At 37.0% G+C, this 57,671-nt stretch carries 56 protein-coding genes and 3 pseudogenes (1 of these 59 running past the window's edge); 49 read left to right on the top strand and 10 right to left on the bottom strand.

Translation table 11 applies throughout. The features are described from left to right. From ACFCYJ_RS10035 to mtnN, 6 genes are all read left to right on the top strand, one after another. Positions 1 to 232, top strand: the end of a protein-coding gene (locus ACFCYJ_RS10035; protein ID WP_376073764.1) for a peptidase U32 family protein. 701 nt of this gene lie to the left of the window's left edge; 232 of the gene's 933 nt are visible here — the last part of the coding sequence; its start codon lies beyond the left edge, outside the window; its stop codon occupies positions 230 to 232. Positions 233 to 246: 14 nt separating this feature from the next. Then, a complete protein-coding gene (locus ACFCYJ_RS10030) occupies positions 247 to 1,527 on the top strand; it encodes a peptidase U32 family protein (RefSeq protein ID WP_376073762.1) in 1,281 nt (426 codons plus the stop codon). Beyond that, positions 1,527 to 2,165, top strand: coding sequence for a uridine kinase (gene udk / locus ACFCYJ_RS10025; protein ID WP_376073760.1), 639 nt, complete (start codon positions 1,527 to 1,529; stop codon positions 2,163 to 2,165). Before ACFCYJ_RS10030 ends, udk begins: the two co-directional genes overlap by 1 nt. A 187-nt stretch (positions 2,166 to 2,352) precedes the next feature. Beyond that, positions 2,353 to 2,841 carry a transcription elongation factor GreA gene (greA, locus tag ACFCYJ_RS10020; RefSeq protein WP_376073758.1) on the top strand — a complete coding sequence of 163 codons (489 nt, stop codon included), beginning with the start codon at positions 2,353 to 2,355 and terminating at the stop codon, positions 2,839 to 2,841. 218 nt (positions 2,842 to 3,059) lie between these two features. Then, the gene (locus ACFCYJ_RS10015; RefSeq protein WP_376073756.1) at positions 3,060 to 3,707 is read left to right on the top strand and encodes a YrrS family protein; all 648 of its coding nucleotides are present in this window, start codon (positions 3,060 to 3,062) and stop codon (positions 3,705 to 3,707) included. Between the two features lie 161 nt (positions 3,708 to 3,868). Then, the gene (gene mtnN, locus ACFCYJ_RS10010; RefSeq protein WP_376073755.1) at positions 3,869 to 4,561 is read left to right on the top strand and encodes a 5'-methylthioadenosine/S-adenosylhomocysteine nucleosidase; all 693 of its coding nucleotides are present in this window, start codon (positions 3,869 to 3,871) and stop codon (positions 4,559 to 4,561) included. 849 nt (positions 4,562 to 5,410) lie between these two features. Here mtnN and sigK read toward each other — a convergent pair. Both sigK and pssA read right to left on the bottom strand, forming a co-directional pair. Then, complete coding sequence (sigK, locus tag ACFCYJ_RS10005) at positions 5,411 to 6,118, bottom strand: RNA polymerase sporulation sigma factor SigK (protein WP_370042001.1); 708 nt, start codon at positions 6,116 to 6,118, stop codon at positions 5,411 to 5,413. Positions 6,119 to 6,205: 87 nt separating this feature from the next. Next, entirely contained in the window at positions 6,206 to 6,706 is a 501-nt protein-coding gene (gene pssA / locus ACFCYJ_RS10000) for a CDP-diacylglycerol--serine O-phosphatidyltransferase (RefSeq protein ID WP_376073753.1), read from the bottom strand. A 136-nt stretch (positions 6,707 to 6,842) separates the two neighbouring features. On the opposite strand from pssA, the gene ACFCYJ_RS09995 reads away from it, so the two are divergent. Genes ACFCYJ_RS09995 through ACFCYJ_RS09955 form a run of 9 tightly spaced genes read left to right on the top strand, consistent with a single transcriptional unit; the run spans position 6,843 to position 12,677 of the window. After that, a complete protein-coding gene (locus ACFCYJ_RS09995) occupies positions 6,843 to 7,625 on the top strand; it encodes a phosphatidylserine decarboxylase (protein ID WP_376073751.1) in 783 nt (260 codons plus the stop codon). 36 nt (positions 7,626 to 7,661) lie between these two features. Next, complete coding sequence (locus tag ACFCYJ_RS09990) at positions 7,662 to 8,183, top strand: YqeG family HAD IIIA-type phosphatase (protein WP_053484739.1); 522 nt, start codon at positions 7,662 to 7,664, stop codon at positions 8,181 to 8,183. Next, complete coding sequence (yqeH, locus tag ACFCYJ_RS09985) at positions 8,180 to 9,283, top strand: ribosome biogenesis GTPase YqeH (RefSeq protein WP_376073749.1); 1,104 nt, start codon at positions 8,180 to 8,182, stop codon at positions 9,281 to 9,283. Before ACFCYJ_RS09990 ends, yqeH begins: the two co-directional genes overlap by 4 nt. A gap of 30 nt (positions 9,284 to 9,313) precedes the next feature. Beyond that, positions 9,314 to 10,144, top strand: a complete 831-nt coding sequence (gene aroE, locus ACFCYJ_RS09980; protein WP_376073748.1) for a shikimate dehydrogenase — start codon at positions 9,314 to 9,316, stop codon at positions 10,142 to 10,144. 5 nt (positions 10,145 to 10,149) lie between these two features. After that, positions 10,150 to 10,452 (top strand): ribosome assembly RNA-binding protein YhbY, encoded by a 303-nt coding sequence (gene yhbY / locus ACFCYJ_RS09975; protein ID WP_376073747.1) that lies wholly within the window; start codon positions 10,150 to 10,152, stop codon positions 10,450 to 10,452. Between the two features lie 9 nt (positions 10,453 to 10,461). After that, positions 10,462 to 11,052, top strand: a complete 591-nt coding sequence (locus ACFCYJ_RS09970) for a nicotinate-nucleotide adenylyltransferase (RefSeq protein ID WP_376073746.1) — start codon at positions 10,462 to 10,464, stop codon at positions 11,050 to 11,052. Then, positions 11,021 to 11,593, top strand: coding sequence for a bis(5'-nucleosyl)-tetraphosphatase (symmetrical) YqeK (yqeK, locus tag ACFCYJ_RS09965; RefSeq protein WP_376073744.1), 573 nt, complete (start codon positions 11,021 to 11,023; stop codon positions 11,591 to 11,593). The genes ACFCYJ_RS09970 and yqeK overlap by 32 nt, the downstream gene beginning before the upstream one ends. Next, entirely contained in the window at positions 11,590 to 11,934 is a 345-nt protein-coding gene (rsfS, locus tag ACFCYJ_RS09960; protein WP_376073743.1) for a ribosome silencing factor, read from the top strand. The genes yqeK and rsfS overlap by 4 nt, the downstream gene beginning before the upstream one ends. Positions 11,935 to 11,936: 2 nt before the next feature. Then, complete coding sequence (locus tag ACFCYJ_RS09955) at positions 11,937 to 12,677, top strand: class I SAM-dependent DNA methyltransferase (RefSeq protein ID WP_376073741.1); 741 nt, start codon at positions 11,937 to 11,939, stop codon at positions 12,675 to 12,677. 152 nt (positions 12,678 to 12,829) lie between these two features. On the opposite strand, the gene ACFCYJ_RS09950 is transcribed toward ACFCYJ_RS09955, so the two are convergent. Beyond that, the gene (locus ACFCYJ_RS09950) at positions 12,830 to 13,030 is read right to left on the bottom strand and encodes a hypothetical protein (RefSeq protein WP_376073740.1); all 201 of its coding nucleotides are present in this window, start codon (positions 13,028 to 13,030) and stop codon (positions 12,830 to 12,832) included. Between the two features lie 119 nt (positions 13,031 to 13,149). Here ACFCYJ_RS09950 and ACFCYJ_RS09945 point away from each other — a divergent pair, with 119 nt between their 5' ends. From ACFCYJ_RS09945 to ACFCYJ_RS09930, 4 genes are all read left to right on the top strand, one after another. Further along, a complete protein-coding gene (locus ACFCYJ_RS09945) occupies positions 13,150 to 14,325 on the top strand; it encodes a DUF4085 family protein (RefSeq protein ID WP_376073739.1) in 1,176 nt (391 codons plus the stop codon). A gap of 413 nt (positions 14,326 to 14,738) precedes the next feature. Continuing rightward, a complete protein-coding gene (locus tag ACFCYJ_RS09940) occupies positions 14,739 to 15,386 on the top strand; it encodes a helix-hairpin-helix domain-containing protein (protein ID WP_376073737.1) in 648 nt (215 codons plus the stop codon). Positions 15,387 to 15,516: 130 nt separating this feature from the next. Then, positions 15,517 to 16,086 carry a ComE operon protein 2 gene (locus tag ACFCYJ_RS09935; protein ID WP_249072644.1) on the top strand — a complete coding sequence of 190 codons (570 nt, stop codon included), beginning with the start codon at positions 15,517 to 15,519 and terminating at the stop codon, positions 16,084 to 16,086. A 107-nt stretch (positions 16,087 to 16,193) separates the two neighbouring features. Beyond that, a complete protein-coding gene (locus tag ACFCYJ_RS09930; protein ID WP_376073736.1) occupies positions 16,194 to 18,374 on the top strand; it encodes a DNA internalization-related competence protein ComEC/Rec2 in 2,181 nt (726 codons plus the stop codon). Positions 18,375 to 18,403: 29 nt separating this feature from the next. On the opposite strand, the gene ACFCYJ_RS09925 is transcribed toward ACFCYJ_RS09930, so the two are convergent. After that, a complete protein-coding gene (locus tag ACFCYJ_RS09925) occupies positions 18,404 to 18,541 on the bottom strand; it encodes a YqzM family protein (RefSeq protein ID WP_376073734.1) in 138 nt (45 codons plus the stop codon). Positions 18,542 to 18,705: 164 nt separating this feature from the next. On the opposite strand from ACFCYJ_RS09925, the gene holA reads away from it, so the two are divergent. Then, on the top strand, positions 18,706 to 19,716 hold the full coding sequence (holA, locus tag ACFCYJ_RS09920; protein WP_376073851.1) for a DNA polymerase III subunit delta: 1,011 nt from the start codon (positions 18,706 to 18,708) through the stop codon (positions 19,714 to 19,716). A gap of 237 nt (positions 19,717 to 19,953) precedes the next feature. On the opposite strand, the gene rpsT is transcribed toward holA, so the two are convergent. Next, a complete protein-coding gene (gene rpsT, locus ACFCYJ_RS09915) occupies positions 19,954 to 20,202 on the bottom strand; it encodes a 30S ribosomal protein S20 (RefSeq protein WP_376073733.1) in 249 nt (82 codons plus the stop codon). Between the two features lie 162 nt (positions 20,203 to 20,364). Between rpsT and gpr the strand changes: the two genes are divergently transcribed. From gpr to lepA, 8 genes are all read left to right on the top strand, one after another. Beyond that, on the top strand, positions 20,365 to 21,381 hold the full coding sequence (gpr, locus tag ACFCYJ_RS09910; RefSeq protein WP_376073731.1) for a GPR endopeptidase: 1,017 nt from the start codon (positions 20,365 to 20,367) through the stop codon (positions 21,379 to 21,381). Between the two features lie 52 nt (positions 21,382 to 21,433). Further along, positions 21,434 to 22,282, top strand: a complete 849-nt coding sequence (spoIIP, locus tag ACFCYJ_RS09905) for a stage II sporulation protein P (protein WP_376073730.1) — start codon at positions 21,434 to 21,436, stop codon at positions 22,280 to 22,282. Positions 22,283 to 22,753: 471 nt separating this feature from the next. Continuing rightward, on the top strand, positions 22,754 to 24,652 hold the full coding sequence (locus ACFCYJ_RS09900; RefSeq protein ID WP_376073728.1) for an acyltransferase family protein: 1,899 nt from the start codon (positions 22,754 to 22,756) through the stop codon (positions 24,650 to 24,652). Between the two features lie 279 nt (positions 24,653 to 24,931). Beyond that, positions 24,932 to 25,267: an APC family permease gene (locus ACFCYJ_RS09895; protein ID WP_376073850.1), complete on the top strand. Its 336-nt coding sequence runs from the start codon at positions 24,932 to 24,934 to the stop codon at positions 25,265 to 25,267. Between the two features lie 294 nt (positions 25,268 to 25,561). Beyond that, a complete protein-coding gene (gene fmdA / locus ACFCYJ_RS09890; RefSeq protein WP_376073726.1) occupies positions 25,562 to 26,740 on the top strand; it encodes a formamidase in 1,179 nt (392 codons plus the stop codon). A 20-nt stretch (positions 26,741 to 26,760) separates the two neighbouring features. Then, positions 26,761 to 27,030 (top strand): FmdB family zinc ribbon protein, encoded by a 270-nt coding sequence (locus ACFCYJ_RS09885; RefSeq protein ID WP_376073725.1) that lies wholly within the window; start codon positions 26,761 to 26,763, stop codon positions 27,028 to 27,030. 452 nt (positions 27,031 to 27,482) lie between these two features. Next, a complete protein-coding gene (locus ACFCYJ_RS09880) occupies positions 27,483 to 27,821 on the top strand; it encodes a hypothetical protein (RefSeq protein ID WP_376073724.1) in 339 nt (112 codons plus the stop codon). Positions 27,822 to 28,145: 324 nt separating this feature from the next. Further along, complete coding sequence (gene lepA, locus ACFCYJ_RS09875; RefSeq protein ID WP_376073722.1) at positions 28,146 to 29,972, top strand: translation elongation factor 4; 1,827 nt, start codon at positions 28,146 to 28,148, stop codon at positions 29,970 to 29,972. Between the two features lie 233 nt (positions 29,973 to 30,205). On the opposite strand, the gene ACFCYJ_RS09865 is transcribed toward lepA, so the two are convergent. Beyond that, positions 30,206 to 30,382: an IS3 family transposase gene (locus ACFCYJ_RS09865; protein ID WP_376073720.1), complete on the bottom strand. Its 177-nt coding sequence runs from the start codon at positions 30,380 to 30,382 to the stop codon at positions 30,206 to 30,208. 227 nt (positions 30,383 to 30,609) lie between these two features. Continuing rightward, positions 30,610 to 31,515, bottom strand: a complete 906-nt coding sequence (locus ACFCYJ_RS09860) for a LysR family transcriptional regulator (protein ID WP_376073718.1) — start codon at positions 31,513 to 31,515, stop codon at positions 30,610 to 30,612. Positions 31,516 to 31,647: 132 nt separating this feature from the next. Between ACFCYJ_RS09860 and hpaI the strand changes: the two genes are divergently transcribed. The 18 genes from hpaI (at position 31,648) to ACFCYJ_RS09770 (ending at position 52,287) form a co-directional block, all read left to right on the top strand. After that, positions 31,648 to 32,574: a 2,4-dihydroxyhept-2-ene-1,7-dioic acid aldolase gene (hpaI, locus tag ACFCYJ_RS09855; RefSeq protein WP_376073717.1), complete on the top strand. Its 927-nt coding sequence runs from the start codon at positions 31,648 to 31,650 to the stop codon at positions 32,572 to 32,574. Between the two features lie 71 nt (positions 32,575 to 32,645). Continuing rightward, positions 32,646 to 34,163, top strand: a complete 1,518-nt coding sequence (gene hpaE, locus ACFCYJ_RS09850; protein WP_376073716.1) for a 5-carboxymethyl-2-hydroxymuconate semialdehyde dehydrogenase — start codon at positions 32,646 to 32,648, stop codon at positions 34,161 to 34,163. Positions 34,164 to 34,190: 27 nt separating this feature from the next. Further along, the gene (gene hpaB, locus ACFCYJ_RS09845; protein WP_376073715.1) at positions 34,191 to 35,663 is read left to right on the top strand and encodes a 4-hydroxyphenylacetate 3-monooxygenase, oxygenase component; all 1,473 of its coding nucleotides are present in this window, start codon (positions 34,191 to 34,193) and stop codon (positions 35,661 to 35,663) included. Positions 35,664 to 35,688: 25 nt separating this feature from the next. Further along, complete coding sequence (hpaD, locus tag ACFCYJ_RS09840) at positions 35,689 to 36,672, top strand: 3,4-dihydroxyphenylacetate 2,3-dioxygenase (RefSeq protein WP_376073713.1); 984 nt, start codon at positions 35,689 to 35,691, stop codon at positions 36,670 to 36,672. Positions 36,673 to 36,695: 23 nt separating this feature from the next. Then, complete coding sequence (locus ACFCYJ_RS09835; protein WP_376073712.1) at positions 36,696 to 37,169, top strand: flavin reductase family protein; 474 nt, start codon at positions 36,696 to 36,698, stop codon at positions 37,167 to 37,169. A 22-nt stretch (positions 37,170 to 37,191) separates the two neighbouring features. Next, positions 37,192 to 38,088: a cytidyltransferase gene (locus ACFCYJ_RS09830; protein WP_376073710.1), complete on the top strand. Its 897-nt coding sequence runs from the start codon at positions 37,192 to 37,194 to the stop codon at positions 38,086 to 38,088. Positions 38,089 to 38,121: 33 nt separating this feature from the next. Beyond that, positions 38,122 to 39,564, top strand: a complete 1,443-nt coding sequence (locus tag ACFCYJ_RS09825; protein ID WP_376073709.1) for an aldehyde dehydrogenase family protein — start codon at positions 38,122 to 38,124, stop codon at positions 39,562 to 39,564. A gap of 63 nt (positions 39,565 to 39,627) precedes the next feature. After that, positions 39,628 to 39,981 (top strand): DUF485 domain-containing protein, encoded by a 354-nt coding sequence (locus tag ACFCYJ_RS09820; protein WP_376073708.1) that lies wholly within the window; start codon positions 39,628 to 39,630, stop codon positions 39,979 to 39,981. A gap of 4 nt (positions 39,982 to 39,985) precedes the next feature. Then, entirely contained in the window at positions 39,986 to 41,542 is a 1,557-nt protein-coding gene (locus ACFCYJ_RS09815) for a solute symporter family protein (protein WP_376073707.1), read from the top strand. 75 nt (positions 41,543 to 41,617) lie between these two features. Continuing rightward, the gene (locus ACFCYJ_RS09810; protein WP_376073705.1) at positions 41,618 to 42,376 is read left to right on the top strand and encodes a fumarylacetoacetate hydrolase family protein; all 759 of its coding nucleotides are present in this window, start codon (positions 41,618 to 41,620) and stop codon (positions 42,374 to 42,376) included. A 34-nt stretch (positions 42,377 to 42,410) separates the two neighbouring features. Then, a complete protein-coding gene (locus tag ACFCYJ_RS09805) occupies positions 42,411 to 43,199 on the top strand; it encodes a fumarylacetoacetate hydrolase family protein (protein ID WP_376073704.1) in 789 nt (262 codons plus the stop codon). Positions 43,200 to 43,212: 13 nt separating this feature from the next. Further along, the gene (locus tag ACFCYJ_RS09800) at positions 43,213 to 43,599 is read left to right on the top strand and encodes a 5-carboxymethyl-2-hydroxymuconate Delta-isomerase (protein WP_376073703.1); all 387 of its coding nucleotides are present in this window, start codon (positions 43,213 to 43,215) and stop codon (positions 43,597 to 43,599) included. Between the two features lie 295 nt (positions 43,600 to 43,894). Then, complete coding sequence (locus ACFCYJ_RS09795) at positions 43,895 to 45,388, top strand: aldehyde dehydrogenase family protein (RefSeq protein ID WP_376073702.1); 1,494 nt, start codon at positions 43,895 to 43,897, stop codon at positions 45,386 to 45,388. Between the two features lie 870 nt (positions 45,389 to 46,258). Continuing rightward, positions 46,259 to 47,077 (top strand): helix-turn-helix domain-containing protein, encoded by an 819-nt coding sequence (locus tag ACFCYJ_RS09790; RefSeq protein ID WP_376073701.1) that lies wholly within the window; start codon positions 46,259 to 46,261, stop codon positions 47,075 to 47,077. A gap of 488 nt (positions 47,078 to 47,565) precedes the next feature. Then, positions 47,566 to 49,008 carry an APC family permease gene (locus tag ACFCYJ_RS09785; protein ID WP_376073699.1) on the top strand — a complete coding sequence of 481 codons (1,443 nt, stop codon included), beginning with the start codon at positions 47,566 to 47,568 and terminating at the stop codon, positions 49,006 to 49,008. A 293-nt stretch (positions 49,009 to 49,301) separates the two neighbouring features. Beyond that, positions 49,302 to 50,681 (top strand): aminotransferase family protein, encoded by a 1,380-nt coding sequence (locus ACFCYJ_RS09780; protein WP_376073697.1) that lies wholly within the window; start codon positions 49,302 to 49,304, stop codon positions 50,679 to 50,681. Positions 50,682 to 51,078: 397 nt separating this feature from the next. After that, entirely contained in the window at positions 51,079 to 51,231 is a 153-nt protein-coding gene (locus ACFCYJ_RS09775; RefSeq protein WP_376073696.1) for a hypothetical protein, read from the top strand. Positions 51,232 to 51,510: 279 nt separating this feature from the next. After that, entirely contained in the window at positions 51,511 to 52,287 is a 777-nt protein-coding gene (locus ACFCYJ_RS09770) for a CsxC family protein (protein WP_376073694.1), read from the top strand. A 702-nt stretch (positions 52,288 to 52,989) separates the two neighbouring features. On the opposite strand, the gene ACFCYJ_RS09765 is transcribed toward ACFCYJ_RS09770, so the two are convergent. Further along, complete coding sequence (locus tag ACFCYJ_RS09765) at positions 52,990 to 53,514, bottom strand: SpoIIIAH-like family protein (protein ID WP_376073693.1); 525 nt, start codon at positions 53,512 to 53,514, stop codon at positions 52,990 to 52,992. 308 nt (positions 53,515 to 53,822) lie between these two features. Between ACFCYJ_RS09765 and ACFCYJ_RS09760 the strand changes: the two are divergent. After that, positions 53,823 to 54,360, top strand: a pseudogene (locus ACFCYJ_RS09760) (GNAT family N-acetyltransferase). Between the two features lie 123 nt (positions 54,361 to 54,483). Here the strand turns inward: ACFCYJ_RS09760 and ACFCYJ_RS09755 are convergent. After that, entirely contained in the window at positions 54,484 to 54,930 is a 447-nt protein-coding gene (locus tag ACFCYJ_RS09755) for a GNAT family N-acetyltransferase (protein WP_376073847.1), read from the bottom strand. A gap of 167 nt (positions 54,931 to 55,097) precedes the next feature. Continuing rightward, entirely contained in the window at positions 55,098 to 55,967 is an 870-nt protein-coding gene (locus ACFCYJ_RS09750; protein WP_376073691.1) for a cation diffusion facilitator family transporter, read from the bottom strand. Between the two features lie 392 nt (positions 55,968 to 56,359). On the opposite strand from ACFCYJ_RS09750, the pseudogene ACFCYJ_RS09745 reads away from it, so the two are divergent. Beyond that, a pseudogene (locus ACFCYJ_RS09745) lies at positions 56,360 to 56,506 on the top strand (GNAT family N-acetyltransferase); the annotation flags it as partial. A 131-nt stretch (positions 56,507 to 56,637) separates the two neighbouring features. After that, positions 56,638 to 57,244, top strand: a pseudogene (locus ACFCYJ_RS09740) (YoaP domain-containing protein); the annotation flags it as partial. Positions 57,245 to 57,671: the final 427 nt, after the last annotated feature.

Below are 57,671 nucleotides of genomic sequence, written 5' to 3'. Positions count from 1 at the left end.
CGAATTATTCGAAGGTGGCATGGATGCATTGAAAATTGAAGGTGTTCTTCAAACACCTGAATATGTAGTCACAGTAACAGAAGCTTATCGTCAAGCAATTGACGCATATTTTGACGAATCAGAAGATGCGTATGAAGATATTAAAGATGATTTATTAGCTAAAATTGAAGAAATTCAGCCTGCCATCAGACCTCTTGATACTGGCTTTATCTTCAAGGAAACAGTTTACTAGGAGGTGGCAAGAACATGGCATTAGTATTAGAACAAAATGACAAAATTCGTGAGATTGTAGACGGTAAACGTGTCATTACAAAAAAACCAGAGCTACTTGCCCCTGCAGGTAGTTTAGAAAAATTAAAAGTAGCAGTACATTATGGAGCGGACGCTGTATTTATCGGTGGACGAGAGTTCGGTCTACGTTCAAACGCAGATAACTTCTCAATTGAAGAAATGCGCGAAGGTGTTGAATTCGCCAATAAGTATGGTGCGAAAATCTATGTTACGACAAATATTTTCGCCCACAATGAAAATATGGACGGCTTAGAGCAGTATTTAAAAGATATTGAATCTGCAGGTGTTACAGGCATTATTGTAGCGGATCCACTTATTATTGAAACATGCCGTACAGCTGCACCAAAGCTTGAAATTCACCTTTCTACACAGCAATCTTTATCAAACTGGAAGGCAGTCCAGTATTGGAAAGAAGAAGGCTTACATCGTGTAGTATTAGCACGTGAAGTAGGCGGCGAAGAAATGAAGCTGATGAAGGAAAAAGTCGATATTGAAATTGAGGCATTCGTTCATGGAGCGATGTGTATCGCCTATTCTGGTCGCTGTGTACTTTCAAATCATATGACTGCTCGTGACTCTAACCGTGGTGGCTGTTGTCAATCTTGTCGCTGGGACTATGATTTATATGAGCTAGAGGATGGCGAAGAAAAGGCACTTTTCGATGATCATCACGCGTCTTTCGCGATGAGTCCGAAAGACTTAAAGCTGATTGAAGCAATTCCACATATGATTGAGCTTGGTATTGATTCATTAAAAGTAGAAGGTCGCATGAAATCAATTCACTATGTTGCTACAGTTGTTTCAGTGTACCGCAAAGTGATTGACGCTTATTGTGCGGACCCTGACAATTTTGAAATTAAACGTGAATGGCTTGAGGAACTAGACAAATGTGCTAACCGTGATACTGCTGAAGCATTCTTCCACGATGCCCCTGGTCACGAGGAGCAAATGTTTGGTGTACATGGTCGTAAAACGACTTATGAGTTTGCTGGTTTAATTTTAGAACATGACCCAGAAACGAAAATGGTAACCATGCAACAACGTAACTATTTTAAACCTGGCGATGAGGTAGAGTTCTTTGGACCAGAAATCGAAAATTTCCGTTTTACTATGGGTGAAATTTGGGATGAAGATGGCAATAGCTTAGATGCTGCTCGTCATCCACTACAAATTGTTAAATTTAAATGCGACACACCATTAAAATCACATAATATGATGCGAAAGGAGAATAATTAATGGCAACGAAGCGTCCAGTCGTCATCGGAATCGCTGGTGGCTCATGCTCGGGAAAAACGAGTGTGACTCATGCTATTTATGATGTTTTCCGCGATCATTCAGTAGTTGTAATTGAACAAGATTTTTATTATAAAGATCAAAGTCATTTAACGTTTGAGGAGCGTTTAGGTACAAACTATGACCATCCGTTAGCGTTTGATAATGATTTGTTAATTGAGCACCTAAAAAAATTATTGGTCCGTCAACCAATCGAAAAGCCTGTGTATGATTATGTGCAGCATACAAGAGCAAAAGAAGTTATTCATGTAGAGCCTGTAGATGTTATTATACTAGAAGGTATTTTAGTGTTAGAAGATGCAGATTTACGTGATTTAATGGACATTAAATTATTTGTAGATACGGACTCAGATTTACGTATTATTCGTCGTATAATGCGTGATATAAAAGAGCGTGGACGTACAACAGATTCTGTAATCGAGCAATATTTATCGGCAGTGCGTCCAATGCACAATTTATTTATTGAGCCGACGAAACGTTATGCTGATATTATTATTCCTGAAGGCGGGGATAATGAGGTTGCGATTGATTTAATGGTAACTAAGATTAAAACTATCCTTGAAACCGACAACGTATTGTAATAAGATAGAGTGGTATTGACAATATTTACATGCATATCTGTGCATATTTCAGAAAGGCATGCATACTATTAGGTCAAAGAGTAATTTGAAACCGTTTAAAAATAATAAAATTCGATTAAGTGAATCCTACTAGGCACTTAATCGAGTTTTATGTTTTTATATTGACGAAAACAAGGAGTGAAGAACTTTGGCAAACGAAAAACAGTACCCAATGACAACTGAAGGTAAAAGAAAATTAGAAGAAGAATTAGTGAAATTAGAAACGGAAACACGTAAGGAAATCGTAGAACGTATTAAAATCGCTCGTGATTTCGGGGATCTTTCTGAAAATGCTGAGTATGATTCTGCAAAAGAAGAGCAAGCCTTTCTGGAAGGGCGAATTTCTACATTAAAATCAATGATTCGTAACGCAGTTATTATTTCTGAGGACGAATCAGACAACAGTGTAGTATCATTAGGGAAAACGGTTTCATTTGTAGAAATTATTAATGGAAAACCAACAACAGATGAGGAATCGTACACAATTGTTGGTTCGGCTGAGGCAGATCCAATGGAATTCCGTATTTCAAATGAATCACCAATTGCTAAAGGCTTGCTAGGTCGCGCTGAAGGCGAAGAGGTTGTCGTACAAACACCTGGTGGTGAAATGAAAGTTAAAATTATTTCAATAAAATAATTTTTTGTACAAGCAGTTAGCTTATCTTTGTAAAAGAGAGCTAGCTGCTTTTATCGATTCCGGACGCAATTATGCCATGGCATAATTGATTCAAGAGCTAAAAAATCCAATAAATTCCTTGAAAGGCCTTTGGTTTTGTCTATGATATAATAGGAGCACAATTATTTTGCAAGTGCTGTTGAACTTGATAAAATATTGGCTAGAGAGGGGGAGACTTCATGAGTGAACGACAAACTCGAAGCAGTCGTCATTTGCAGCCATCTCAGAATAAAAAGCTAGATAAACTATTGAATGTTTTAATTGGTATTGTCGTGATATTAATTATTATAGTAGCCACATTTGTGTTTAAATGGCAGGATGATGCAGGGAAAGCTGAGAAAGACGAGCCAATACAGGAGCAGAAGAATCATAAAGAAGACGTGAAGGAAGAGCCTTCTAAAGAGAAAAATAATGATGGAACAGCTCAAGAGGAAACAAAGGAAGAGCCTACAGATGAAAATCAAACATCTGAACAGGATGCTGCTATTGAAACTACGTCAGACGACCCAATTGTTGATAAGGTCGTAACAAATAAAAGTTGGAAGCCTACACCTACAACACAGACAGGTCAGCATGTATCTTCTTACGATGGTAAATCTGTAGACTGGGCTGAAAAGGTGGCCACAGTTACAGCCGTTACAGGCATTGAAAAAGACAACATGATTATCTGGCGTATAAAAAATAACGGAGGCGCAAATTCGTCTATTGCAACAGTTTCAACGAATGATAAGACAAAAAATTATCGCGTCAGCATGGAATGGGTCGACAATGAAGGCTGGTTACCACTGAAACTTGAGCAACTAAATACAGTAAATGGAGCCTATTGACGAAAATAGCGATTGGTTATTTTTAACATGTTTCGGTGGGTGTTAAAACATCCGCTGAAATAGAGGAACTCAGGCCAAGAAATTCACAACCTGTGAAAACGCCTGGGCGACAAGGCACAATTGATTAGAACAGTTGAATAAAGAAGGGAAGTAACAGAAATATGAAAATAGCAGTAATCGGCGCAATGGAAGAGGAAGTAGAGCTTTTACGAGCATCTTTAGAGCATGCAAAAAGCACAACAATTGCAGGTAGTGAGTATACAACAGGAACTTATAAAGGGAACGAGGTAGTTTTATTAAAAAGTGGTATTGGTAAAGTGAATGCTGCAATGTCAACTACTATTCTATTACATGAATTCAAGCCTGATGTAGTCATTAATACGGGCTCTGCCGGAGGCTATGATGAAACGCTTGAAGTAGGCGCAATCGTTATTTCAGATGAAGTCCGTCATCATGATGTAGATGTAACAATTTTCGGCTATGAAATGGGCCAAATGGCGGGTATGCCAGCAGCCTATAAATCAGATGAAAGACTTATGAAAGTGGCTGAAGAGGCAGTAGAGGCTGTTGGAGAACACCAATATGGTATTGGTTTAATTTGCTCAGGTGATGCTTTTATGAATGATCCTGTTCGTGTAGAAGCTGTCCGTCGTCACTTCCCGCAAATGAAGGCTGTAGAGATGGAAGCAGCAGCTGTTGCACAAGTATGCTATCAATTTGGTACGCCGTTTGTTGTTATTCGTGCTTTATCAGATATTGCTGGAAAAGAATCGAATATTAGCTTCGATGAGTTTTTACCAGTAGCTGCAAAGCATTCAACACAAATAGTACTAAAAGCTATCGAATCGCTATAAAGGAAATCAGTAGGGTTTTCTTTATTCCACTGATTATTAGTTTTTATCAATCCCGCGGGATAAACTACACAAAAAAGTCAAAATGAGTGCCTTTTAGTGTGAGAAAAATCACAGTTTAAAAGTCGCACTAATGCTAAACTGTTGTTAATTAAATCTCTTATATTCAGATGGGAGGCATGCATAATGCTATTTTTAACAACAGGTGTAGTCATTATAACAATGTTACTCGGTACACTTATTTCAGTAGAACTTTCAGAATCTGTTGAAATTCATTAAGGGAGAAGCCCTCTTGCGACATTTTATGACGCAAGGGGGCTTTCTTTATAGTTTAACTTCTTTCAGCAAGTGTTTTAGTAGCAAAAGTGAAACGTCAGCTACAAGTGTTTTCGTAGCGAAAGTGAAACGGCAGCTACAAGTGTTTTCGTAGCGAAAGTGAAACGGCAACTACAAGTGTTTTCGTAGCGAAAGTGAAACGGCAGTTACAAATGTTTTTTGTAGCGAAAGCAAAGCGGTAGCTACAGAAGTCATTACCTCTATAGATGGTGAGATGAATTGGATTTAAACTACTTTTCAGCGGGTGTTCAAACACCCGCTGAAATAGAGAGGAACTCAGACTAAGAACTTACATCCTGTGAAAACATCTGAGTGACCAACATCGTGTCGCTGCCTCTGCACTTTCGCACAGAAAACCAATTGTTGCCCCGACGCCCCTATGAATGGGCCCAGTGGAAATCAACCCACGATATGGTGATGAGCTTAAGTATTACTTTTGTAACAAAAAATACAAGATTAATTGCGGAATAATGTAATAGATTTATTGAAATTTTATAATTATCAATTTACAATATATTACTCAATAATCTTTTGATCTCGTTTATATAACTGATAGAGTTTAATAAGTGCTCGCTTTTCAATGCGAGATACATAACTACGAGAAATACTTAAACGTGCAGCGATTTCCTTTTGTGTGAGTGCATCCTGCTGGTTAAGACCATAGCGAAGTGTAACGATTTCGAGCTCACGTTCGTCGAGCATATGCAAATAATGATATAGTTGTGCAACATGCTCTTTATGTTCAAGTTTTTCTGTTGCACTCTCTTCATCGCATTGTAAGAGATCTCGGATTTGTAGGGCATTACCATCTTTATCTGTACCGATTGGCTCAAATAAGGAAACATCTTTTTGCACTTTTTTCTGTGTACGCAGATGCATTAAAATTTCATTTTCGATACAGCGGGCGGCGTAAGTGGCAAGACGGGTTTTTTTGTCAGGCGTATAACTTTCTACGGCTTTCATCAGACCAATAGTACCGATGGAAATATAATCATCAAGTTGCTCATGCTTTGGGTGGAATTTTTTCACAACGTGTGCGACAAGTCTCATATTGCGTTCAATTAGGTCAAGACGCGCTTGCTCATCACCGCCTAAAAATCGTTCAATACAAGCAGCTTCCTCTTCCTTTGAAAAGGGTTTATGGAAAGTTTGCCCCTTTAAATAGCCAAGTAATGCTGGGATCTCAAGCCATAACTGCAACATAGATGTAAAAATTCCGCTCATTGAATGATTTCATCCTTTCCCCATTTTTCGACAGTATATGTTATAAAGCTGTGTTAAATGAAAAAAAGTGCAACAGCAAATGCGCTGTTACACTTTTTTTAACGTGATTGTACTAATCATTAGTAATGCTAGTATTGGGAATAGGAAAAGATAAAATGCCGGGTGGAACGTATTAGAGGCAAAATACGTTAAAGTTAAGATCGTACCTGCCGCTGTAATTGGTAACCCTGTAAAATAGCCGTTTGCTTCTGAAATATTGAAGCGAGCTAATCTCATCGCACCGCAGATGATATACAAAACTGTCATCGTCATGCCGACAAAACCAAAGTCGGCTAAGACAACTTTATACATTAATAATGCAGGCGCCACACCAAATGATATAATATCACTCATAGAATCTAATTGTTTACCTAAATCAGACACTTGTCCAAGTGCTCTAGCTACCTTCCCGTCATAGCGATCAAGAAGGGCTGCGATAAAGATAAACAAGACACTGTAGCTATAGTATTCGTGTAGTGTAGCCATTATGGCCGCGCCGCCGAAGGACATATTACTGATTGTGATAAAGTTTGCTGCTTGCGATTTCATTTTCTTAACCGTGGTATCCACCAACTTGTGATAAAAAAACAAGGGGGATCACTCCTTTGCACTTAAGATATTGTACCATTATACTTCGAATGCGAAAAAATTGACAGTCTAAATTAATCGATAGGGGTTTTGTTTTATGAAAGAAAAACTATATCAACGCTTTATTGAATTAACAAATGGTAAGCAATCCTCCCATCTTTTGCAATCTATTGCAAAAGCAAAGTGGAGTAAACGTTTTATTCCTAGTTACATGAAGGTATACGACATTAAGCTTGAAGAGGTTGCCAAACAACAACAACAATTTTCAAGTTTACATGACTTTTTTACAAGAGAGCTTTTAGAAGAGGCACGTCCAATTGAACAAAATCCGAATACCTATGTAAGTCCAGTGGATGCCAAAGTAGAATCGTTTGGGCGTATCGAATGGGATATGACATTTCTTGTAAAGGGTAAACCTTATTCATTACAAGATTTACTTGGCAATACAGAACGTGCTTCACAATATGCAGATGGACATTTTATCGTGTTTTACTTGAGTCCGGCAGATTATCACCGTATTCATAGCCCGATTGATGGAGAAGTGCTAAGACAATATACACTTGGTCAAAAATCCTATCCTGTTAATCAGCTCGGCCTTACATACGGTAAAAAACCAATTTCACACAATTATCGTTCAGTAACGGAGCTGAAAGTGGCTAATAAACAGCAGATGGCGTTTATTAAAGTTGGTGCTACCTTTGTAAACTCTATTGTGCTCACTAATACAACAACGCAGTGGTGTAAGGGTGAAGAAGTTGGATATTTTTCATTTGGCTCAACAGTAGTTATGCTGTTTGAAAAGGATGCAATAGAATTTACGGAAAATGTTGTACAAGGAAGCCCAATTCGAATGGGTGAAGCCTTCGCAAATATGCTATAATGGTCGAATAATACGTTTAGATTAGGGGTCGCTATTTTGTATAATTTTTTATTACCAGATGAATTTGTCACGAGTATTTATGAAATTACACCGGAAAAGCTTCAAGACTTAGGCATTAAAGGTATTATTACGGATTTAGATAATACGCTTGTGGAATGGGACCGTGCAGATGCAACGGAAGAGCTTATTATTTGGCTTCGCATTATGAAAGAATCAGGCATTCGGGTTATTATTGCGTCGAATAACAAAGAAGCACGTGTAAAGCAATTTGCTGAGCCATTAGGTATTCCTTATATTCATAAGGCGAGAAAGCCACTTCGTAATGCCTTTTATAGTGCGATTATTCAATTAGGGTTACGACCACAGGAAGTAGTAATGGTAGGAGACCAACTACTAACAGATGTAATGGGCGCAAATCGCTTAGGCTTGCATACGGTACTAGTAAAACCAGTTGCACAATCAGATGGGCTCGTAACAAAATTCAATCGATTTATTGAACGTCGTGTGTTCAATAATTTGAAACGAAAAGGAATCACTACTTGGGAGGAAAAAGAATGAACGAAATGCCAAATTGTATTGGCTGTGGTACAACAATTCAAACAGAAGATAAAACAGCAGTTGGGTATGCACCCCCATCATCATTAGAAAAAGACGTGGTCATTTGCCAACGTTGCTTCCGTTTGAAAAATTATAATGAAATTCAACCAGTGTCATTAACAGATGACGACTTTTTACGCATATTAAACGGTCTTGGAACACAGCAAGGCTTAATCGTAAAAATTGTTGATATATTTGACTTCAATGGGAGCTGGCTACCAGGACTTCACCGCTTCGTTGGGAAAAATCCTGTGTTATTAATCGCGAATAAAGCCGATCTATTACCGAAATCTGTGAAACCGAAAAAAGTGATTAATTGGCTAAAACGAGAAGCAAAAGCTCTAGGTCTACAACCTGTCGATGTACTTTTAGTGAGTGCTCATAAAGGGAAAGGGATGGCTGAAGCGATGGAAGCCATTGATGAGTACCGTAATGGACAAAATGTGTACGTTGTAGGTTGTACAAATGTTGGGAAATCCACGTTCATTAATCGCATTATCAAGCAGGCAACTGGTGAAGGTGAGGTTATTACAACTTCTCATTTCCCAGGTACAACTTTAGATATGATTGAAATTCCACTAGATGATGGTAGTGCATTATATGATACACCAGGAATTATTAATCATCATCAGATGGCACACCATATTGACGCTAGCGAATTAAAATATATTATGCCTAAAAAAGAAATAAAGCCAAAAGTGTATCAACAAAATGCGGGACAAACATTATTTATTGGCGCCCTTGCTCGTTTTGACTTTATTCAAGGAGATCGTTCTGCATTTACGGTTCACGTGGCAAACGACTTACCAATACACCGTACAAAGCTTGATAAGGCAGATACATTGTATGCAGAGCATAAGGGTGAATTGCTGGCTCCACCAACTGCCGAATTTATAGAACAACTACCGCCATTAGTGCGTCATGAGTTCTCTATCAAAGAAGCGAAAACTGATGTTGTATTCTCTGGTCTTGGATGGATTACTGTGCAGCATGCTGATGTAGTTGTAGCGGCTTATGCGCCAAAAGGTGTACAAGTTTCAATTCGCTCATCACTTATTTAGGATGTACAAGTAGAGAAGAGGGACTAGGAAATGAAGAAATGGTTTGCGGTTATTGGTGATCCGATTGAGCATTCAAAATCCCCAGCAATGCACAATGCTTGGTTCGAGGAACGGTCGATAGATGCGGCATATATTCCGGTGCATGTACCTTCTGAAAATTTGGAGTCGGCGGTTTCTGGCTTGAAAACATTAGGTGCAAGTGGCTGGAATATTACAATCCCACATAAAACAGCAATCATTCCTTATTTAGATGAGCTAGATGAGTTGGCCGAAAAAATGGGAGCTGTCAATACGGTTGTCCGAACAAAAGAAGGAAAGTTAAAGGGATACAATACTGACGGTGTTGGTTTTGTGCGCTCGCTAGAGGAAGCGGTTGGTAAGTCACATAAAGACAAGCCAGTTCTTCTGATTGGTGCAGGCGGTGCAGCTCGTGGTATCGCTTTTGCTATGCAACAGCAAGGTTATACGAATTTAACCATTGCAAACCGCACAGTGGCAAATGCCCAAGCAATTGTCGATGAAATGGGTATAGGTCATGCAATTTCTTTAGCAGACGCTGAGGAATCTTTAGCTGATTTTGGCATTTTAGTGCAAATGACATCGGCTGGACTTGCTACGGGCAATTTTTCAATGCCATTTTCACTAGAACGACTTGCAGAAGGCGCAATTGTGGCCGATATTGTGTATAATCCATTAATGACGCCTTTTTTAAAAGCGGCTGAGGAAAAGGGAGCAACCGTCGTTACGGGTCTTGGAATGTTCGTTCACCAAGGGGCTATTGCTTTTGAGCATTGGCTTGGTGAATACCCAAATACAAATTCAATGATTGTGCAATTAAAGGCGCAATTAGGAGGAAATTAATTTTTATGTTAACAAGTAAACAAAAACGTTTTTTACGTGCAGAAGCACATCATTTAACACCGATTTTCCAAGTAGGAAAAGGCGGCGTTAATGACGAAATGACAAAGCAAATTCGTGAAGCATTAGAAGTAAGAGAGTTGATTAAGGTACGTATTTTAGATAACTGTGAAGAGGACAAGCATGAAGTGGCAGAAGCACTTGCTAAAGGTACACATGCAGAGCTTGTACAATTAATTGGGCTGACAGTTGTTTTATATAAAGAATCACGCAATCATAAAAAGATTGCACTACCAAAAGCAACGAAATAAGGTGAGACGATGAAAAAGGTCGGTTTACTGGGAGGTACATTTAATCCACCACATAATGGACATTTAATGATGGCTAATGAAGTACTTCATGCTTTAGATCTAGATGAAGTTCGCTTTATGCCCAATGCGTTACCACCACATAAGTTTGCACGTCATGATGCTAGTGATGTGGAGCGCCTTGAAATGGTAAGGCGTGCAATAAGTCCATATCCGTATTTTTCTGTGGAGTCGTATGAGGTGGATAAGGGTGGCGTATCCTATTCATATAAGACACTTTCTGCGATGTGCATAAGGGAGCCTAATGTGAAATTTTACTTTATCATTGGCGGTGACATGATTGATTCGCTTCATACATGGTACTGTATTGATGAATTAGTGAAGCTTGTGCAATTTGTAGGAGTAAATCGTCCAGGAACAGAGGCCACAACAGAGTATCCTATAATAATGGTGGAAGCTCCCCAAATCGATCTATCGTCCACACTGCTTCGTGAACGCCTTGCCACTGGAGGAACGGTTACTTTTTTACTGCCAGAAGCGGTAGAGACGTTCATACGAGAGGAAGGTCTTTATGGAACGCGAACAGTACTTAGCGGCGATTAAGCCACGAATGCCTGAGAAGCGCTATATTCATACCATTGGTGTAATGGAAACGGCCATTGAGTTAGCCAAATTTTATGGTGAGGATGAAAAAAAGGCTGAGATCGCAGCCATCCTTCACGATATTGCGAAATATGCAGATATTGAATGGATGGAGCAAATCATCCTAGATGAAAAATTAGATGCTCGCCTTATTGGCTGGGGTAGTGAATTACTACATGGTCCAGTAGGTGCTTATATTGCAGAAAGCGAATTTGGCATTACTGATGAGGATATGTTAAATGCTATTCGTTTTCATACAACAGGACGAGTGGGTATGAGCCGTTTAGAAAAAATTATTTTTGTTGCAGATATGATTGAACCCAATCGTAAATTTGATGGTGTTGATCGTCTGCGAAAAAAAGCAAAGAAAAATTTGGATAAAGTGATGAGTGCTTGTGTGTGCCATACATTGGCATTTTTAATTGACACAAAACAAGCAATTTATCCATTATCAATAGAATGTTACAACGATATGATGAAAAGAGAGGACAGTGAAGGATGACTTCAACTTTATTACAATCAGCTTACAAAGCAATTGACGACAAACACGGTGAGGATATTGTCGTTTTAAATATGGAAGGCATTTCACTTTTAGCAGATTACTTTATTATTGCTCATGGTAATTCTGACCGCCAAGTGCAAGCAATCGCACGTGAATTACAAGAGGTAGCAGTAAAAGAGGGCTATGAAATTCGTCGTGTAGAAGGCTTCGATGGAGCACGCTGGGTTCTTGTGGATCTTGGGGATGTTGTCGCGCATGTATTCCATAAAGATGAACGTTCTTATTATAATTTAGAACGTCTATGGGGCGATGCACCGCAACTAGACATGCCAGAGGCTTAAGTGTGAGTAGCTACGAACGATTTGCACACGTGTATGACGAGCTGCAAACGGATATCCCTTATGAACGTTATGTGGGATGGGTTTTGCAGCATGCACCGAGCAGTCAATACCCGAATCTTTTAGATATCGGCTGCGGTACAGGTGTGCTTAGCCTGCTGTTTGCGCAGGCAGGTTACAAGGTAAGTGGGGTTGATTTATCGGAAAGTATGCTCTCCATTGCCGCAGAGCGCTTTGCTGATGCAGGATTACATGTGCCTCTCTATTGTTTGTCGATGGATGAATTAGAGGGCTTTGAGGCGCTTGACGTTGTAACGATTGCTATTGATTCGCTGAATTATGTAGTGGAAGAAAAAGCTGTGTATTCAACATTAGAACGTATTCATGGTGCTTTACGAGATGGAGGGCAACTGTTTTTTGATGTGCATTCGTTATTTAAAATGAATGATATATTTTTAGACGGTCCGTTTACGTATGACGATGGTGACATTAGCTATGTATGGCATACGGAGCCTGGCGATTTTGAACATTCCGTTGTCCACCAAATGACATTTTATGTGCGTGATGCTGCGAGTGATTTGTATGAACGCTTCGACGAGGAACATAACCAGCGCACATTCTCAATCGATCAGTATATGGCATGGCTTCAGAAAATTGGCTTTAGACATGTAGAAGTAACAGCGGATTTTACAGATGAAGGTCCTGAATATGAAAGTGAACGCATTTTTATTCGTGCGGTGAAATAGAAGAACAGCTTGCTGGTTAACTAACCAGTGAGCTGTTTTTACTTTTCATTGTCAAATATCATTTAAATCTTCAATAAATAGCATTATTAAATTTAGAATTAAAAGTATTTTGTTTCGGAAATTAACTTTCCAAAAATATAATAATGATAATATCAAAATTTTAGCACATTACCATAACGTGTGATTGATTTGCGATCCGACTGGGCGCTTTGTTGCTGTCGCTTCGCTTTCGCACAGATAAAACATTTGTTGCTGTCGCTTCGCTTTCGCACAGATAAAACATTTGTTGCTGTCGCTTCGCTTTCGCGCAGAGCAAAGCTTTCTGAGGGCGTCTGATGAGCCTCTTGACCCAATGTGCTCGCTCTAGGTTCTCATCTGTGACGCTGATCCCCAAGGAGTCGACCAGTCGAAACGTAGATCAACTTGAGCCAAAAGTTTTTTCTTTTACTACCCAATTAAAGGAGCTGAAATTATGTGGCATTTAACATTGCAAGAGAAAAAAGCATATGAAAATGCGATGAAACTATTTATATACGAATCTGATGAAGAGTGGACACAGAGCCTTGCCTATGCAAAGGAAAATGATATTGATCTATATAAGGAAAAGAAGCAAGAGTTAGATGAAGTACGCGATAGTTTAATGAACGATTTACCACTGCGATTTCATACATATGTTTTAGATGGTACGTTGAATACACCAGATGTTCCTAAGCATGTACGAGAAGATTTTTTAGGATGGAGAAATGAACAGGAACAGCTATTTGAAAATATTCTCGATGCGGCATATGAGGAAAAGCAGAGAACATTAGCTTATATGAAACCGAAGGAGAGAGAGGTCTTTGAGCAAAGTCTTCATGATGCAACAATAGTTAGTATTCGCCGTAATGCTACTCAAGTGGAATTAACATTTGATATGGCAGGAGGCTTTACTGCAAAATCAATTATTTCTCTTACGTTTAACAATATTATAAGTGAGGTAGGTCAAGTAGAACCAGAGCAGTTTTATATTTACGATGAGCTCAGAAAAACAGCGAATGGAATGGCACTACGCGTTGTTTTTGATTGCCCAGAAGTAGAATGGACGATTGAAGCAGAGGATTTAGACGCTGAATTTTATTATCGTCCAAAAACATATAGTGATTTTGCTGAAAACGGTAATTTTTCTATGTACGTTCAAACATTGCAGCTAGAGCATGGTTTAACCTTTATTACACCTCAATTAAAAAAACGAGTAGTCGGTATTCAGCAACACGCACCGTTTTTAATTTTAGAAAATAGCTATCTATATGAAAATGATCAAGGCGTTTTTGTGGATACAATACGTGTGGCAGACAAATTAGATGATTGTATTCATTTTTTACATACAGATACATATGAAGACCCGTATGCACATTTTAGTGAGCCAGTATCAATACAGGACTTGGAGGAGGCGGCCCTCGGTACAGATTTAGAGTTAAAGGTTCGCGCATGGAATACGATGTATGCCAATCCAGTACAGCTCGCGGAGAAGATTAATCATATATTAATGCTGATGAATCCAGCTCAGGAGGATGATGTGATGCAAAATGTGTTTATTCGCCATTTTAACAATGAGGGAATCTTATCGACTGAGCTTCAAGCGAAATTTAAAGATATCTTAGCAGAATAACGCTTGTAGAAAGTAATGTTGAAAAGAGGCTGGGACAAAACTGGTCGAAACCTTAAAAAGTGAGAGAAATCAATTTAGAAACGTTGATTTCTCGCGCTTTTTTTGATGTGAAAATTTTTATACGCAAATAATTAGTGCGGTCAGATAGTGTTGCATGAAGGTAGATGTCGATATTTTTCGAAAGTTGGTAGATAAATTAAAAAAGTTGGTAGATAAATCGATAAAGTTGGTAGATAAATCGATAAAGTTGGTCGATAAACAATCAAAAGTTCTCGATAAATCTCAAAACTGCAGCTCAGGGATGCCTTCGTTTTTGTCTTAATAGATAATTTATCTTTTCAACACATGAATGATATTGTAAGATGAAATAGACTCCATATGATTACCTTTTGCAAAGGAAAGGATGTTATTTGATGATCCAATCTTTTTGGCAAAAGTATAAAAAAAGTATGTTGATCCCCGGCGTACTTGTAATCAGTGGACTTAGTTACTTCTTTTTTTCGAGTTCTGACTCTTCACCTCCCCAAGAAGAGCTCATCGAAACAATCCAACCTATTGAACAACATGAAATGAAAGAATCTGTTGATGAAGCGGTCATACAGCAGGTATTTGTTGATATAAAGGGTGCTGTTATGTATCCGGGTGTCTATGAGCTACAGCCCGATAAGCGCATTATAGATGCCGTACAGCTTGCAGGTGGCTATACGCAGGATGCTGATACGCAACTCATTAATCATGCGCAAAAAGTTGATGATGAGATGGTTATTTACATTCCTATAAAGGGTGAAAAGCTAGACGAAATTTCCTCTTATCTCTTGACGATGCCTACTAGCGGAACATCACAAAGTAACAGCGGTATGAAAGATCAAAAGGTCAATTTAAATAAAGCAGATGAAGCAATGCTTACGACATTATCAGGTATTGGTCCATCAAAGGCTCAAAGCATTATTTCGTATCGTGAGGAGAATGGCGGCTTTAAAACAATTGAGGATTTGAAAAAAGTGAGTGGTATTGGCGAAAAAACGTTTGAGAAGCTGAAGGATTTCATTACTGTTAAGTAATGGTAGTAAGTTTTGAGATATTGACGACTCTTTTCAAAAAGGGCTACACTATAGTAGAAAAGGACTGTTGCCATAAAGGCACAGCGTAAATAATCATTATAAATATAAGTAAATTTTCGGAGGTAGTCATATGGAGCGAATTACTTGGGATCAATTTTTTATGGCGCAAAGCCATTTACTCGCATTACGTAGTACATGTACAAGGCTTGCAGTAGGAGCGACTGTCGTTAGAGATAAGCGAATTATTGCAGGTGGCTATAATGGCTCAATTACGGGTGATGAACATTGTATTGAAAATGGTTGCTATGTTGTAGATAACCATTGTGTGCGCACAGTGCATGCTGAAATGAATGCACTATTACAATGTGCTAAATATGGGACGCCTACAAAAGGTGCAGACTTATATGTTACACATTTCCCATGTCTACCATGTACGAAATCTATTATTCAAGCAGGTATTGAACGTGTGTATTACGCTACGGATTATAAAAATAACCCTTATGCACAAGAATTATTTGAAAAAGCAGGTGTAGAGGTCGTACACGTTCCGTTTGATGAACGTAAAATTGACTTTTTAAGCGACGAAAAATTAGCCTTGTACATAGACATGCTAAATGAACTTCGTGAAAGTGGTATGCCTGCAGAAAAATTGCTCCCATATGAACAGAAGGTGAGTGCATTATTTGGCAAAAAGCTTTAAAGCATAAATGGATTTACGTAGCACTAGCTGTACTTGTTGCCTCAATAGCGGCACACAAGTCAGCTTGGCTACTCGCTATTCTTCTGCTTTTCGCGTTATGGCTTAAATTGAAAGGTGAAACATGTTTAATTTCAGCGCTTGTTATCATCTTTGGGTTTCTTTCCTATTTCTTCATCGTTACATTTCAATTGACGGAATCTCCCCCTCTACCGTCAACATTCCAAATAACTTGGTCGAGTGAATATAAAATAAATGGTCAAAAGCTTAGAGGCTTTGTCAAACCTGAAACAGGTGAGAAGTTGTATGTCGTCTATACATTTTCATCAGAAGAAGAGAAAAGCTTTTATGAAACTACTTCATTGACAGGTAGAACCTATCAAGTTCAAGGAGAACTTATAGCACCTCTTCCACCTGCACATGCGTATGCGTTTTCTATGGAAAAATATTTGATTAGTAAAGGTGCTAGAGGAATATTTGAAGTTTCAAGCTGGACCTTTATAGAAGAGAAAAAATCCATTCGTTCGTTTCTTGCTAAACAGAGACATTCTATGAAAAAACATATTGAAACAACATTCCCTGAGTCACTAGTTGCAGAGGCACAAGCACTTCTAATAGGATCGCAGGATCAAGTCGATCATGAGCTTCAAAGAGCCTATCAAAAGCTTGGCATCACTCATATATTTGCTATCTCTGGTTTGCATGTGGCACTTGTCTCATGGTTATTTTTTGAAGGTCTCCTACGTTTAGGCGTACGGAAGGAAATGGCGACCTTAATTTTACTCATCATCTTACCTATCTATGGGGTGCTAGCTGGTGGTGCTCCGTCCGTATGGCGCGCAGTATCTGTTGTAGAATTAATCATGCTGATGCGTTACGCTAGGTGGCAAATATCGATTGATGATGCTCTAGCAATTAGCTTTATTTGCTTTGTCCTACTAGAACCAGGTATCATTTATCAGATTGGCTTTCAATTGTCATATTTAGCAACGGTTAGTCTTGTCTATTCTGGCGTCATTTTAAGACTATCCACGAACTGGTTTATCCGTTCATTTTTCATTACATTTGTGTGCCAGCTTCTTGTTTATCCATTATTACTCCATCATTTTTATGAAATTTCTATTTCATCATTTTTGGCAAATATTATTTTCGTACCACTGTTTTCCCTTGTTATTTTGCCAGTTAATATTGTCTTGTTTGTCATAACGATTATATCGATGCCAGTAGCAAAAGCTTTGTTTGTTGGATACGAGCCGCTCCGTGTTTGGCTTACAAAGTTTATTTTATACCTTCAGGAATTGCCGTTTCAGCTGTGGTCGCCAGGGCAGCCCGCTATATGGCTTATTTGCGTAGCATTGATCAGTGTATTAGTGGGTTTCTATTTTATCGAAATAAAACAATATGGTAAATTTGCAGTTGTTATGTTCATTCCTGCATTGTGTATTCATTTATCGCCGATGTTGTTTAACGAAACTAAGCTTACATTTTTAAATGTTGGTCAGGGTGATTGTACAGTTATTGAATTACCGTTTAGAAGGGCTGTGTATGTTATTGATTCAGGCGGCTTACTACGCTTTGAGCAGGACATATGGAAGGCGTCAGACAGCCCTTATGAGGTCGGGAGACAAGTTGTTGTACCGTTTTTGAAAGGAAAAGGGATACGAGACATTGATATTTTTATCGCCACTCATGCGGATGCCGATCACGTAGAGGGCGCTGAAGAGATTTTGCAAGAGATTAACATGCATGAAATACACCTCACTCCTGGTTCAATGGACAAGCCTGTAATGCGGGATTTACTGATGGAAGCCAAAAAGAAAAAAGTTCCTGTGAAAGAAAAAATGCAGGGAACAGCGTGGCGTATAGGAAAAACTAGTTTTCATTATTTATGGCCCCGTGACACTCTTTATGAGGGGAATGATGATTCAATCGTTTTATATATGCAACAGGGGTCATTTCGAGCATTGTTAACTGGTGACTTAGAGGAGCATGGTGAACAGGAGCTTATTCATCTTTACAACAAGCAATTAGCGGACATGACATTGTTGAAGGCTGGACACCATGGCAGTAAAACATCAAGTATTGAGCCGTTTGTAGAGCTGTTACGGCCCGAACTAACCATTTTCAGTGCTGGGCTCAATAATCGCTACCGTCATCCACATGAAGAGATTGTGGAGCGTTTTACAAGTCGATATTTATCTACGTTAACAACTGGGATAGATGGGACGATTGAAGTAAGAATTCTGGAGAATAGTTGGTTTATACAAAAGGAAAAAGACCTTGTCCAATGAGCAAGGTCTTTTTCCTGACATAAAATTAATTATCTAGATGCTACTTCCACTACTATTGCGATGATAAACATAAGTGAAAACATTCCAAATGATACACCGAAGCCAACTCCTGAATCAGTTGCATCGTTACGGCGACATTGTATGTTTTTTCCTTCAAATGGATTCATTGTTATCCCTCCAATTCTGTTATTTATTATAAGACATCAATTTCATAAAAGCTATATCGAAAAGGAGAATTTGCCATATGGCAAAGAATCGACACAATTCGGTCAAAGTCACAAAGGAATATAAATCATGTATACTAGTAGTATTGCTACATGGAGGGGAAATTATGATTTCAACGGTTTGGAATAATATCAAAAAAGGAGAGCTCTCACCAGTTTATTTACTCGTTGGTGAAGAAGGCTATTTTATAGATGAAACAGTTAAACGGTTAAAAGAAGCGATAGGACCCGAAGAAGAGATAGAGATGTCAACATTTGATTTGGAAGAAATGCCAGTGGATGCCGTTATAGATGAAGCAGATACAATTCCATTTTTCTCTGAGCGAAAGCTTATTATTGCCAAAAATGCATCCTTTTTAAAGGCAAGCGAAAAAGGAAAAGAAAAAATTGACCATGATATAAAACGCTTAGAAGCATGGCTTGCTAACCCTTCTGATTTTTCAATAACAGTTTTTATCGCTCCTTATGAGAAATTGGATGAACGTAAAAAAGTGACAAAGATGATGAAGGAGCATGCGTTATTAGTCCAAGCTGAAACACCAAAGGAGCAGGACTTAGCTGTGTGGATACAAAGTATTGTGAAAGCAGAGGGCAACAGCATAAAACAAAATGCGATTGAGCAGCTTGTCGCAATGGTTGGACCAAATATGCTACAGTTGCAAATGGAAATTGAAAAGCTAACTCTTTATGTAGGAGATGGTGGTGAAATAACTGCCACGCTAGTCGAGGATTTAGTAGCAAAAACGTTAGAGCAGGATGCCTTTAAAATGCTAAATGCTTACTTTGCAAACGATTCTGTTGGTGCATTATCTATTTATCACGATTTACTACGTCAAAAGCAAGAGCCTATCATGCTTGTTGGATTACTTGCATCAAATGTACGTACGATGTCCAATGTCTTTTATTCATTAAAAAAGGGTTATCATCCACAGCAAATCTCAAAAAATTTAAAAATACATCCTTATCGCGTCAAGTTGATGGTTGAGCAGCGTAATCGTCCATCAGAGGAAAGCTTATTGAAGGCTTTATATCAGTTAGCAGAGGTCGATTTACAACTGAAATCAACAGGAGGCAATCGTGAGCGTTATTTAGAACTCTTTTTACTGCGCCAACTCTAAGGAGATAACGCTTGTATAGAATGAAAACAACTATTGATGAGCTGTCCGAAGCAATAGGGGCAGCTCTTTATGGTCGTTTAGTAAGTATTATAGTGGGAAAATAAAGTGACAGTGGCAAAATTATCTTCGCGAAAGTAAAGCTACAGTTGGACAATTATTTCAATTAGGCGTAGTTTATTTTTTCATAAATAAAAAGATCAGCAACTCTTAATAGAGTATACTGATCCTTTACAACAATTACGCTTTTTTAGCAAGGCGAGACTTTTTACGAGCCGCCGCGTTTTTGTGGATAAGTCCTTTTGAAGCTGCTTTATCTAAAGATTTGTAAGCTGCTTGTAAAAGTTCTTGCGTGTTTTCAGCTTTAGCAACAACAGCGTTTTCAGCTTTTTTCACTGTAGTACGCATTGCAGATTTAGCTTGAGTGTTAGCAGCGTTAGCTTTTTCGTTAACTTTTACGCGTTTAATCGCAGATTTAATGTTTGGCATATGTTTCACCTCCTAAAATAGGTACGAGATGATATCTTCTCATTGATTTCTTGTGTCAATACAACAAAAATCATTTTAACAAACGCTAGGACAAATTGCAATAGATAAATGCAAAGAATATTTACTTGACAGTTTGAACAAACTACAGTTGAGGTGAACTGTATGCAAAATTTTAATTGGCAACGTACGGATTTGATTGATGAGTCTGAAGAGGTTGTTTTACATCAAACGAAAGAGCAAAAAGATACACTTAAAGAGTCGAGTGGTATTCAAATTGAAGATCTCAATGCTGGTCGGGTAAAAATCACTGATGTGCTCGTTGATGCAGAAGGTGAAAAGCAAATCGGAAAGAAGAAAGGGAAGTACATTACTCTTTCTGTGCCTACTTTGACGTTAGAAGATCGAGATGGATTTGAGCAGCTTGAGAAAGAATTGCTTGTGAATTTTAAAAAAATGCATGAATCCATGTCATGGAATGAAGATGACAAAATTTTAATTATTGGTCTAGGTAATCGTACAATTACACCAGATGCTATAGGACCATATCTTATTGATCATTTGCATAGTTTAGATGTAATTGATGAAAAATTTGTCATGTATGCGCCTGGTGTAACCGGCCAAACAGGATATGAAACGGGTGAATTTGTAGCGGCGTTGGCAGAACGTCTAAAGCCCAAATTAATTATTGTAGTAGACGCACTTGCAACAAGAGCTAGTAATCGCTTATGTAAAACAATTCAATTAACGGATACAGGGATACACCCTGGTTCAGGTGTAGGAAATAAGCGTAAGGAAATTTCATATGAGATGCTTGGCATTCCTGTTACCGCAATTGGTATCCCAACAGTAGTTGATGCACCTGTATTAATTGCCGATGCTGTAGAGGTAATGCTACGTTCTATAGCTGCACGGGTGTCAGAACGGAGTAAACCTTCATCAAAATTGTCATTGTCGTCTTGGCAACCAGATATAAATAAAGAACTAGATATGTCTTTAGTACAGCCGATTTTTGGTGAATGGGCTACATGGTCTAAAGAAGAGCGTCAGCAATTGTTTGCAGAGACTTTCGCAGGCTCGCATACACAGCTGATGGTCACACCAAAGGAAGCCGATTATTGGATAGATAATTATGCAAAACTTGTATCATCTATGCTTATGAAATGGGCAAATAATCTATAATTTTTTCCGTTCTAAAAGGCACATCCTCTCCATACGATAAGGGGAGGAGGGTGTGACTTTGCTAAAAAAACTACAGTGGTCATTTGGTTTATTATTGTTCTTCTTCGTATTACCTGTCATTGCAGGGCAACTTCCGTTCAATAAGCAAGCATCGACTCCGATTAAAGAGCCAGAGGATAAACCAGTCGTGTTTGCCGCTACTAATTTACCTGAACAAAGTGTCCTTGAGCAGACAAAAGAGGAAACAAAAGAGGAAATAAAAGATCCATTTAAAGTATTGTTAGTATTTACACATTCACAGGAATCATATCAACCAATAGTGAAAGCTGTTAGCGGGAAAGCGGCCGTTTATGATGAAAAAACAAATATTTTTAGTTTAAAAGATACTATCTCTAAGCATTTTAGTATGAACGGTATACAAACGGACGTTTTAGATGTTGATGTGATGAAGGAATTAAAACTTCAGAAAAAACTTTTTCCGGATGCTTACAACGTCGTCCGTCCTTATTTAGCAAAACGTTTACAAGAGCAATCCTACGATTTAGTGATTGATTTGCATCGAGATTCTGCCAAGAAAAATGCGACAACGATAACTCATAATAACGAATCGTATGCACGGATTGCCATTGTCATTGGTGCAGAGCATAAGAATTATAGATGGAATACTGCTTATGCAGAAAGTCTATCCGCTACTATGAATGAAATTGTGCCGAAAATTTCCAGAGGTGTTATATCAAAAAGTGGTGACAATGTGGATGGACGTTATAATCAAGATTTAACAAAAGAAATGATCTTAATCGAAATAGGTGGAATTGACAATACAGAAGAAGAATTGAATCGTACAATTGCTGTAATAGGAAAAGCTATAGCAAAATCTTTCGTTACAGAAAAACAAGAATAAAAAACAATAGAGATTAGCAAATTTATAGTCTCTCTTTTTGCCAAATTTAATTTAGCAAAAATGTCAGGAATTTTTTTAGGATAGAAGTTAAGCCTTTTAATTATTTGTTTCTTGTCTTATAATTTTCGGGTCAGCACATAAAGATTTGACTATGAATTGTAAAATTTTTGCGGCATATGCAATAGGCGGAAAACGCTTTTGAAGCATCTACCATTGTTGGAGATGCTTTTTTGATGGGGAAATATTCCTTTATTCCAAAAGAATAAAGGGCACTTTACATATGAGAAGAAGAATTTCGAGTTGTTTATGTTATAAAATTTAAACTTTTATAAATACTCATCCGTCATTTATATAAGTGAATGCACTGATTCATTATTTAAAAGGGGACGATATTTAACTTAAAACTAACGTTTATATTATAAAAAATGTCGCAAAAGTTTATGGATTATCGGAAGAAGAGGAAGGAATATTATGTCAGGTAAGGTAGTCAATCATCGTTATATCCCGGGGTTAGACGGGATTCGAGCTTTAGCAGTACTAGCTGTGATAGCTTATCATTTTAACTTCAGATGGGCCAGTGGTGGATTCCTAGGAGTTGATATCTTTTTTGTTTTATCGGGTTACTTAATTACTTCTACTGTTTTACCCTTAAAAGGAAATCAGTTAACGGTAGGTTTAGGGGAATTTTGGATTGGGCGATTTCGACGCCTACTACCTGCTGCATACGTAATGATTATTACTTCGTTCGCTTGGGCTACCTTATTTCATAAGGAACTTCTTAATACATTGCGTGGAGATGCAATATCCTCTATTTTTTATTCAAGTAACTGGTGGTTCATTTTTCATAAACTCTCTTATTTTGATAGTTTTGGATCTCCTTCACCTATAAAAAATTTATGGTCTTTAGCCATTGAGGAACAATTTTATCTTATTTGGCCAATCCTGTTAATGCTAGGGCTTTATCTTGTTAAAAAGCCGGCTAAATTAGCCATTTACATCATTATCGGTGCATTATGCTCAGCTGTGTTAATGGGCATGCTGTATGAGCCAGGAGCGGATCCAAGCAGAGTATATTACGGGACAGATACGCGTTCTTTTGAATTACTTATAGGCTGCTGGCTAGCGCTCGTTTGGCCGATGAAAAGACTATCTTCTCAAAAACTATCTACTGACCATGTCAATAAACTAAATGCAATAAGCTTGGTTGCTTTTAGTATTTTCATTTTAAGTATTGTTTTTGTAGATGAATATCAAACTTTCTTATATAGAGGAGGCATGTTCCTATTCTGTTTGAATGCAGCTATATTAATAGCTTGTGTTTGTCATCCAATTAGCATTTTAGGAAAAATACTTTCTTTGAAGCCTCTACGTTGGATAGGTTCAAGATCGTATGGAATTTATCTATGGCATTATCCGATTATGGTATTGGGTACGCCAGTCCATGAAATAGGTAATCCTGCGTACTGGCGAGTTGCATTACAATTAGTTCTTATTTTGGTGATTGCTGAACTATCGTATCGTTTTATCGAAATGCCAATACGGAAGGAAGGATTCCGCTCCTATTATCGACAGCATCTTGTTATTAATAAAAATAAATGGAGTAGCCTTACGTTTGCTAGAAAAATTTCAACGTTGCTCGTTCCACTATTCCTTTTAGTATTTTTTACTGGGATGACAGGTGTTGTAGGTGAAGGGAAAACGGAGTCAAAAGAGTCTCAACCAACAGAAATTAAAATAAGCGGTGGAGAACAACCTTCGAAGCAACAGGATGCCGTAGCGGAAAAAGAAACATCAGAAAGTGATTCATCGAATGGTGAGAATGAAAAAGCAGAAACTAGCGCTCAATCGGATAATGAAGAACCTAAGCAAGGAGAAAATGATACAACTGCTACCCCTGAAAGTGAATCCTATAATGGAATATTAGCTATTGGAGATTCTTTAATGATAGATATCGCTTCAAGCTTACATAACATCTATCCAAACATTACGATTGATGCAAAAATTGGCCGCCAAGTTTCACAAGCAATCCAATTGGCACCTAATTATGCTAGTTTTAATCAGCCAAATAAAGCCGTTATTATTCAGCTTGGCACAAATGGTTTCTTTACGAATGATCAGATTGATACACTACTTGAAGCTTTCTCCAATGCCGATATTTATTTAGTAAATACAAGGGTACCTCGTGCTTGGGAAGGTAAAGTGAATTATTCATTACAACAAAAAGCTCAAGAGCATGATAATATTACATTGATTGATTGGCATTCGGTTGCTATCAACCACCCAGAATTTTTTGCTCCAGACGGCGTACATTTAGAACAAAAAGGTGTTAATACGTTAACAAGCCTTATTCAACAATCAATAAATGTATAATTTAGTCATAAAATATCCAGAGTGCACGTAAGTGTAGCTGGATATTTTTTGTAGGAAAATCTTAAGCACTCTTTATCATTTTTTATTGATTGCAGAGGAAATGGCACGCTATTTATGCCTTTTAGTTTGAAGTTTCAAGTATCCTCTTTAAGGGGTCAGAGCGTGTGGGACTTGTTGTTTAAAAGCATTAGGGAAAATAAATAAACGTGGTATTCCAATGAATGCGGTAATCTTAACTTTGTTTCTTGGACAAGTTTCTCTTATTACGAACTTTACTTTATTTCACCAGATAAAGTATTCATTTGGTTAACTTCTATTGCAGGTTTTAATACGTTGCTTGGATGGTTTGGAAGCTATCTTTCCCATTATAAATTTAGAAAATGGTTAGTGAAAAATGGCGGATCAGTCGATAAGCTAAAATATAAAATGCATACTTATCCAATCCCAACCATTCTTTGTTTATTCGCATTAATTGCTATTGCGATTTACACAGCCTACAGTCCAGATACGAGATTTTCATTCTACATTGGCGTTCCAATGTTAATACTGTACTTTATTTTTGGTACATATTTGCATAAAAAAGGAAAAATGATCCTAGTTACAAACCATTTTTAGATGCACAATAAATGACAAAGAAATTAAATAATCAACTATATATAAATACTTGTTTGCATCCATTTTTTAAATAAATAATCATAACATTTGGAGAATTACGATGAGTTAAAGGGGATACTGAATGTGTGAGGTTTTTAAATAAGAAATAATACATTTGACTGCCCTCAATTCATTCTAGATTTTAGTTGCTTAACCTAAAGATAGAATGTTCGGAATAGTTTGACATTTCTATTTATCCTTGATAATATGAAATCGCATACATCACTTACATAGAAACTGGGGGTAGTAAATCAAATGGTGAAAACTCTGTACAAACTAGATTTAAGCAAATCAATGGAAGAACAGGCACATCCCGGTCACAATCGATGGCACCCAGACATACCAGCAGCATTTTCAGTAGATCCAGGTACTTCTTTTAGAATGGAATGTAAAGACTGGACAGATGGACAAATTAAAAATGATGATAGTCCAAATGATATTCGAGATGTGAATCTTGCACGTGTTCATGTGTTGAGTGGACCGGTCTATGTGAACGGCGTTGAACCTGGAGATTTACTTGTCGTAGATATTTTAGATATTGGTACTTTTCAAGATTCGGCGTGGGGGTTTAACGGCATTTTCGCAAGAGAGAATGGGGGAAGTTTCTTAGTTGACGAATTTCCAGAAGCAGCTAAATCAATCTGGGATTTTGAAGGCATTTATACGACTTCGAGACATATACCTGGTGTGAAGTTTGCTGGGATTATCCATCCTGGCTTAATAGGCGTTGCTCCCTCTATGGAACTTTTGCAAAAATGGAATGAACGAGAAAAAGAACTCATCATGACCAATCCGGACCGGGTTCCAACGTTGGCCAATGCACCGACTCCGGAGAGGGCAGTGCTCGGCACATTAAAAGGAGCTGAGTTTGATCGAGTAGCTAAGGAAGGAGCTCGAACAGTACCACCAAGGGAAAATGGCGGGAACTGTGATATTAAAAATCTATCTAAAGGGTCGAAAATCTTCTTCCCAGTATTTGTGGAGGGAGCGAAGTTATCGGTAGGAGATCTTCATTTTTCACAAGGGGATGGAGAAATCACATTTTGTGGTGGTGTCGAGATGGCAGGATGGATTGATCTAAAGGTGGATGTCATTAAAGGTGGAATGGAAACCTATAAAATTTACGAAAATCCTGTATTCCAACCGGGCCCAGTAGATCCAAACTATAATGATTTCCTCGTTTTCCAAGGGATTTCAGTAGATAATAAGGATGGGAAACAACATTATTTAGATGCTAATCTTGCGTTTCGTCGGGCATGCTTGAATGCCATTGAGTATTTAAAAACGCTGGGTTATACAGGTGAACAAGCCTATATGCTGCTGAGTACAGCACCAGTTGAAAGTCGAATCAATGGCATAGTCGATGTTCCAAATGCTTGTTGTACCATTGCAATCCCTACAAAAATATTCGATAAAAATATTATGCCAAAATGATAGGATAAGGAGGTTTATTCTTGCCTAGTTACACATTTCGTTGTAATGATTGTGGAGAGTTTACGTTATTTTTTAAATCAATGGCAGGGAATAAGGACAAATCAACTTGTCCTATTTGCCAATTAGAGTCAAATCGGGTCTATTTTGCACCGAATGTGTATTCACTTTCGAGAGCACTTAGTTCGCAAATCGAAAAGGGAATGGAACCGCAAATTATGAGTCGAGAAGAATTAGGGGCCAATAAGCCAAGGAAAAAGGCGGGCGCAAATCGTCCGTGGCAATTCGGGTAAGCACCTGTTGCTTTACTGAATATATTGGATAAAGATGCTATTCTATCTTTCAGTGAAGGCGCCTACTGTGGTAGGCGAAAATAATAAGACTGACCGTAGTTTTCTGTCTAGTTTATTGCGGGTGGTATCCCCAAGCGCCGAGCGTTGTTGGTAGGATTTTTTATCAGATCCCGACAGAAGACTTCCACTTCAAGCGTTAGCTAAGTGGCAAGTAGTTCAATTCAGCGTATATTAATCATCTCTAAACGACAAAAAAGCTGATTGCCCGTTGTAAAATGGCCAATCAGCTTTTTTGTAGTCTTGAAGTGCATTATCAAAGCGCCAAGCGGTTTAACAGCTGGCCTGGACATAAAAACAACACTTAAGTATAATCCTGCATTATTTATTGTCTAATTCAGAAGGAAATCATTCCCTTTTGTCGAATTGAAGTAGATGGAAAAAGGAGAGGTTTTATGCAAGGAGAACAGCTTAAACAAAGAATATTAAGAGAACTATCTAAATTTATTTCATATTTGAAAGAACTAATAAGCGAGAATAGATTTGATGATGGTGAAGCGTTAGAAATATCATTGCTCCTCATAAAAAATGGATCTGAAAGTTTATCGGATAAACAATGGCATGTCTTTTTAGAGAATGGTATTTTACGTGATAAATATGTAGATAAATGCGAAAGATGTTCTGAACATATTCCTTGGACAAATATGTACAGTGCTATATTTATAAATAAAGATTACCTTTGTTCTAACTGTAGTTATTTAGAAAATAAAATTACCTTCCACAATTATCTGTGAAGGGTTATCGAATGTACCTAGAAATGCACTGTACCAAGCAGTGCTATTTTTTATGTAAGTGAGCTATTCTTATAATTTACCAACAAAAAAAGACAATTAGCCTCAATCTTTCTTACTCACGCATTCCTGTACACACGCTCGCCATATTTTTATTAGCTCCATTTAGCCCCAAATCCATGCATTTATACGCCTTATCTTGCAAAATCTAAAAACCGTAAAAACACTTATAAGTATTGATGTAATAGGCTTTCGAGTCTAGTTGTTGTTGTACTTTGCATATCTTTCATAGTATAATTCATTATAGTTTAATTAGGAGTGGAAGAGATGAACCGAGAAGCACGTTTAAAAAGACAAGAGAATATACGAAATTTCTCTATTATTGCACATATTGACCACGGGAAATCAACGCTTGCTGACCGTATTTTAGAGCAAACGAAATCACTAACATCTCGTGAAATGAAAGCACAGCTACTCGACTCAATGGATTTAGAGCGTGAGCGAGGCATTACGATTAAATTAAATGCAGTCCAATTAAAGTATGAAGCTAAAGATGGTGAAGTGTATATATTCCATTTAATCGACACACCAGGGCACGTCGATTTCACATATGAAGTATCACGTAGTTTAGCTGCTTGTGAGGGTGCAATTTTAGTTGTCGATGCAGCACAAGGTATTGAGGCACAAACACTAGCAAATGTATACTTAGCGCTTGATAACGACCTAGAAATTTTACCAGTTATCAATAAAATCGATCTACCAGCTGCAGACCCAGAACGCGTTCGTCAAGAAGTTGAAGACGTAATCGGGTTAGATGCTTCAGAAGCGGTTTTAGCTTCTGCTAAAGCCGGTATCGGGATTGAAGATATTTTAGAACAAATTGTAGAGAAAGTGCCTGCACCAACTGGTGATCCAGAAGCACCGTTACAAGCCCTTATTTTTGACTCTGTTTATGATGCTTATAAAGGTGTTATTATTTCCATTCGAATCATGAATGGTACAGTAAAACCTGGCGATAAAATTCGTATGATGGCTACTGGAGCAGAATTTGAAGTTATTGAAGTTGGTGTACACACACCGAAAGCTGTACCACAGTCTGAATTAACAGTTGGTGACGTAGGTTATTTAACAGCATCCATTAAAAATGTAGGTGATACTCGTGTGGGGGATACAGTTACATTTGCTAATCGCCCAGCAACTGAGCCATTAGCAGGTTATCGTCGTTTAAATCCAATGGTATACTGCGGATTATATCCAATCGATACAGCGAAATATAATGACTTACGTGAAGCGTTAGAAAAGTTGGAACTTAATGACTCTGCCCTTCAATATGAGCCAGAGACATCACAAGCACTAGGATTTGGTTTCCGCTGTGGCTTCTTAGGGCTTTTACACATGGAAATCATTCAAGAGCGTATTGAGCGTGAGTTTAACATTGATCTAATCACAACAGCGCCTTCTGTAATTTACAATGTTCAAATGACAGATGGATCTACAATTAACGTTGACAACCCATCATTTATGCCGGATCCTCAAAAAATTGATCAAGTGGAAGAACCTTATGTAAAAGCTACAATTATGGTGCCAAATGATTATGTAGGAGCTGTCATGGAGCTTTGTCAATTGAAGCGTGGTAATTTTATGACAATGGATTATATTGATACAACACGTGTCAGCATTATTTATGAAATGCCGTTATCAGAAATCGTTTATGATTTCTTTGATTATTTAAAGTCAAATACGAAGGGCTATGCTTCATTTGACTACGAACTCATTGGTTATCAGCCTTCAAAACTAGTGAAGATGGATATCTTATTAAATGGTGAGCAAGTCGATGCACTAAGCTTTATCGTACACCGTGACTTTGCGTACGAGCGCGGTAAAGTCATCGTTGAAAAATTAAAAGAATTAATTCCACGTCAACAATTTGAAGTGCCAATTCAAGCAGCAGTTGGACAAAAAATTGTCGCTCGTTCAACAATTAAAGCTATGCGTAAAAACGTTTTAGCAAAATGTTACGGTGGGGATATTTCCCGTAAACGAAAACTTCTTGATAAACAAAAAGAAGGTAAAAAGCGAATGAAACAAGTAGGTTCAGTCGAAGTACCACAGGAAGCGTTCATGGCTGTTCTGAAGATGGATGATTCGAAGTAACGTTGATATAACAATGTTTATAAGGATTTGAATTTTGCGTTTTTATATCAGTAGGGTGGAGATTGCCACCGATTTGCCACCGCTTTAAAATTGTGTCAGCAATTTATAAATGGAAATATACAAGCAAAATATAAAAATGGTACCCGTCTAAGAGTACTTGGTAGTGACCCCTTAAAGTTAGAGTTTTTATTATGCAGCTAATTGGCTGGCATGAGTTCGGTATTTTACTGGACTCATGCCAGCCAGTTTTTGTTTAATACGTTCATTTTATAGTAGTCGATATACCGTTCAATTTTCTTCTTCAATTCGTCATACGAGATTAACACTTCACCGTAATACATCTCTTGTTTGAGTATGCCAAAGAAGTTTTCTCTCGCCGCAATGTCTGCACACGTCGCTTTGCGAGACATGCTTTGGAAAATCTTGTTTTGCCTTGACCTCGCTCCTTTTTAACTACTGACACGGTAAGACATTTGGACCAGGTTTGGCTGATTGATTTTATTAAAACTAACGAATGATGTTTGAATACTTTAAAGTTTTTAAATAGAACTGTATATTTACTATAACTATAAAGGCTCAAGTAACGGGAGAGTAATTAAAATCTTTAAAACTGATTCAACACATATGATTTATAGAATCATTCTACTTGTGAAATATTTAAATTGTATTCCCTCTTAAAAGTTTCAATAAATTTAACAGCGCTTTTTGAAAGGTAACGGTCCTTCAACCAGATAACGGCGGACTCTGATTGAATACGAAGTTCTTCAAGCTCCAATATTTTCAGGCCATTCATAGAAAATGAACGTAGGACAGACCTTGGAAGTAAGGAAGCACCGACACCTTCTCTAACTAGGGACATAATCATATCAGCGTCTGAACATTGACAGACAATATTTGGTTCATAGTGATATTTTCTACAAGCTTCTATAACCAGTTCGTATTGACCAACACCCTTAAAACGTTGTAGCAACATTAGTGGCATACTTGATAATTCATCTATTCGTATTGTATTTTCATAATTCCACGTCTCAGGGATAACGGCTACAAAATGGTCCGGAGGTAATGGCAGTGAGGATAAGTCATCTGATTCTGATTCTAAAGGTAACCGGACTATAGCAACCTCAATATGCCTATTTCTTAAATCTTGTAATAATCGATAGGTATCCCCTTCGTATAAACGAAATGTAACGTTTGAATACTTTTCTCGGAAAAAACGAATGCGTTCAGGTAGGTAAGAAAAGCATGTTTTTACAGATCCAATTGATAAGGTTCCCTTAAGACCTTCTCCTACTTCTTTCACTTCCATAATTGTTTCCTCAATCTGACTTAAAAGATTAGTAGCTCTCTTATACAAAACTTTTCCTGCTGCTGTTAGTTCTATATTCTTGCCATTTCGTACGATCAAAAGAGTACTAAGTTCTTCCTCCAGCGCTTTTAGCTGTTGACTAAGGGGGGGTTGGGCCATATGTAATTTTTTTGCTGCTCTAGTGATTTGGCCTTCTTCAACAATAGTGGCAAAGTATCGCAATTGTCTTATATCCATGAAATTCCTCCTTAGAAAGCATATTTATTTTATATGCAATACAAACTTTTTAAATATTTTAAATATTTCAAACTTAATGATACATTAATCTTGAAAATGATTCCATAAAAAGGTATAGAAGGAGAAGATAAAATGTCAAGAATTCGAAAAGCTAAAGAAATTATAAAAGGTTCGATTGCACCAGTTATTACACCATTTAAGGAAGATGAAAGTTTAGATTTACAGACATTTAAAAGTTTAATTAACTGGCAAATAGAAAGTGGGAGCCATGGTATTTCGGTAACCGGGACTTCTGGGGAACCTAGTTCTCTAACGATCGAAGAGAGAGAGCTTGTGATGGAAACAGCGAGTAAAACGATTAACGGACGAGTTCCATTTATCCCCGCAACGGGATCAGTTAATCATAATGAAGCGCTTCGGCTAACAAAGGCTGCTCAAGAAATGGGAGCAGATGCTGCGATGGTCATTGTTCCATACTATAACAAGCCTTCCCAGCAAGCATTATATAAACACTATAAAACTATTGTCGATGCCGTGGATATTCCAATTATTATCTATAACATTCCTGGAAGAACAGGGGTGAATATGGAAGTAACAACAATGGCTCGACTTGTTGAAGATTGCCCGAACATTATTGGTGCCAAAGAGTCAAATAAAGATTTTGAACATGTCAATCGGGTGCTATTAAATTGTGGGAGAGATTTTAGTCTATTCTCGGGAATTGAACTTCTTTGCTACCCAATGTTAACAATCGGTGGAAAAGGTTCTATTAGCGCCACAGCAAACATTGCACCAGCGAAAGTAGCAGAAATGCACAATGCTTGGGAGGAAGGCGACACTGAAAAAGCTTTAAATCTTCATTTTGAATTAATGACATTAAATGATGTGTTATTCAAAGAAACTAACCCTGGACCAGTAAAAGCAGCGCTGGGCATGATGGGTAAAATTACGCCAGTTTTACGCAAACCAATGGATTTACCATCTGAGGCACTTCAAAACGAAATTCGTGAAGTTTTAAATCAATATGGTATTTTATCAAATGAGATTGTAACTAAATAATAATTCGAAATCTAAAAAAATTCTCTTACTCCTTGTTACAGGAGTAAGAGAAGAATGAGGAGTGTAATAACATGCAAGTTCAAGTAACTGAGACTCAAAAAAATCACGTACACAAGCAAGTAGAAAATGTAAAACTCTATATTAATGGACAGTTTGTCGACAGTAAATCAGGTGCTTCTTTTGAGAATAAAAATCCATTTACCAATGAAATAAACAACTATATCGCTGAGGGGCGTGAAGCGGATATAAATCAAGCAGTTCTTTCAGCAAAAGAAGCGTTTGAGAATGGTCCGTGGAGCAAGATGAAATTGAAAGAAAGAATGAAATATATTAATAGAATTGCAGATCTCATCGATGAGGAGATTGAAGAAATTGCTTTCTTAGAATCATTAGATACAGGTCTGCCAATTAGCCAAACAAGAAATCAAACCGCACGTGCTGCAGAAAATTTCCGTTTCTACGCACGAATGGTTGAGACAAAATTGCATGGCGAATCGTACCCAATGGATGATGAATTCATTAATTATACAGTTTATAAACCATTAGGAGTTATAGGGTTAATTACGCCATGGAATGCCCCATTCATGTTAGAGACTTGGAAAGTAGCGCCTGCATTAGCAACTGGAAATACTGTTGTGCTAAAACCAGCTGAACTTTCACCATTGACTGCAAATAAATTAGCTGAAATTATTCATAAAGCTCAAGTTCCGGATGGAGTCTTTAATGTCGTTCATGGCTTTGGAGAAACAGCAGGAGCTGCTCTTGTTGCTCACCCAGATGTGAAAGCGATTTCATTTACAGGTGAAACGACTACAGGTTCCACTATTATTAAAAACTCTGCGGATACTTTAAAGAAAACATCGATGGAACTTGGTGGGAAATCACCTTTAATTGTATTTGATGATGCAGATCTTGAACGAGCTCTAGATGCAGCAATATGGGGGATTTTCTCTTTTAATGGGGAACGTTGCACATCCAATTCTCGAGTATTCTTGCATAAAAATATTAAAGATCAATTTGTTGAAAAATTAAAAGCACGTGTCGCTAACATTAAAATCGGTGACCCAATGGATTCATCGACTCAGCTTGGTCCGCTAATTGAAAAAGATCACTACAACAAAGTAAAAAAATATATAGAAATCGCTAAACAAGAAGGTTGTGAAGTAGTTCAGGGAGTGGTTCCGGAGAAGGTAAAGGCAGGTAATTTTGTACCACCGACACTTTTATTAAATGCAAGAAATGACATGAGAGTATGTCAGGAAGAAATCTTTGGTCCCGTTATGGCCGTAATCGAATTTGAAACAGATGAAGAAGTACTTCATATGGCAAATGACGTATCTTACGGACTAGCTGGTTTTGTATGGACAAAAGATTTAAAACGAGCACATCGTATGGCGGATGCTATTGAAGCAGGTATGCTTTGGATTAACGCTCAAAACGTACGAGATCTTCGAATTCCATTTGGCGGTACGAAAGATAGTGGAATTGGAAGAGAGGGTGGTCATTACGCAATTTTTGAATTCTATACAGAACCAAAGGTAATCCATGTTGCTATAGGTGATCATCATATTCCGCAATTTGGGAAGTAAAAACTATTTTTTTAGGGGGAAACAATAATGCCAGCAAAAACAGGAAAGCAATATATCGAAAGAGTTGATCATGCACAGGCAAATATATGGATTGATGGCAAACGAGTAGAAGGGAAGATTTCTGAGCATCCAGCTTTTAAAGGAGTTATGAAAACTCAGGCAGAACTTTACGATTTGCAACATGATCCAGACAAAAAGGATTACATGACATATGTATCTCCAACAACTGGTGAACGGGTAGGTACATCTTTTATTCAGCCAAAAACAAAAGAAGATTTGCTGACACGTCGCAAAATGATGCAAGAATGGGCGAAATATAATGGTGGCATGATGGGACGTTCCCCTGATTACATTAATGTCGGGATGATGGCGTATGGTTCAGCTGCAGAAATGTTTGGAAAACAGGACTCCATCTATGCTGAAAACATGGCCAACTACTACGAGTATTGCCGTGAAAATGATTTATCTTTAACACATACGTTGATTCAGCCTCAAGTTAATAGGGGTGTAAATTCAGCACAGCTTCCAGATCCGTATATTGCAGCACGGATTAAAGAGAAAACATCTGAAGGGGTCGTTATTAAAGGGGCAAGATTACTTGCTACTCAAGGTGGTATTACCGATGAAATCATGGTATTCCCATCTACTTTGTTAAAACAATCAGCTGAAGAAAATCCATATGCATTTGCATTTTCTATTCCTAATAACACACCAGGCTTAAAATTTATTTGTCGAGAATCTTTTGATTATGGTAAGTCTCATTTCGACCATCCGCTAGGATCTCGTTTTGAAGAAATGGATACCATTGTTGTGTTTGATGATGTTGTCGTTCCGTGGAATCGAGTCTTTGCCCTTGGTGATGTTAATGTGTGCAACCAGGCCTACAATGAAAGTAATGCAGTTGTTCATATGACACATCAAGTTGTATCAAAAAATATCGCGAAAACAGAGTTTGTACTTGGTATTCTTCAATTAATGGCAGAGACAATTAATATTGGCCAATACCAACATATACAGGAGAAGATCTCTGAGGTAATTATTGCACTTGAAACGATGAAAGCATATGTCGTTGCTGCCGAAGCAAATGCAAAAGTGGATAGATGGGGAACTATGACACCAGAATTTGCACCGTTAAATGCAGCACGTCATTACTTCCCGAAAATTTACCCTCGCTTTACAGAAATTATGCAATTAATGGGTGCAAGTGGCTTAATGGCGATTCCATCTGAATCAGACTTCAATTCTGCTATTCGTCCGGATCTTGATAAGTATTTACAATCAGCCACTGGGGATGCTTATAATCGTGTGAAACTTTATCGTTTGGCATGGGATGTATGTATAAGTTCATTCGGTTCTCGACAAACGCTTTATGAGCGTTTCTTCTTCGGTGATCCAATTAGAATGGCAAGTACGCTTTATAACGGATATGACAAACAGGAATATGTTGATCGTGTAAAAGAATTTTTGAATCGATCAGAAGAGTTTGTTAAAAATAGCTAATTAAACGACTAAGGAGATGAGGAGTATGGATTTCAATATCATTCGTATTGCCAGAACTGTTATTAATGTGAAGGATTTAGATCGTTCAAAAGATTTTTATGTAAAAGCGCTCGGCATGATTGAAACGGAAACAAAGGATGACTGTGTTTATTTGAGAGGGCTTGAAGAACACACACACCATAGCTTGGTTCTTAAAAAGTCCGAGACGTTAGGGGTACATGCACTCGGTTACAAAGTAGAAAAAGAAGAAGATCTTGACCGTCTGGCTGAATTGTTTCACTCAAAAGGCTTAAAAACAAAGTGGCTTAAGGAAGGAACTCAGCATGCTCTTGGGCGTGCACTGCATGTACATGATATTTCAGGGATGCCTCTTGAATTTTTCTGCAAGATTGAAAAAGCTGAGCGCTTACTTCAGCGCTACGACTTATACAGTGGTGCCCGAATTCAGCGGATTGACCATGTAAACTGTGCTGTACCGGATGTGGAAAAAGCTTACAACTTCTTTATCAACGAGCTAGGCTTTGCATGTTCTGAATATACAACTATAGAAGATGGCAATATCTGGGCTGCGTGGCTCCACCGCAAACAGACCGTGCATGATCAAGCCTTTATGAACGGAGATGGTCCGCGTCTTCATCACTTTGCTTACTGGCTACCGGATCCACTTGCTCTAATTCACTGCTGCGATGTTTTAGCTTCTCTTGGCTATTCAGAGAACATTGAAAGAGGTCCAGCACGCCACGGCTTATCCAATGCGTTCTTCTTGTATTTAAGAGATCCAGATGGATACCGCATCGAGCTGTATAACGGAGATTACTTAACAAGTGACAATGACTTCGAGCCAATTCGATGGGATTTAAATGACCCACGTCGTCAAACATTATGGGGGGCAAAAGCACCGGACAGCTGGTTTAATGAAACATCTCCTTTTTTAGATATTGAAACTAATGAACAAATTCAATCGACGACGCCAAACCTTGCACAGCGCAAACCAGAATTAGTTATATAAATAAAAAGAATGGAGGAATTTCAATGGATGATCGTACATTTCGAGATGCCATGGGTAAATTTGCAACCGGCGTAACAGTTATTACAACGGACATTGATGGAGAGCCTCATGGCATGACAGCAAATGCCTTCATGTCAGTGTCGCTAAATCCGAAACTCGTACTAATATCGATTAAAGAAAATGCAAAAATGTTGGATAAAATTAACCGCTCCGGTAAATTTGCAGTGAATATTTTATCGGAAGACCAGCAAGAAGTTTCTATGTTATTCGCCGGCCAGATCAAAGAAAAGCATGAACCAGAATTTGACCGCCTAAACGAAATCTCGGTAGTAAAGGATGCACTGGCAAATATTATATGCAATGTATATGGAAAGCAAGTAGCTGGTGATCATACGCTGTTCCTTGGAGAAGTAGAAGATATTGTCCTTCGTGAAGGAAATCCTCTGACATTCTTTGCAGGAAAATATGGCCAGCTCACTGCACCGCAGTTAACTTAACATAAAAAGGAGAGGGCAAGAGATGGAGACAATTTATATCAAAAGTTCAATTGATAAATCAAAGTTCACTGAAATGGAAGCTTGTGTTTTGGCACTTGGTTTTTTTGATGGCGTTCACATCGGTCATCAAAGAATTCTTGAAACAGCAAAACAAATGGCTGTGCAAAAACAATGCGCCTTTGGTGTTATGACGTTTTATCCGCACCCAAAAGATATACTCTTTCCTCATATGGAGCCAATGACTTATTTAACTCCGCTTCCTTTGAAGGAAGATCGATTTGAAAAGCTGGGTGTTGAGAAGTTATTTGTTGTTGAGTTTAGCCCTGAGTTTGCCCGTCTTTCTCCAAACGATTTTGTTGAACAATACATTATAGGACTTGGATGTATACATGTTGTAGCAGGCTTTGATTATCATTATGGCTATAAAGGACTCGGTAATATGAAAACCTTATCAGAGTATAATCCCGGAAGTTTGGAAGTAACGACTGTTCCAAAGATCCAACATGATGATGAAAAAATTAGTTCAACAGCAATCCGAAAATTGCTTGATGAAGGTCATGTGCATAAGATTCCTATGTACCTTGGTGATTTTTATGAAATGAGTGGAGAAGTGAATCAAAGTTCCCTTTTTTACAAAAATCATCAGTTTCTTAAATTAATAGTAAAAAAAAGATACCGAATGCCTAAACCTGGTATTTACCATATTCAAGTTGAAATAGATGGTAATCATTATGATGGAATCTGCCACCAAATATCTTTAAATGAGCAACACCCTTCATTATTAATACAATTAAAAGATTGTTCTGTATACCCATACAAGAAGCGGATGAAGGTAAAGTGGCTAGATTATAAATATGGCAAGCAGAATGAGTCATACGGAATGAATGAATACATGAAAAAAGATGAGCTAGTGATCTAATGAATAGTAGGCTATAACAGAAAGGAGTAGAATATGAATTTAAAAGTGCAAGCAAGAAAGAAAAACTTATACATTGATGGTCAATGGAAAGAAGCCACTGAACATGCATCTCTAACATCTCCATACTCTGGAGATGTTATTGCATATATTCCTAAGGCTAATGAAAAAGAAGTCAATGAGGCAATTGAAGCTGCAGTTCGTGCAAAAACAGTAATGGCGAAAATGCCAGCTCACGAACGTGCAGCTATTTTGGAACGTTTGGTAGCTTTGTTTGAGAAGCGTTTAGATGAAGCTGCAGAAATTATCGCTTTAGAAGCAGCTAAACCAATTGCTACTGCAATCGATGAAGTGAAACGGACAATACAAACGTATAAGTTTGCAGCTGAAGAAGCAAAGCGAATTCATGGAGAAACACTTCCATTGGATGCTGCACCAGGTGGAGAAAAACGAGTAGCATATACGGTGCGTGAACCTATTGGGGTTATTGGAGCGATTACTCCATTTAATTTCCCGATGAATTTAGTTGCCCATAAAGTAGGTCCTGCTATTGCCGCAGGAAATACAATTGTATTAAAACCGGCAAGTCAAACTCCACTATCTTCTTTCTTTTTGGCCGAGTTGTTACAGGAGGCTGGTTTACCTAATGGAGCTCTTAATGTTATTACTGGAAGCGGAAGAGTCGTGGGGGATAAAATCGTGACCGATGATAGAATTGCAGCTATTACATTTACGGGAAGCCCAGCAGTTGGGATTGGTATTCGAAATAAAGCAGGACTGAAACGCGTGACATTAGAACTGGGTTCAAATGCAGCCGTTATTATTGATAAAGGGATCGATATTGATTCAATTATTAATCGTTGTGTGAAGGGAGCCTTTTCTTTCCAAGGTCAAGTATGTATATCATTACAACGAATTTATATTCATGAAAGTTTGTACGAAACATTTGTGCAAAAATTCGTTGAAGCAACTCAACAACTCAAAATGGGTGACCCTTTAGATCCATGTACGGATGTTTCAGCGCTTATTTCAAAAGGAGATGTGGAACGTACTTTAGATTGGATTTATGAGGCGAAACAACATGGAGCAGAAGTAGCAACTGGGGGAATCGCAAAAGGGAATATTCTATTGCCAACGGTATTATTAAATGCAGAATCTTCTTTAAAAGTTTCGTGTCAAGAAGTGTTTGCTCCAATTGTGATCATCAATAAAGTTCAAGCAGTAGAGGAAGCAATTGAGCAAGTAAATGATTCGCGATATGGTCTCCAAGCGGGAATCTACACGGATAATGTTCATACAGCGTTAACTGCAGCTGAAAACCTTCATGTTGGAGGCGTAATGATTAATGACATTCCAACATTTCGTGTAGATAACATGCCATATGGTGGTGTGAAGGAAAGTGGAGTTGGAAGAGAAGGAATAAAATATGCTGTAGAGGAAATGACAGAGCTAAAACTAGTGGTTTTTAATAGAAATTAAAAATCGAAGAATTAGAAGCATTTAAGAACCCTATTAAATGATTAGGAAAGAGGTGCTATCAATTTGGAGCTAGTAAAAGAACAAAGTAGTGTAAAAAAAGACATCGAACAACAGGACAACAAACAAATAGATTATGACAAAATTTCCACTTCGGAGGATTTTAAACAACTACTTTTATATAAGAAAAAGTTGATTATTCCATACACAATTTTTTATTTGGTTTATTCACTAGCTTTACCATTCCTAGCCTTGTTTACAAATATATTAAACGTCCAAGTAATAGGAGACATTACGTTGGCGTGGATTTACGGTATTTCAATTATCTTTATGTCATTTGGGGTATGCAGTGTTTATGTAAAGAAGTCTGCTGAATTTGACGAAAAGGTAAAGCAAATCTTAGTAAAAGAGGGGCTGTAGACATATGGGATGGGATATTATTCTTCTTTTTGTACTCATGTCAATAGGGGTACTTTTTATTACGTACTATGCTTCCAAAAAAACAAAAACGGCAGGTTCTTTTTATACAGCTGGAGGTGGTCTGACTGCTAGGCAAAATGGTCTTGCTTTAGCTGGAGACTTTATGTCTGCATCTACCTTTTTGGGGTTAATTGGAGCCTTTTCTTTAACGGGATATGACGGATTTTTCCTCATGTACGGTGCCCTTGTTTCTTTTCTTGTCATTTTATTTTTAGTTGCAGAACCATTAAGGAATCTTGGGAAATATACGTTAGGTGATATGATTACTGCTCGATTTAAGTTTAAACAAGTACGAGGTGTAACTGCCTTCAATACAATAATCATCTCCGTTTTTTATATGCTTGCACAGCTTGTTGCTGCAGGAGCTTTATTCCAATTATTATTAGGTATTCCGTATAATATTTCAGTCCTTATTGTTGGTGTTGGTATGTTAGCTTTTGTTTTATTTGGAGGAATGACCGCAACAAGCTGGGTTCAAATTATTAAAGCCGTTCTTTTAGTAGGTGGAACCTTTATTATGTTTGTAATGGTTATGTGGAAATTTAATTTTAATTTTATTGGCATTTTTACTGATATGAAAACAGCCACTCCTTTTGGAATTGATTTCTTAAATCCTGGTTTAAAATATAAAAACGGTTGGGATGCAGCTTCTTTAACACTTGGACTCATTCTTGGGACAGCGGGTCTACCCCATGTATTAGCTCGCTTTTTAACGGTACCTAATGCTCAGGTTGCCAGAAAGTCAGTTGTTTGGCTTATGTGGATCATGGGACTCTTCCATATTATGGTCATTTTCCTTGGGTTTGGAGCAGCAAAACTAGTTGGAACTTCGAATATTATAGAGGCTAACCCAGCAGGGAATATGGCAGCGCCATTATTAGCAAAGTTTATTGGCGGAGATTTTATGTTTGCTTTCATTTCCGCGGTTTCTTTTGCTACTATTCTCGCAGTTGTTGCTGGAATTGTAGTTACGGGAGCAACAGCATTTTCCCATGACTTTTATAACGAAATTTTAAAAGACGGGAAAGCAACCGAAAAACAGCAAATGTTTATGGTACGTCTTGCATCGATTCTCATCACTGCTATCGCCATTGCCTTATCATTATTTCTTCAAAATTTTAATGTTGCCTTTTTATCATCAATCGCTCTAACATTAGCAGCGAGTTCGAATTTACCAGTTATTTTATTAACTATTTTTTGGAGAAAATTCAACAAAACTGGAGCAATCATTGGGATGCTTATAGGATTAATTAGCACGATTGGTTTGGTTATGTTAAGTCCAAATGTTTGGAATCCAGAACCAGGTGTAACCTTATTTACTGGTAATCCTATTTTCCCTCTTGCATCACCAGGAATTCTTTCTATACCGTTAGGTTTCTTAGGCTGCTATATTGGTACATTTATAGGGGACCGTAAGTCAAAAAATGTAGAAGATAATTTTTCAGAAATTATCGTTAAGTCAAATATAGGTAATGATGTTAAAGGTGTAGTTAATCATTAGTGATCGTTTTGCAAGCTCAATAAGATTAAGTAATCATCAGAAGAATTTACGAGTTTATGAGAGGAGTGAATAGTTATGAGTAAGGCAATTATTAAATTTAGTGAAACCCTTCACACAAAAGAAGTGGAAGTAGATCCTCAAAGCAATACAATTATTCTCGGTGATAGAAATTTAACAGTAGAGCAGTCCTCTTTGGAGGCGCCAATTTCGGGTACAGTATATGGGGCTTTATTCAATTATAGTGGCGAGCTTAAGGCATTAGGTTCATCGTTAACTAAAGAACCTTATAAACAGCCTCCAAAAGCGCCTGTCTTATATATAAAACCGGTGAACACCATTACTGGATTTAAATCTTCAATTCCATTACCCGAGGATACATCTCATCTGCAAGTAGGTGCCTCATTAGGCATTGTCATTGGGAAAAATGCTACTCGTGTAACAGAAGAAAAAGCTTTAGATCATGTATTAGGATACACCATTGTAAATGATGTGAGTATTCCACATGAGAGTTTTTATCGACCAGCTATTAAACAAAAAGCAAGAGATAACTTTTGCCCTGTAGGTCCATGGATTATTGAACGCGATGCAATCTCTGACCCTAATAAGTTGACGATTACTGTATTCGTTAACGATGAATTAAAACAAAAGAATACAACGGCCAATTTAATTCGTCCTGTATCACAGTTGATTTCTGAAATTTCAAAATTTATGACGCTATATGAGGGAGATGTTTTACTGGTTGGGGTACCTGAAAATCCCCCGCTTGTGAAAGAGGGAGATCGAGTACGAATTGAAATCGATGGAATCGGTTATTTAGAAAATACAGTTAAATGAGAATCTCATTGTTTTGTAAAGGAGCGCGATTATTATGAAACATGCACGTGTAGTATTTCAGGATGTCATTCATCATGCAATTGAAACAAATGATAATCACCTGAAACTAGATAATGGACAAATTGTTTCTGAGGAGGAAGTGGTTTGGCTACCGCCTGTCCAACCTAGAACCGTTTTTGCTTTAGGACTAAATTATGCAGATCATGCAAAGGAACTTGCTTTTCAAGCACCAACAGAACCTTTAGTTTTTCTAAAAGGTCCTAATACTTTTATTGGTCATCGAGGTCAGACTTACCGACCGGCTGAGGCTACCAATATGCACTATGAATGTGAACTTGCAGTTGTCATTGGGCGTTCTGGGACTAACATTAAACGAGAAGATGCTTATGATTATGTAGCAGGATATACCGTTGCAAATGACTATGCCATCCGTGATTATTTAGAAAACTATTATCGTCCGAACTTAAAAGTAAAGAATAGAGATACTTGTACACCAATCGGTCCATGGCTAGTCGATGCAAAAGATATTGAAGATCCTATGAATCTTACATTGCGTACTTATGTAAATGGAAAAGTGACTCAGGAAGGCACAACGAAAGATATGATTTTTAGTATTCCGCAATTAATTGAGTATTTAAGTAGTTTTATGACATTAAATAAAAACGACATGATCCTTACTGGTACGCCTGAGGGCTTAGTTGATACAAAGGAAGGAGATGAAGTCATTACTGAAATTGAAGGAGTGGGACGACTAGTAAATACCATTATTAGTGAAAAACATTTCTTAAGAACTGAAAGTGATAACGCCATTTTTAGTCAGTGAAAGGGATGAAAACATGCCGCATTTTATTGTTGAGTATACCGATAACATAAAGAAAGAAGCAGACATTCCGAATTTGCTTAAAAAAGTGAATGATGTTTTGATTAGCCGTAGTAATCTTTTTCCGACTGGAGGAATTCGATCAAGAGCAGTTGAACTTCAAGATTACCGAGTAGCAGATGGGGCAGAAGATGATGCATTTGTTCATGCTATATTAAAAATTGGGGCGGGAAGATCGGCTGAAAATAAGAAAGAAACTTGTGACGAACTATTCGAAGTAATCAAGGATCATTTTGCTGATCTATTTACTAGGCGATATCTGGCATTATCTATGGAATTGATTGAATTCAGTGAGGAAGGTACTTACAAGTATAACAATATTCATAAGCGTTTTAAAAAGTAAGAAGGCTGAAAGTCAATCTGCGTTAAAGGTAATAGCTTTAAATTTGGCTAAAAGAAGTTTTCTAGATTTTTAATCTACTATCTTCATTACTGTTGTTTTATTGATTAAATGGTCTGGCACCAGTGTTAGCTCTATGTGTCATTCATTCCTATTCTTTTGATTTTTTGCTTCTATTAGCGATTATCATCCTGATAAGTATAGTTCCGCTTTTTACAATAAAAAACGATTAATACCGCTTACAATTTAGGTTACATCGCGTTAAGTATAGAGTTTCATTTCAGGAAGGGGACTTTAAATGACAAAGAATCAGGCTTTAGATGTGAACTGCATTGAATGGGCAAGTGAAATAAACAAAAGTTATATTGGAGGTCAATGGGTAGAGGGTGATAGTAAAAGAACTTATTCAATAAAGGATCCATATGATCAGTCAACTATTACATCTGTAGAATTAGCGAATGTAGAGCAAATAAAAGACGCTTATCACAAAGCAAAAGCAGCACAAAAGGAATGGGCTAAATCCACTCCAGAACAAAGAAGAGAGGTTTTAACGAAAGCATTAGACTATTTAGAGAAAAATAAAGAGCATATTTTGGAATTAATTACACGAGAAACAGGTGGAACATTACTTAAAGCTCATATTGAGTTTGGCTTTGGGGTTAGTGACATAAAAGATTCTATTAATATGGTTGATGAAATATACACACCCAAAAATTATCCATCTACTACACCAGGAAAGGTTAGCCGTGTATATCGATTACCTTTAGGTGTTATTACGTCCATCACACCATTTAACTTTCCATTTAACATGGCAACAAGAACAATTTTCCCTGCCATTGCTCTCGGGAACAGTGTTGTCCATAAACCGGATCTCCAAGTGGGAATAGTTGGTGGACAAGTTTTTGCAAAGGCGTTCGAAGAAGCAGGACTTCCTGCTGGAGTGTTTAATTCAATTTTAACCGATCTTCAAGAATCAGGAGATGAATTCCTGTTAAATACGAATTCTTCGTTTATCAGTTTTACAGGATCAACTGCAGTAGGAAAACATATTAACAAGGTAACAGGCGGAACATTAAAACAAATGGCATTAGAACTTGGAGGCAATAATCCTTTAGTAGTTCTAAGAGATGCCGACGTTGAACAAGCAGTGAGAGTAGCCAGCTTCGGGAAATTTTTGCATAGTGGCCAAATCTGTGCGATTACAAACCGAATTATTGTTCATAGAGATATTTATGATGAATTTGTTGCTAGATATGTAGAAAAAGTAAAGGGATTAACAGTTGGAGACCCCAAAGACCCTAACACAATTATTGGACCTGTTATAAATGAAAAACAAGCTGATAAAATCATGGACTTAGTAAATAAAGCAAAGGAAAGTGGATTAAAAGTTGCTGTAGAAGGTGACCGTACAGGGAATGTTATTTCTCCTTTTGTATTTGTTGATGTACCTAATGATTCAAGTCTTGCATCTTGTGAAATCTTCGGTCCTGTTGCACAAATTATTCCGGCTGAAAGTGATGAAGAGGCCATTCGTTTTGCTAATGACACGGAATATGGATTATCCTCTGCCATTATAACTAGTGACTTAGAAAGAGGGGAAAGATTAGCCCTTGAGATCGAATCTGGTACAACACATATAAATGATATGCCTGCAGTGCTAGAAGGAAATGTTCCATTTGGTGGAATGAAACAAAGTGGAATTGGGCGTTTTGGATATGAATGGATTATAGATGAGTTTACTGTTGCGAAATGGGTATCTGTACAGACGAGTAAATTAGATTATCCGTTTTAGGATTGAAGGAAATTCAAATTACGAGGATATTAGTTCTCAATAAAACATTGAACCGTTATTAAACCTGTTGTTAGAAAAGCCTGTAACCTTGAGTTGGCAAGGGATACAGGCTTTAAACTTAGCTACCGATAATGTTTATGAATGGGAAAGCGCTCTTACTTGCTGTTTTAAAATTTTCCCGCTATTCGTTATTGGTAACTCGTCTACTTTGTCAAAGATTTTAGGGATTTTATATGGAGCAAATGTAATTTACAATAGTTTCTTAATTCTTCTTCATCAATATGATTTATTGGATTTTTATCGAATAAAAGGCCTTTAATTTTTCGCCCATGATTGGATCAGGAACTCCAATGATCCTTGCAAAATAACTAGGGGTATGAATAAAAAGCTTCTTCAAATTCCCTTGGATAAATAGGTCTACCTCTAATGACTACATCTTTTTTTTCGATCTACAATAAAGAAATAACCATCTTCATCAAATAAAAAATAAGTAACACTGAGGGAAGTTGAATAATTGTCTAAATTTTCTAAAAGTTTTATTGATTATTCTTCCTTTTTTTATTACACTTATTTTACTGTTAGTTGAGTTGATTTACTCAAGTATAGAGAAATTTGATTTAAGGCTTGATGTGTCTTGGAAAATTTTCTGGCATGGGATTTCTAAATGAAGAATAGCTACTTCTTAAAATGAAGGTGGCTATTTTTATGCCAAAAATAGGAATTAAGATAGAAGTTCATCATATCTTAACTCCTTGTAAAGAAAAGTAGTAAACCGTTGATTTAGCTGTTATTCGATTAACCGAGGAAATAATCACATATTAAGCATCAATTTGTAAGCGTTTACTAATTTGTATTACAGGGGGTATAAAGTTGATTAGTCCTTTAAATTCGAAAATAATTAGTTACTTGCCATCTCAGCCTGACTTTGAATTTCAGACAGATTACTATACTGAACAAAAAGTTAGAATTAAACCAAATCAACCATTTATTCTGTTTTACCAATTTAAAATGGGAGGGATAAGTAGTCAAATTTCTGTTATCCCGGATGGGTGTATCGATATTCTCATTAATTGTGATCAGCATTACGGTAATATTTGTGGAAGCGTTACTAAAAGTAGAGTGATTAACCTTCTCCCAAACAGTACTTACTTTGGTATTCGTTTTCTGCCATGTCTAGATATTAAGAAAGTAAAATTCGGTATAAAAGACCTTACAGATAAAGAAATTTCCTTAAATGAAATGCTTCCTGTAAATACGAATATCTTTGAAAGGGTAGTAACCGACGAAAGTTTTATGGAGAGAATCAATATATTCATTGAAATATTGGGAAGTCAAATTTTTGAGAATGATAAATCAACTAAACTAATAAAACAAGCATTATATAATATATACGCGACAAGAGGTAATATTACCATAACTCAACTTGCAGAAGAAGTAGGATATTCAACTAGATATTTAAGAAAACAATTTGAAGACCATATTGGAATTTCCCCAAAATTATTTAGCCAAATAGTAAGATTTCAATCATCACTAAATATGCTTCTGAGGACAACCCACTTTACGTTAAATGATGTTATTTATGAGAATGGTTATTATGACCAAGCCCATTTGATTCATGAGTTTCGGAATTTTGGATGCATGACACCTTATCAATTAACTGGGCAAAAAGGCTGCCTGAAAACCAGCTAAATAATGCTTGTATAGCTAAAGCAATTACTTATTTAAGTAATTGCTTTTTTAAGTGCGCCCAGCATGCGCATATTTGAAGAATTTTCGGATGAAAATTCAGAATGTTCCGATTTTTACAATATCAAATTATCTTAAGCTGATAATCTGTAATTAATATAAAGAATGCTTATTTTTCCTACTATAGTTTAAAGAAAAAATTGGCAATCGACAAAACACAAGAGGGGAGTCAGAGGAATGACGAAACACCAACTATTTATAAATGGTAATCGGGTTGAGGTTGTGTCAGATGGAATATTTCAGTCTATTAATCCTAGAACTGAAAAATGAATGCCGTATTATCCGGGACCGGAAGATGTGGACCTTGCAGTCAAAGCTGCTAGGAAGGCATTAGGCCGAAATGGATCCATCTAAACATGGCCGTTTGCTCTGTAGAGCTGCGCCAGTTAGACAAGGCATGCCTGAGTTGACTTGAATGAAAAAGTTTTGAATTGGTATGGAGGGTAACGCTTTGTATAAATAACAAAATTATAATAACGCCAACGGGGGTAGGGATTATAGAAACACAAAAATCAGTAGAGAACATTCAAATTTTATCAGATGGGCAAAGTCTAAAAAGAAGTTTAAAGATGCGAGATTTAGTTATTTTTGGTCTTGGCTTTATGGCACCAGTTGCAGCGATGTCAATGTTTGGAATTATCACGTTGGTATCTCAGGGCCATTCTGTCCTCTCATATGTTCTTGGTTTTGTTGCAATGTTATTTACGGCGTACAGTTTCGGTAAAATGGTTGAAGCATACCCAGTTGCGGGCTCAACCTATACCTACGCCCATCAAGCGCTACACCCTAAAATAGGATTTATAGCTGGATGGGGAATGCTCCTTGATTATCTGTTGATACCTATGCTAACTTTTTTGATCAGTGCAAGTTTTGCAAACGCCCTTGTACCAAGCATTCCGGTTTGGGGTTGGGTTCTCATTTTCGCTATCCCAATCACGATTGTAAATATAATTGGAATTGATATAGCAGTTAAGTTGAATTTAGTTTTAGTGCTCCTCATGATTATCGCGGTGATTGCCTTCGTTTCCAGCGCAATTCACTTTATTGTAATGGGTGATTTAACTTTAATAAACTATAAGGCAATTTATGATGGTGATTCATTTTCGATAGGAGCAGTTATTGGCGGGGCAGCTATTGTTATTGTCGCATACCTAGGTTTTGATGCTATTACAACCTTGGCTGAAGAGACGAACGTAGGGGGGAATAAAATTGGTTTGGCCATTTTGTTTACCTGTGTCATTCAAACGGTATTTTATGTTTCCGTAACTTATTTAGCAGTGATTCTTGTAGGAAACTATTTAGCTATTGATAATCCCGACACAGCCTTCTTCACCGTTTTAGAGACTATAGGGGGCGGGTTTCTCCAGACTTATATTACACTTACGATTATCGCATCTGGAATTGCAAGCGCCTTAGCTAGCCAATCAGCTTCAAGTCGTCTGCTCTTGGGGATGGGACGTGACAATGTCATCCCTCAAAAATTTTTTAGCTATATCCATCCAAAGTATAAAACACCGATTAATAATATTTTATTAATGTCAATCATCGGAATGATTGGTGCAGTATCTTTGAATCTGCAAATTGTATCCGACTTAGTTGCATTTGGTGGATTATTAGGATTTGCTTTCGTGAATATTTGTGTAATTAATCATTACTATTTAAAAAATAAGCAAAAAAATATCATTAAATATTTGATTATTCCATTAATTGGGACGTTAGTTTGTCTTTATATCTTGTGGGGGCTTTCAACAACCGGAAAAATAGTTGGATTTACCTGGATGGGAATTGGTGTTTGTTATTTCGCGATTCGATCCATGTATTCCAAAGAATCCAAGAAACTCTTAACAGATATAGAAGGGCAGAATATTAGTTAAATAAAATAACAATCTTTATACCTACTCAGACAATATCGTAGAGCAAGGAGAGAAACATATGATTATTGGCGTACCAAAGGAAATAAAAAACAATGAAAATCGGATAGGCATTACCCCATCTATATACCCCTATTGAGAGCCTATTAGAGCGTGAAAGAGTAACTTCATAAAATCGATAATTAATTTTTAAAACAATAGCTCTATATAAACTAACCGCTTGGAAGGATTTATGGATATGGCAACTAGCACTAGGAAGGCTTAATTATATTTGTCTATTAAAGGAGGAATAAAATATGCAATACGTTACAAAGCGACATAACCTAAGCAAATTGGAATTATCAGAACTTGATAAAAAACATTATTTGCATCCAACCACACCACCAAGAGCTCATTATTTATCAGGGCCTTCAACAATCTTTACAGAAGGCAAAGGAATTTATCTGAAAGACATAGAGGGGAAAGAGCGTATTGATGGGGTTTCGATGCTTTGGAATGTTAACCTTGGCTATGGGAATGAAGAGCTTGCTGAGGTAGCGAAACAGCAGATGTTAAAGCTTTCTTACAGCTCTTCATTCAGCGGACAATCCAATGAGCCCGCTATTCTTTTAGCACAGAAAGTGGCCTCATTAGCACCTGGTGATTTGAATGTATGCTTCTTCACATCGGGAGGCTCGGAATCTAATGATACTGCATTTAAACTAGCCCGTTTTTATTGGAAAGTAAAAGGTCAGCCAGAGAAAACTAAAATTATTTCTCTTGAACAATCATTCCATGGGGTTACAGTAGGAGCTACAAGTGCTACCGGAATCGAGGGATTCAACAAGTTTACGACTTCCAATGCTCCGAACTTCCTTACAGCTGCAGCGCATGTTTTGAATGCAGAACTTGGTGACAAAAGTGATCCAAATTACTCGCGTTCTATTCGTGGGATAATTGAATCAGAAGGGTCCGACACCATAGCCGCTGTCATTCTGGAGCCAATCCAAGGGGCAGGCGGGGTAAGGTTCCCACCTGACGGATACCTTCAAGCTGTTCGCAAACTTTGCGACGAACACAACATTTTGCTTATTGCAGATGAGGTGATTTGTGGGTTTGGAAGAACCGGAAAGACCTTTGGTGTTGATAATTGGAACATTGTTCCGGACCTTCTATGTGTTGCAAAAGGAATCTCAAGTGGCTACGCCCACCTGGGTGCCGTAATTATGAGAGAGCATGTAAGAGAAGCATTTATTCAATCAGATGAAATGATGTTCCATGGATTCACATATAGTGGACATCCAATGGCTTGCGCGGTTGGCTTGAAGACACTTGAGATATTAGAAAGAGATCAAATTGTTGAGAATAGTAGACTTCGCGGTGAAGAATTATTAAAAGGACTTAAGTATCTCGAAAGCAATCATAAACATATAACGAATGTAAGAGGTCTTGGTCTACTTGCCGGTATTGAGCTAGTTAAAGATCCTGAAAACGGCATCTCATTTGATCCGTCGGTACACGCCGCAGCTCTGTATACAGATATATGCATGGACTTAGGGCTGCAATTGCGTTACTTCGATTGGAAGGGAACAAATACGGTTGCCCTTGCTCCACCGCTTATTATTACAAGCCAACAGGTTGAAGAGATTATTAACAGAATGTCTGAGGCTCTTAAAAGGTTCGAAAAACAAATTTAATTCACGCTAGCAAAATCTATTAAGACTAAAGATTGTAACACGAGATGAATCGTCCTTTTGGTTAATCCAAAGGTCCTGCACCCCTAAAGTTAGAGTCAAAATCTAACTTTAGGGTGTTTTTTATATGGCGAAATACAGTGAAGAATTCAAATAAATGTGGTTAATGAATATATGAAAGGTCCTTTAGGTTATAAATTTTTAGCGAAAAAACATGACATACCAAATCATTCACAAATTGAGCGTTGGTACCTATAAAGAATTTGGAGAAGTTGGATTACGTAGAAAAGTAACAAAACAGGCTTAATCTGTGAATTGGCTGGAGTGGTAAAAAGAAATAACCGCAATAAATGCTTGGAGTTATGTGATACAAGTTTAGTCAATGAGCGAATTATAGCGGTTGAAGGGAATACGTATTAAGTATGTTGGTATGAATCATTTTGAATATATGGAGCAACAAGAACAAATGACTATTTTTGATTTACTACTAATTCAGGAAACGATGGTCCAGGGAGAACTATCGTCTTTAAACAAATGTTTTATTATTTACTAACACGCCGTTTACTGGATTGTTGGAGGGATACTTATAAAATGAACTATTATTTTCTTGAAATTCTCCAGTCAAAAAAGGTAACTAAACAATTAAAACCAGGTGCTCAAAATGATGAGTACCTAGCATTTTGATGTTCATTCTTATCTTTTAGTTTCAAAAATCCCTTTTTAAAAATCAGAAAAAACTAGTATACACGTCCATACATAGATTTAATCGCTACATATTCTAGCAATATAGAGAGCGCTCTCTAATACTAAAAAAATGAAAAGAGGGAATTTTTTGAGTGATCAATTAAATAATCAAGTTAGTCAAGTCGACCCTTGTCCAGTAACATCAACTGAACAAATCCCATTAACTAGTGAAATTACTCCACTAGTCGCTACACCGGTAACAGCTCCAACTATTAAAGTTCCAGTTGTACTTGCAGAACCAACACTTCAAATTGCTGTAGAGGCGGATATTACGCTTAGTCCTGCTGCAACTGAAATTAAACGAGTGAAAAAAAATGTATTCCTGAATCAAGTGAAACTAGTACCGGTTGCTTTTGCACGTATTGCCGGCACTGACTTTTTTAGAGTAACAAGAGCTAAATTATTTGTAGCGGGACATATTCGCAAAAATATAGAATATGCTTCAGCAGCATGTAACGGGGCACTCCAAGATAGAATTGCTGATGTTGACTTTTCTGGTTTTACAGATCTTACTTTCCCACAAACAACAGGAGGTCCTTCTCCGATCTTAGGAATTTCTGAGTTTGCCGAAGCGAACTTCCTTAATGAAACTACGCAAATGGATGCTCGATTGGATAAGGCTTTCTTCCAAAATCTCGTTAAATACAATGAACAACCATTTGGCGAATTAGTAGCTGCAAACTTCTTTGAACTTGATTTTTCACCAATTATGGCAGCTCCAGAAGGCACTTTCGACACATTACGTGAAAAAATCGTGCTTGAATTAACTGTAAAAGTACTGCAAGTTCAACAAGTCCGCCTTGGAGCTGGTAGCACTGTAATAACTCCTGTTCTTTTAGGACTTACTCCTCCTACTAGTCCTTGATAGTCTCTAGTCTCTAGTTTTTAGAGGAGCAGAACAAATAAAAAACGCAGTTCACACTGTAACAAAATGTAATTGAAAAACAACCCTGTAATATTTAATGCGTACAAATAAAATAATATTTGAGTTGGCAGTTGAAAGTTCGATTGAATCTTATTTTCAACTGCCTTTTTGCAATTTAATAACCAAGATGTATTAGACGGTGTGTAATTTAGGGAAGGCTAGAGGGTTGCAAAAGGGCATTTTTCAACAGTTTCCGAAAAATATATTGAACAAAATAAATCTACAGAACGCACAATAAAAAGATTTATTCATCAATTATAAGAACAATCGATTTGAAAGCCTTACATAGATGTTAATAAGACTGTTTAAATTGTACAGGGATATTATAAAGACCACTTCAGGGTGGTGGTCTTATTTTTCCCCATCATATCCACCCTATGTAGAGAAATAAAGCACGATAAAAGCAAAATATCCATGAATCGCTTTCGCACAAAAAATATCTGATGCTCCGGCGCCCTCAAGAAAGCGCCCAGTCGGAACGGAAATCAACCTCACGTTATGCTGATGAGTCTGAATAATATAAGTTTTGTATAATAATTGATATATTTTAGCAAAGGCTGATTGTCTTGATAATTTTGATGAACGAGGATGATCTCTTGTAACGCTGTTTTCATAAAAATGAACCCCGCTTTTCCAAACCTTTCAATAATTATTTGCACCGAATTTAATTTGCACATTTGTACCACCGTATTCTTTTTTTACCAGATAGATAATTTCATTTGCTTGATATTTTGATAGATCCTTTGCCATCACTGTTACAGAAACTTCTTCGCCTTCTATGCGTACTAAAGCATCGAGATAGCCTAGTGCCTTAATTTGCATCTCAAGCATCGTTTCTGTAGATTCTTCTTTATTGAGAGTATCAATTTCAATAGATGCCTTATTTTTTTCTTCAGCAAAATACCCATCTGACGTAATTTGTTGCGTTAACTTTTGGCGAAGTTGGTTCCTCTCGTTACTAACTTGTAGGCGCGTTTCTTCAATTAAAGGGCTTGGAGAAGAAACTTCCTTTGTCACATTCTGTATTGTTGCTTTTTGATCTGTATCTTCTTTTAGGGCAATCTCCTGTTGTGATTGTTTTGTTGGATTCATCAAATAATACACTGAAATAACCGCTACTAGAGTTAATAATGCAAGTAACCAAGACGATTTTCTTTGTAGCTGCATTCACTGTCCCTCCATTAATAAATTTGGTGAAATACTAAGCATCTTTTCAATGTCTGTTTTTAATGAGAAATTTATGTAGCAGTACCGTTTATTATTTTAATGGCAAGTAGTACGTAATTAATGAGCCCTCACTTGAAAGAGAGTTAATAGAGCATCGTCTTACTTACCTTAAATATATTCCTAAGAAACTTAATTCTTACATAAACCTTAAAAATAAATGACGTTCACAAATTCTAGCAAGTATGGTATAGATTGTTATAAACTTAGAATAAGGAAAAACAATTCACATATTCAAGGAGGGAACTATATTGATAATTATGGAAACAGAAAGGTTAGAATTACGAAAATTAAATGTTGATGATATTTCTGTCCTTTATCCAATTTTTTCAGATGCTGAAACAATGAAATATTATCCGTCACCATTTAATTTAGAACAAACTAAAAATTGGATTGAAAAAAAATATACAAAGATATCGAGAAGATGGTTATGGTTTATGGGCTGTCTGTTTAAAAGAATCGAAAGAATTAATTGGAGATTGTGGCCTCGTTAAACAAATAGTTGATGGAAAAACCGAAGTTGAAGTGGGTTACCATATTCATAAAAAATATTGGTCTAAAGGATATGCAACTGAAGCAGCTAAAGGTTGTGTGGAATATGGATTTTCACATTTAGGACAAGAAAAATTGATAAGTATTATTGATCCTCAAAATGGACCATCCATTCGTGTGGCTGAAAAAAATGGTTTTATGAAGGAAAAGGAGTCGTTTATTTTTAATAAAGTTCACCATATTCAGTACACTTTCAGAAATTTAATTAATAATCATATATTTTGTAAAAAAGAATAAGTTGCAATTGTAAAAATAATGAAGACTAAGTGATTACAATTACAACTTTTTAATACTGAATATAAGGGTTGTTGGTTAATTTTCACAAAAATTTATTTTTATCAAGATTTAATATTAAAATTGTTAGAAGGAAATTTGGTTATTCAATGAAAGATTCTTCTTTAAAAAGTAGTGTTCATAATCCCTTCCAACATTGTCTAATGTACCGTAGACTTGATATCCGTGATTTTGATAAAAATCTAAAGCTTGAAAACTCAAAGTATCTACTTTTATGAAATCGCATTTGTTATGTAAAGCAATTTGTTCGATTTCTATTAATAATTTAGATCCATAGCCTAAACCACGAATATCCTCATCAATCATAAGGGTATGTATCTCTAACCAATTCCAACAAATTTCCCCCAATATACCACCACAGATTTGATCATTTTCATCTGTAAGGAAGAGGTTGATTTCTTGATACCGGCCTCTTAAATCTTTTGGAAAATGCTTTAAATTGTATTCGTAAAGCTTGTTATTAACTAAAGATTTTTTACGATCATTTTGTTCTTGTGAGATGGTGTATTGCATAAATTTTTCCCCCACTTTCATAATGGAAAATTTTGTTTCAGAATCATATGATGGTAATCATATAATATCCTTATTTTATCATAAATGTAATGTTCTTTCATGAAAATGGGTGTATTTAGCGAAACAAATGACCAGGTACTATAATAAAGACCTGGTCATTTTGCAAATCATTCATTTATTTTTTCATTCTCTGGTTCTAAGTGAATAAGAATATTGGCTTGATGAAAGAGGTTATTAATCTTTTCTTCAATACGATCACATAAATCATGAACAGTTTCAATGCTTTTATTTGATGCTACGACTAAATGGAAATCGATGTATTCTTCCGCACCAGAACGTCTAGTTCGAAAATCGTGGTATTCGATGTATTCATCTTTAAAGGATTCAATAATTTGAATAATTTGTTCTTCCTCTTCCTTTGATAATCGCGCATCCAATAATGGAGGAAATGCTTCTTTCATTAGTTTGAAAGCTTCCACCATAATATAACATGCTAATATAATACCGATGATCGGATCTAAAATATACCAGCCAGTTAAATGGACAATCAATAAACTCAAGGCAACACCTAATGATGTATAGACATCTGTAAGTAGATGGAGTGCATTTGATTTCATGGCAACAGAGTTGATATTCTTTGCAGTTCTATAAACAATCCTTGATACAACAAAATTAATCAAAGCGCCAAATAACATGACCAGTATTCCTAGAACTGGGAGTTTGATTGGAGTGGGAGTAATAATTTTATGAATACATTCATAAATAATCCAAATCCCAGCAACAAAAATTAACAGTGTTTCAATTGTTCCTGAAATATTTTCAACCTTCCCGTGTCCGTAGGGATGCTCTTTATCAGCCGGTTTACCGGAGATTCGTACGGAGAAAAAGGCAATTAATGAAGCGAGTAAGTCTAGAAAAGAATGGATTGCTTCGGATAAAATTGCTACCGATCCAGTGAACAATCCAACGATAATTTTTAAAGTGACAACAGTAAAATTACTAATAACGGATAAAAATGCAATCTTCGATGAATTCACCTTAAATCACCTCCTGATACATATAGACTTATGATACCAAGTAAACTTTGAGTGGGTCTATAGCAACGTTTTTTCCTAACTCCTATTAAATACCTAATGTGAAAAAAAGTTGCATAAAGGAAAAAGTTTGATCATCATTAATAAAAAAGCGAGAGAAAAATAATGATTATATTATGTGTAGAGGCGATAAGTTTAATTTCTACTAAAATGGTGAATTTTATCCCAAAGAATATCAAGGATTTGATACCTGTATAGTTTTCCAATTGTTCATTTTTTGCTGTGAAAACTAGGTAATACTTGATGAAAAAGAAAAGGAATTGCTATCCATTTTCTACCTTAGATATAATAAAATAGTGGTACCAAATTGGGTTAGTAAAGAGGAGGATAGTAAAGTGGATTACATTCAAATTACTAGGAACAATATTGAACAGGAGCATATATGTTGTGCACTCGGTTCGAAGCAATACGAGGAAGCGGTAAAGGAAAAGAAAGAATGGTTGATGAACCGTATGGATGAGGGGCTAGTTTTTTATCGTTTAACTTCTTTCAACAGGTGTCCAAACACCTGTTGAAAGAAGTTAAAGCCTCCGGCGGATGTCACGAAATCGGAAAGGAGTTCTTTGTGCAAGCACAAAGCCGATTCCGGACGCAATTATGCCGAGGCATAATTGATATGATCGGGCAAAGGTGTTTATTGAATATTTACCGGCAAATCAAGCTTGGGTTCCTATCGAAGCACCGAATTATATGTATATTAATTGCCTATGGGTTTCGGGTAAATACAAAAATCAAAACCATGCTAGACAATTGTTTGAAAAGTGTAAGGAAGATGCTCTAGCGCAAGGTATGGATGGTATCGTACATATAGTAGGGGAGAAAAAGTTTCCATTTCTAAGTGATAAGCGTTTTTTTGAACATTTGGGATTTAAAGTTGTAGATCAAGCAGCACCTTATTTTCAGCTAGTTGTCTATAAATTTAACGATTGTGCCGATGATCCTTCCTTTAAACGACTGGAGAAAAATCCTTTATCTACTAACAGTGGTATTGTGATATACTTCACTGCCCAATGTCCGTTTGCCGTAGGTGTTATAGATGATTTGAAAAATATAGCAGAAAAAAGGGCATTTCTTTTCATGCATATCAACTAATGACGAAAGATGAAGCACAGAATGCACCTATCATATGGACAACCTTTGGGCTATTTTACAATGGTCGGTTTATTTCACATGAAATTATGAGTGCAAACAAGTTCGAAAAATTATTAAATACATTATGAGTTGGGAATTTATTTCCTTTTTATGAACATTAAAATTAGAGCAAATAAACAGATACCTATAAAAGAACCTAGAGTAAACGACCAAGAAAAATAATCGAAAAAGATGTATGCAATTACTATTGCCAGCATATAGCCAAGAGCAGTGCCCAACAATTGTTTTTTGATATCCAACGTTCTCACTCCTTACTGCATAGGATTTTTAAAGTTAATACCCTTATTTATATTTTATAGAAATATCAGGTAAATATCCATAGAAATTAACAATTGGAAGGCGGACATCAGCTTTGAAAATTAGCAAATGGCATGCAGAACATTATATATGGGGAGATCAATCTGACTACTCCCACAGCTAAAGCAGTGGGGTTCTTATATACTTAAGAGAAGCGTTACAAAGCTCTCCACAGATGGTGTTGCCATGTCCTGTGTA

The sequence above is a fragment of the Lysinibacillus sp. NPDC056232 genome (assembly GCF_042267565.1).
In the GTDB taxonomy this organism is placed as follows: Bacteria; Bacillota; Bacilli; order Bacillales_A; family Planococcaceae; genus Lysinibacillus.
The sequence above is the reverse complement of the archived record's forward strand: the minus strand, read 5'-3'. Positions and strand labels throughout refer to the sequence as shown.

What these genes read in the sequence shown, in the direction of transcription:
- ACFCYJ_RS10030 (WP_376073762.1), top strand. Translation starts at nt 247, where the DNA reads ATGGCATTAGTATTAGAACAAAATGACAAAATTCGTGAGATTGTAGAC.
- udk (WP_376073760.1), top strand. Translation starts at nt 1,527, where the DNA reads ATGGCAACGAAGCGTCCAGTCGTCATCGGAATCGCTGGTGGCTCATGC.
- ACFCYJ_RS10015 (WP_376073756.1), top strand. Translation starts at nt 3,060, where the DNA reads ATGAGTGAACGACAAACTCGAAGCAGTCGTCATTTGCAGCCATCTCAG.
- mtnN (WP_376073755.1), top strand. Translation starts at nt 3,869, where the DNA reads ATGAAAATAGCAGTAATCGGCGCAATGGAAGAGGAAGTAGAGCTTTTA.
- sigK (WP_370042001.1), bottom strand. Translation starts at nt 6,118, where the DNA reads ATGAGCGGAATTTTTACATCTATGTTGCAGTTATGGCTTGAGATCCCA.
- pssA (WP_376073753.1), bottom strand. Translation starts at nt 6,706, where the DNA reads ATGAAATCGCAAGCAGCAAACTTTATCACAATCAGTAATATGTCCTTC.
- ACFCYJ_RS09995 (WP_376073751.1), top strand. Translation starts at nt 6,843, where the DNA reads ATGAAAGAAAAACTATATCAACGCTTTATTGAATTAACAAATGGTAAG.
- yqeH (WP_376073749.1), top strand. Translation starts at nt 8,180, where the DNA reads ATGAACGAAATGCCAAATTGTATTGGCTGTGGTACAACAATTCAAACA.
- aroE (WP_376073748.1), top strand. Translation starts at nt 9,314, where the DNA reads ATGAAGAAATGGTTTGCGGTTATTGGTGATCCGATTGAGCATTCAAAA.
- yhbY (WP_376073747.1), top strand. Translation starts at nt 10,150, where the DNA reads ATGTTAACAAGTAAACAAAAACGTTTTTTACGTGCAGAAGCACATCAT.
- ACFCYJ_RS09970 (WP_376073746.1), top strand. Translation starts at nt 10,462, where the DNA reads ATGAAAAAGGTCGGTTTACTGGGAGGTACATTTAATCCACCACATAAT.
- yqeK (WP_376073744.1), top strand. Translation starts at nt 11,021, where the DNA reads ATGGAACGCGAACAGTACTTAGCGGCGATTAAGCCACGAATGCCTGAG.
- rsfS (WP_376073743.1), top strand. Translation starts at nt 11,590, where the DNA reads ATGACTTCAACTTTATTACAATCAGCTTACAAAGCAATTGACGACAAA.
- ACFCYJ_RS09945 (WP_376073739.1), top strand. Translation starts at nt 13,150, where the DNA reads ATGTGGCATTTAACATTGCAAGAGAAAAAAGCATATGAAAATGCGATG.
- ACFCYJ_RS09940 (WP_376073737.1), top strand. Translation starts at nt 14,739, where the DNA reads ATGATCCAATCTTTTTGGCAAAAGTATAAAAAAAGTATGTTGATCCCC.
- ACFCYJ_RS09935 (WP_249072644.1), top strand. Translation starts at nt 15,517, where the DNA reads ATGGAGCGAATTACTTGGGATCAATTTTTTATGGCGCAAAGCCATTTA.
- ACFCYJ_RS09925 (WP_376073734.1), bottom strand. Translation starts at nt 18,541, where the DNA reads ATGAATCCATTTGAAGGAAAAAACATACAATGTCGCCGTAACGATGCA.
- holA (WP_376073851.1), top strand. Translation starts at nt 18,706, where the DNA reads ATGATTTCAACGGTTTGGAATAATATCAAAAAAGGAGAGCTCTCACCA.
- rpsT (WP_376073733.1), bottom strand. Translation starts at nt 20,202, where the DNA reads ATGCCAAACATTAAATCTGCGATTAAACGCGTAAAAGTTAACGAAAAA.
- gpr (WP_376073731.1), top strand. Translation starts at nt 20,365, where the DNA reads ATGCAAAATTTTAATTGGCAACGTACGGATTTGATTGATGAGTCTGAA.
- ACFCYJ_RS09900 (WP_376073728.1), top strand. Translation starts at nt 22,754, where the DNA reads ATGTCAGGTAAGGTAGTCAATCATCGTTATATCCCGGGGTTAGACGGG.
- fmdA (WP_376073726.1), top strand. Translation starts at nt 25,562, where the DNA reads ATGGTGAAAACTCTGTACAAACTAGATTTAAGCAAATCAATGGAAGAA.
- ACFCYJ_RS09880 (WP_376073724.1), top strand. Translation starts at nt 27,483, where the DNA reads ATGCAAGGAGAACAGCTTAAACAAAGAATATTAAGAGAACTATCTAAA.
- lepA (WP_376073722.1), top strand. Translation starts at nt 28,146, where the DNA reads ATGAACCGAGAAGCACGTTTAAAAAGACAAGAGAATATACGAAATTTC.
- ACFCYJ_RS09865 (WP_376073720.1), bottom strand. Translation starts at nt 30,382, where the DNA reads ATGTCTCGCAAAGCGACGTGTGCAGACATTGCGGCGAGAGAAAACTTC.
- ACFCYJ_RS09860 (WP_376073718.1), bottom strand. Translation starts at nt 31,515, where the DNA reads ATGGATATAAGACAATTGCGATACTTTGCCACTATTGTTGAAGAAGGC.
- hpaI (WP_376073717.1), top strand. Translation starts at nt 31,648, where the DNA reads ATGTCAAGAATTCGAAAAGCTAAAGAAATTATAAAAGGTTCGATTGCA.
- hpaE (WP_376073716.1), top strand. Translation starts at nt 32,646, where the DNA reads ATGCAAGTTCAAGTAACTGAGACTCAAAAAAATCACGTACACAAGCAA.
- hpaB (WP_376073715.1), top strand. Translation starts at nt 34,191, where the DNA reads ATGCCAGCAAAAACAGGAAAGCAATATATCGAAAGAGTTGATCATGCA.
- hpaD (WP_376073713.1), top strand. Translation starts at nt 35,689, where the DNA reads ATGGATTTCAATATCATTCGTATTGCCAGAACTGTTATTAATGTGAAG.
- ACFCYJ_RS09835 (WP_376073712.1), top strand. Translation starts at nt 36,696, where the DNA reads ATGGATGATCGTACATTTCGAGATGCCATGGGTAAATTTGCAACCGGC.
- ACFCYJ_RS09830 (WP_376073710.1), top strand. Translation starts at nt 37,192, where the DNA reads ATGGAGACAATTTATATCAAAAGTTCAATTGATAAATCAAAGTTCACT.
- ACFCYJ_RS09825 (WP_376073709.1), top strand. Translation starts at nt 38,122, where the DNA reads ATGAATTTAAAAGTGCAAGCAAGAAAGAAAAACTTATACATTGATGGT.
- ACFCYJ_RS09815 (WP_376073707.1), top strand. Translation starts at nt 39,986, where the DNA reads ATGGGATGGGATATTATTCTTCTTTTTGTACTCATGTCAATAGGGGTA.
- ACFCYJ_RS09810 (WP_376073705.1), top strand. Translation starts at nt 41,618, where the DNA reads ATGAGTAAGGCAATTATTAAATTTAGTGAAACCCTTCACACAAAAGAA.
- ACFCYJ_RS09805 (WP_376073704.1), top strand. Translation starts at nt 42,411, where the DNA reads ATGAAACATGCACGTGTAGTATTTCAGGATGTCATTCATCATGCAATT.
- ACFCYJ_RS09800 (WP_376073703.1), top strand. Translation starts at nt 43,213, where the DNA reads ATGCCGCATTTTATTGTTGAGTATACCGATAACATAAAGAAAGAAGCA.
- ACFCYJ_RS09795 (WP_376073702.1), top strand. Translation starts at nt 43,895, where the DNA reads ATGACAAAGAATCAGGCTTTAGATGTGAACTGCATTGAATGGGCAAGT.
- ACFCYJ_RS09780 (WP_376073697.1), top strand. Translation starts at nt 49,302, where the DNA reads ATGCAATACGTTACAAAGCGACATAACCTAAGCAAATTGGAATTATCA.
- ACFCYJ_RS09765 (WP_376073693.1), bottom strand. Translation starts at nt 53,514, where the DNA reads ATGCAGCTACAAAGAAAATCGTCTTGGTTACTTGCATTATTAACTCTA.
- ACFCYJ_RS09755 (WP_376073847.1), bottom strand. Translation starts at nt 54,930, where the DNA reads ATGCAATACACCATCTCACAAGAACAAAATGATCGTAAAAAATCTTTA.